Raw genomic sequence first — 46513 nt, 5'->3', positions numbered from 1 at the left:
TAGCGGGGGCAGGATTCGAACCTGCGACCTTCGGGTTATGAGCCCGACGAGCTGCCTGACTGCTCCACCCCGCACCGGATACCGACATTGTAACGAAACTGCCGCTTCGATAGAAGGCCCGAGGGCCTGTTTCACGCTGCCGCGGTCCCGCTAACTGGTGCCGACGGTGAGACTCGAACTCACACGGGTTTCCCCACTACCCCCTCAAGATAGCGTGTCTACCAATTCCACCACGTCGGCGAGGGCGCGCATTGTAGCCATGCGCGTCGTCTTGCGCCAGCCCTACTCCGGAATCGCCGGCGCCTCGGGCGCCTGCTGCTCCTCGGGGGCCGGAACGGCGGCCGGTGACTCCCCGGCGCCGGCTTCCCCGGCGGCGGGCTGCCCGTCCATCTGCTCCACGACACTGCCACCACCGGCGTCCACGGCGTCCTGGACCAGATACGCCAGCGCCAGGCTGATGCCCATGAAGAGCGCGGCGCAGACGGCCGTGGCGCGCGAGAAGAAGTTGGCCGAGCCGCGCGACCCGAACACGGTTCCGGAGGCACCTGCGCCGAACGCAGCGCCCGCATCGGCGCCCTTGCCCTGCTGCAGGAGCACGAAGGCAATGAGAGCGAGCGAGACCAGGACCTGCAGAACGACCAGTGCGGTGTACATGTATGACTCGAAATCGGGTTGCGGTGATCAGTCGTGCCCGCCGGCGGCGCGCACGATGGCGGTGAAGTCGGCCGCCTTCAGCGAGGCGCCGCCGATGAGGCCGCCGTCGACGTCGGGCTGCGCGAACAGCGATGCGGCGTTGTCCGGCTTGACGCTTCCGCCGTACAGGATCCGCACCGAATCCGCGATTGTAGCATCGGCGCCGCGCAGCGTCGCGCGCAGGAATGCGTGCGCCGCCTCCGCCTGTTCCGGGCTCGCGGTGCGGCCGGTGCCGATGGCCCACACCGGCTCGTACGCGATCAGCGCGTTCGTGAATGCCGCGATGCCCGCGGCATCGATCACGGCTTCGAGCTGGCGGCCGAGTACGGCCTCGGTCCGCTCCCCGTCGCGCTCCTCGAGGGTCTCGCCGACACAGAGGATCGGTATCAGGCCCGCCTCCTGGGCGGCGATGAACTTGGCGGCCACGCGCGCATCGTCCTCTCCGCGGGTGGCGCGACGCTCGGAGTGCCCGACGATGGCGTGACCGGCGCCGCAATCGGCCAGCATCGCGCCGCTGATGTCGCCGGTATGTGCCCCGCTCCCCACCACCTCGGAAATGTCCTGCCCGCCGGGCACGCAGGCGCTGCCCGCCAGCGCTTCCGCCACCAGGCGCAGATAGCAGGCCGGCGGGCACACGATGACCTCGACCCGCCCGTCGCCGCACTGCGCGGCGACTTCGCGTGCCAGTGCGCCACTCGCGGCCTGATCTCCGTGCATCTTCCAGTTGGCGGCAACGACGGGCTTGCGTGACATACGGGTTCTCCCTGAATGGACGGGTTTGCGGTCAGGCTGGTGCGGTCGCGTCGGCGCGCGCACGAACGACGGCGGCGACGGCGTCGGCGTGCCGGCGCGCCAGCTCGGCTTCCTGCGCTTCCACCATGACACGAACCAGCGGCTCGGTCCCGGACGGGCGCAGCAGCACCCGGCCGCGCACGTCGAGGGCCTGCTCGGCGGCACTGACGGCATCGCGCACCTGCGCATCCGCGCAGATGCCCGCGGCGTCGTGCCCGGCCCGGACGTTGACCATGACCTGCGGATACAGCGGGATGTCGCGTGCGGCCTCGGCCAGGCCGATGCCACGTTCGCCGAGGACCTCCAGCACCTGCAGCGCGGACAGGATGCCGTCGCCGGTGCTGTTGCGATCGAGGCAGAGCAGATGGCCGGAATTCTCGCCGCCCACCTCGCCGCCCTCCGCCTGCAGCACCTCCAGCACGTAGCGGTCACCGACCTTGGCGCGACGGAAGGGAATCGCGAGCGCGTCCATGGCCTGCTCCAGCGCCAGATTGCTCATCAGCGTTCCGACGACCGGCCCGCGCAGGATGCCCTTCTCGTGGCGATGGCGGGCCAGCAGATAGAGCATCTGGTCGCCGTCGATGGTATTGCCGTCGGCATCCACCATCAGGCACCGGTCGCCGTCTCCATCCAGCGCGATGCCCAGCTCGGCCTTCTCGGCGCGCACGCGCGTGCGCAGCGCGTCGAGCTGGGTCGATCCGCACCCGAGATTGATGTTGAACCCGTCGGGTGCCACGCCGATGGTCGACAGCCGTGCCCCGAGTCGGGACAGCACCTGCGGCGCGACCTGATAGGCGGCGCCGTTGGCGCAGTCCAGCACGACGCGCTTGCCGGCGAGCGAGGGGCCGCGATAGCTGTCGACGCAGAAGTCGGCGTAGCGGGACTGCGCGTCGCTGATCCGCTGCGCGGCCCCGACCTCGCTCGGCTCGACGCACTGCATCTCGCCGTCGACCGCCGCCTCGATGGCCTCCTCGACCGCGTCGGGGAGCTTGTCGCCGGCCGCCGAGAAGAACTTGACGCCGTTGTCCTCGTGCGGATTGTGCGAGGCCGATATGACCACGCCGGCGGCCGCGCCCAGCGCCCGCGTCAGATAGGCCACGCCCGGCGTCGGCATGGGGCCCAGCAGCGCCACGTCGGCGCCGGCCGCCGAGAAGCCGGCCTCGAGGGCCGACTCGAACAGGTACCCGGATCGACGCGTGTCCTTGCCGATGAGCACCGGCGCCTCGGCGCCGTCGCCCAGCACGCGGCCGGCGGCCCAACCCAGCCGCATGACGAACTGCGGTGTCATCGGTGCCTGCCCTACCCGGGCACGCACGCCGTCGGTACCGAAATAGCGTCTGCTCACGTCTCCCCCTGGGCGCCGGTCGCGCGCAGCGCGGCGGCCGTGGCGACGGCCTGCGCAGTGTCGCGCACATCGTGGGTGCGAATGATAGCGGCTCCCTGGAAGACCGCGATCGCGGCAACCGCCAGTCCGGGCGCGAGTCGCTGGTCCACGGGCAGGCCGAGGAGCTTTCCGAACATCGACTTGCGGGATGCACCGATCAGCACCCCGGCGCCGAGGCCGCGCAGCGCGCTGACATGGGCCAGCAGGGCGAGATTGTGCGCCAGCGATTTGCCGAAGCCTATGCCGGGGTCCACCAGGATCGATTCCGCCGGGATGCCGGCCGCGATGCAGACCTCGATCCGCTCCCGCAGCCAGTCGCGCACTTCCGCGACCACATCGTCGTAGCGCGGCGCCGCCTGCATGGTGCGCGGCTCGCCCTGCATGTGCATCAGGCATGCCGCCAGCCCGCTGTCGCGGACGGCAGCGAGGGCGCCCTCGCCGCGCAGACCGTAGACATCGTTGACGATATCCGCACCGGCCTCGGCCGCAGCCCGCATCACCGGCGCCTTCATGGTGTCGACAGACAGCCAGGTTTCCGGCAGCACCGCTCGCAGCGCCCGGATCGCCGGCACCACGCGCGCGCGCTCGGTGTCGGCATCCACCGGATCGGCGCCGGGACGGGTCGATTCGCCGCCGACGTCGATGATACGGGCGCCGTCGGCCACCATGGTGCGCGCCCGCGAGACGACCTTCTCGATGGAGTCGGCCTCGCCGCCATCGGAGAAGGAATCCGGCGTGACGTTGACGATACCCATCACTGCCGGGCCGTCGGCCAGCAGGCTCGCGAGCTTCCGGGGCATTCGCGCTACGGGGTATGACGACCATCGGCGGACGCCCGGAGGCGCCCGCCGACGCGGGTCATCAGCTTGCCGGGTTCACGACCCCGCCCGGCGCGCCATCCGGACGCGGCGTGGCGGGGGCGCTGGGCGGCCCGCTCGGCGGCGAGCTGTCCTGGTTGTTGTCCCAGTTGTCCGGCTCGCCGGCAGGCTCGCCGCGCATGATGCGGGCGATCTGGCCGGAGTCGATGGTCTCGTACTTGAGCAGCGCCTCGGCCATCGTGTGCAGCTTGTCGGCGTGGTCCTCAAGGATCCTGCGGGCACGCCCGTAGTTGGTGTCGATGATCTCGCGGATCTCGCGGTCGATGGCGTGCGCGGTCTCGTCGGAGACATGCTTCTGCTGCTGCACCGACTTGCCGAGGAAGACCTCGCCCTCGTTCTCCGAGTAGGTCAGCGGCCCGAGCTTCTCGGACAGCCCCCACTTGGTGACCATGTTGCGGGCGATCTCGGTGGCACGCTCGATGTCGTTCGAGGCTCCGGTGGTGACGTGCTCGTCGCCGAAGATCTGCTGCTCGGCGATACGACCGCCGAAGAGCGAGCAGATCTGGCTGTTGAGCCGCTGCTTGGTGAAGCTGTAGCGGTCTTCCTCGGGCAGGAACTGGGTCACGCCCAGGGCTCGACCACGCGGGATGATGGTGACCTTGTAGACCGGGTCGTGATCCGGCACCGAGAGCCCGACGATGGCGTGACCGGCCTCGTGATAGGCCGTCAGGCGCTTCTCGGCCTCGGACATGACCATGGAACGGCGCTCCGCGCCCATCATGATCTTGTCCTTGGCGGACTCGAAGTCCTCCTGATCCACCAGCCGCTTGTTGGCGCGGGCCGCGAACAGGGATGCCTCGTTGACCAGATTGTGCAGATCCGCACCGGAGAAGCCGGGCGTGGCGCGCGCCAGCACCTCGGGCTTGACGTTCTCGGCCAGCGGCACCTTGCGCATGTGCACCTTGAGAATCTGCTCGCGCCCGCGCACATCGGGCAGCGGCACGACCACCTGGCGGTCGAAGCGGCCCGGGCGCAGCAGCGCCGGATCGAGCACGTCCGGCCGGTTGGTCGCGGCGATGACGATGACGCCCTCGTTGCCCTCGAAACCGTCCATCTCGACCAGCAGCTGGTTCAGGGTCTGCTCGCGCTCGTCGTGCCCGCCGCCGAGACCGGCGCCGCGCTGGCGACCGACCGCATCGATCTCGTCGATGAAGATGATGCACGGCGCGTGCTTCTTGGCCTGCTCGAACATGTCGCGCACGCGCGAGGCGCCCACGCCGACGAACATCTCCACGAAGTCCGAACCGGAAATGGTGAAGAAGGGCACGCCGGCCTCGCCCGCGATGGCGCGCGCGAGCAGCGTCTTGCCGGTGCCGGGCGAGCCCACCATCAGCACGCCGCGCGGGATCTGCCCGCCGAGCCGCTGGAACTTGCTGGGATCGCGCAGGAAATCGACCAGCTCGGAGACTTCCTGCTTGGCTTCCTCGACGCCGGCAACGTCGCCGAAGGTGATCTTGACCTGGTCGGCCTGCAGCATGCGCGCCTTCGACTTGCCGAAGCTCATCGCGCCGCGACCGCCGCCGCCGCCCTGCATCTGCCGCATGAAGTAGATCCAGACCGCGATCAGCAGCAGGATCGGGAACGAGTTGATGAGCAGGGTCATCAGCAGCGGCGTGCCCTCGGGCTCCTTGCCGATGACGCGCACGTTGTTCTCGAGCAGCGTCCCGATCATCGCCGAGTTATCGGTCTCGGGCGACGTCGTCGAGAAGCTCTGTCCGTTGCGCATGTCGCCACGGATGGTCTGCCCCTCGATGGTCACGGACTCGACGTTGTTCTGCTTGACCTGGTTGAGGAACTCCGAGTAGTTCAACTGCGGAGCGGCCTGCGACCGGTCGGAAAAGCTGTTGAAGACACTCATCATCACGACGAGTATCACGACCCACAGCAGCAGATTTCTCGCGAGGTCGTTCAAGTCTTCTTCCTCAAATCAAAATGACGTGCTTCTGACACCGTCAAGCCTACTCGTCTCGCCAATCGCGCGCCACAACGTATATCTCTCGTGACCGCGACCGCGAGGCCTTCGGCTTGCGCAGCGCCACCGATCCGAAACGCCCGCGCAGACGGCCCACGAAGGCATCGAAACCTTCTCCCTGGAACGCTTTCGCGACGAAGCTCCCGCCGGCACGCAGATGCGTCGCGGCAAAGTCCTCGGCCAGCTCCAGCAGCCCCATGGCGGCGGCCTGATCGGCATTCCGCACCCCCGAGATATTGGGGGCCATATCCGACAAAACAAGGTCTACCGGCTGTTCCTGCAAGACCCGTTCCAGTGCTTCGACCGCGGCCTGCTCGCGAAAATCCTCGGTGATGACATGCGCACCGTCTATCGGGTCGATAGGGAGAATGTCGATCCCGACGATGCGCGCGCGGCTGCCGGCCAGCTTCCGCGCGCAGTACTGCAGCCAGCCACCGGGGGCCGCGCCGAGGTCGACGACGCACTGCCCGGGCGCCAGCAGCCGGTCCTTGTCGTCGAGCTCGGCGAGCTTGAACGCCGCGCGCGAGCGATAGCCCTCGGCGCGGGCACGGGCGACGAAGGCGTCGGATTCATGCTCGTCGAGCCAGCGACCGGAGCTGGAGGAGCGTTTCGCCATTAGCGGTCAGGAGGAACCACAGATTGCACAGATTGACAGGATTTCTCTGAAGAGGTCGCAAGGCACTGATTTCTCTTCAATGACTAGCGAATCGCGCCCAACGGCTCGCAGACAATCTGTGCCCATCTGTGAAATCCGTGGTTAACCCCCGCTTCAGATGTACTCGACGGTCACGATCTCGAGCTCGCGGGCACCGCCGGGCGCCTGCACCTCGACGACATCGCCCTCGTGCTTGCCGATGATGGCGCGCGCCATGGGCGAGCCCACCGACAGCAGCCCCGCCTTGATGTCCGCCTCGTCCTCGCCGACGATCTGATAGCGCATGCTGTCACCGCTGTCGGGGTCCTCCAGCGTGACGGTGGCGCCGAACACCACCTTGTCGCTCTGCGGCAGCGTGGTCACGTCGATGATCTGCGCGGAGCCGAGCTTCGCCTCGAGCTCCTGGATGCGGCCCTCGATGAAGCCCTGCTGCTCGCGCGCGGCGTGGTACTCGGCGTTCTCCTTGAGATCGCCGTGCTCGCGCGCCTCGGCGATGGCGGCGATCACTTCGGGCCGCTTCTCGCTCTTCAGGACGCGGAGCTCCTCGCGCAGACGATCGGCGCCGCGCTGCGTAATCGGTGGTCTCATGCCTTGACCTGACTCTGCGCCAGCTGGTCGTGCAGATCCTGCAGCCGGCGTACCTGTGGTTCGTTGAGATATTCCATCGCCACCGCGGCGGCGCGTGCGCCCGCGATGGTCGTGAAGTAGCACACCTTGTGGTGGATGGCCGCCGCCCGGATGGACCGCGACTCCTCGATGGACTTCTTGCCCTCGGTGGTGTTCGCGATGAAATGTATCTCGCCGTTCTTGATCATGTCCACACAGTGCGGGCGGCCTTCCTTGACCTTGTTCACCGTGTCGACCGCGATGCCGGCGGCCGCCAGTGCCTCGGCGGTTCCGCGCGTGGCGACGACCCGGAAGCCGCGTGCCACCAGCGTCCGGCCCAGCTCGACGGCCTCGCTCTTGTCGGCATCGCGCACGGAGACGAAGGCCGTGCCGCTGGACGGCAGGTTGGCGCCCTGCCCGGCCAGCGCCTTGGCGAAGGCCTCTCCGAAGCTCCCGCCGACCCCCATGACCTCGCCGGTCGAGCGCATCTCCGGGCCGAGCAGCGGATCGACCGCCGGGAACTTGTTGAACGGGAAGACCGATTCCTTGACCGAGTAGAAGTTCGGCCGGACCTCGCCCCGGATGCCCTGCGCCTTCAGCGGCTGCCCGGCCATGCAGCGCGCCGCGGCCTTGGCCAGCGCGCGCCCGGTGGCCTTCGACACGAAGGGACTGGTGCGCGAGGCGCGCGGATTCACCTCGAGGATGTAGAGGCGATCCTCCTGCAGCGCGAACTGCACGTTCATGAGCCCGACCACGCGCAGCGCGCGCGCCAGCTCGCCGATCTGCGCGCGGATGCGGTCGAACACTGTTTCATCGAGGGAATACGGCGGCAGCGAGCACGCCGAATCGCCGGAATGCACGCCGGCCTGCTCGATGTGCTCCATGACGCCGCCGATGACGACCTCCTCGCCGTCGGAGAGCGCATCGACGTCGATCTCGATGGCGTTGACCAGGAAGTGGTCGAGCAGCACCGGCGACTTGTTCGACACCAGCACGGCGGTGTTCATGTAGTGCTTGAGATCGGCGTCGTCGTAGACGATCTCCATGGCGCGGCCACCGAGGACGTACGACGGCCGCACCACCAGCGGATAGCCCACGACCTGGGCGAGCTCCAGTGCCTGCGCCTCGCTGGTCGCGGTGGCGTTGGCCGGCTGCATCAGGCCGAGCTTGTTGACCAGCTGCTGGAAGCGGTCGCGATCCTCGGCGAGGTCGATGGAATCCGGCGTCGTGCCGATGATGGGCGCACCCGCCGCCTGCAGCTCGCGCGACAGCTTGAGCGGCGTCTGGCCGCCGAACTGCACGATCACGCCCTCGGGCTGCTCGACGTCGACGATCTCGAGGACATCCTCGGCGGTCAGCGGCTCGAAGTAGAGGCGGTCGGAGGTGTCGTAGTCGGTGGAGACGGTCTCCGGGTTGCAGTTGACCATGATGGTCTCGAACCCGTCCTCGGAGAGCGCCTGCGCGGCGTGCACGCAGCAGTAGTCGAACTCGATGCCCTGCCCGATCCGGTTGGGGCCGCCGCCCAGCACCATGATCTTGCGGCGATCGGAGGGCCTCGCCTCGCATTCCTCGTCGTAGCTCGAGTAGAGGTAGGCCGTCGCGGACGGGAACTCGGCGGCGCAGGTATCCACGCGCTTGTAGACCGGGCGCACGCCCAGAGCGCGCCGATGCGCGCGCAGCGCCACCTCCTCGGTGCCGACGAGCTTCGCCAGCCGGGCATCCGAGAAGCCGAGGCGCTTGAGCCGGCGCATGCGGTCGGCGTCGATGTCGGCGAGCGCGGTCCCGCGGACGGCCTGCTCCTCGTCGACCAGCTCGGCGATCTGCTCCACGAACCAGATGTCGATGCCGGTGGCGCGGCAGACCTCGTCGATGCCGAGCCCCGCGCGCAGCGCCTCACCCACGTACCAGATGCGCTTCTCGCGCGCTGTGACCAGTTCCTCGCGGATGCGCGTCAGGGTCTCCTCGTCGTGCTGCTCGAACAGGTCGTCGAGGCCCTCGGAGCCCACTTCGAGGCTGCGCAGCGCCTTCTGGAAGGATTCCTGGAAGTTGCGGCCGATGGCCATGGCCTCGCCCACCGACTTCATCTGCGTGGTGAGGCGGGAGTCGGCCTGCGGGAACTTTTCGAAGGCGAAGCGCGGGATCTTGGTGACGACGTAGTCGATGCTCGGCTCGAACGAGGCCGGCGTGACGCCGCCGGTGATCTCGTTGCGCAGTTCGTCGAGCGTGTAGCCCACCGCCAGCTTGGCGGCGACCTTCGCGATCGGGAAGCCGGTGGCCTTCGAGGCCAGTGCCGAGGAGCGCGACACGCGCGGATTCATCTCGATGACCACCAGCCGGCCGGTCTCGGGATTGACCGCGAACTGCACGTTGGAGCCGCCGGTCTCGACACCGACCCGGCGCAGCACCGCCAGCGAGGCGTCGCGCATGATCTGGTATTCCTTGTCGGTCAGCGTCTGCGCCGGCGCCACGGTGATGGAATCGCCGGTGTGCACACCCATCGGGTCGAGATTCTCGATCGAGCAGATGATGATGCAGTTGTCCGCCTTGTCGCGGACGACCTCCATCTCGTACTCCTTCCAGCCGAGCAGCGACTCCTCGATGAGGACCTCGTTGGTGGGCGAGAGATCCAGACCGCGGGTGACGATTTCCTCGAACTCCTCGGGGTTGTAGGCCACGCCGCCACCCGATCCGCCCATCGTGAAGCTGGGCCGGATGATCACCGGGAAGCCGATCGCGCGCTGCAGCTCGCGCGCCTCCTCCCAGCTGTGTGCCAGCCCGGAGGACGGTGACGCGAGGCCGATCTCGGTCATGGCGTTGCGGAACTTCTCGCGGTCCTCGGCCAGGTCGATGGCATCGCGCGAAGCGCCGATCAGCTCGACCCCGTGCTCGGCGAGCACGCCGTGCTTGTACAGGTCCAGCGCACAGTTCAGCGCCACCTGCCCGCCCATCGTGGGCAGCAGCGCGTCGGGCTTCTCGGCCTCGATGATCTTGGCCACCGTCTGCCAGGTCACCGGCTCGATGTAGGTGGCGTCGGCCATCTCCGGATCGGTCATGATCGTGGCCGGGTTCGAGTTCACCAGGATCACCCGGAAACCCTCGGCCTTGAGCGCCTTGCACGCCTGGGCGCCGGAATAGTCGAACTCGCAGGCCTGGCCGATGATGATCGGCCCGGCGCCGATGATGAGGATGCTGTGGATGTCGTTGCGCTTGGGCATGTCAGGTCCTGGCGGCGGCGTGCTGGTCCATCATCGCGACGAAGTCGTCGAACAGCGGTGCCACGTCGTGCGGGCCCGGCGAAGCTTCCGGGTGCCCCTGGAAACTGAAGGCCGGCGCGTCGTCGAGCGCCAGACCCTGGTTGGTGCCGTCGAACAGCGAGCGGTGCGTGACCGTCACGCCGCCCGGCAGGCTGTCCTCGTCGATGGCGAAGCCGTGGTTCTGGCTGGTGATCATCACCTTGCCGGAGCGCAGGTCCTGCACCGGATGGTTGGCGCCGTGATGGCCGAACTTCATCTTCAGGGTACGCGCGCCGGCTGCCAGGCCGAGGATCTGATGACCGAGGCAGATGCCGAACAGCGGCATCCGTGCAGCGATCAGCGCACGAGCAGTCGCGATCGCGTAGTCGCAGGGCTCGGGATCACCGGGGCCGTTGGAGAGCAGCACGCCATCCGGCCGCATGGCCAGGATGTCCGCTGCGGTGGTGGTCGCGGGCACCACCGTCACGCGGCAGTCGCGGTCGACCAGCAGACGCAGGATGTTGCGCTTGACGCCGTAGTCGCAGACCACGACGTGGCGTTTTCCACCCTCGCGACGCTGACTGGCGTTGTGCGTGAAGGACCAGGTGCCGAACTGCCACTCATACGGCGCGTCGGTGGTCGCTTCGCGCGCCAGGTCGGCGCCCTGCAGGCCACCGAAGGCGCGCGCCGCCTCGAGCGCGCGCTCGGCGCCGCCCGCAGCCCCGGCGGCGATGCTCCCGGCCTGGGCACCGTGCGTGCGCAGGTGATTGGTCAGGCGGCGGGTATCGATGCCGGCGATGGCGATGACACCCTCGTCGCGAAGATAGGCGTCGAAGGCCTTCTCTGCGCGATAACTGCTGGCCGGGCGCGGGATCTCGCGCAGGACCAGTCCGGCGAGCTGCACGCGTCCGGACTCGGTGTCCTCGTCGTTGGCGCCGACATTGCCGATGTGCGGGCAGGTCAGCGTCACGATCTGCCTGCGGTAGGACGGATCGGTGAGGATTTCCTGGTATCCGCTCATGGCGGTGTTGAACACCACCTCGCCATCCGTGACCCCTTCCGCTCCGATGGCGAATCCGTGGAAGAGGGTGCCATCGGCCAGAGCAAGGGTGGCAGGCGGTAACGGGCGCATGCGGATATTCCGGTTCGGGTGGTGGACGTCTCGACCGCGGGCTGGCGTGCGCACCGGAGGTCGAACCGGGCGCGGATTCTAGCGCCTAGCCGCCCGGCGCGTCCATTTGCGCAGCGACCTGTTCCAAAGATGCGCCCTCCAGACGGAAACGCTGCCATTCCGGATGATGGACTGCTCCCAGGCGCCGATAGAACGCGATCGCCGGGGCATTCCAGTCGAGTACCGACCACTCCACGCGGCCGTAACCGCGCGCGGCAGCCTGCGCACAGACCGCGCGCAACAGCGCGAGGCCGATGCCCCGCCCCCGGTAGTCGGGCAGCACGAAGAGGTCCTCCAGGTACAGGCCGGGCCGCGTCAGGAACGTGGAGAACGACTTGAAACACAGCGCGCAACCCACTGTCTTTCCGGCGTTCGGGGCATCATCGTCATCGACGACCGCCACCAGCCCCTCGACGAAGGGGCGGCGCCCGAACATGGCGTCCACCATGCGCGTCGGCTCCAGGTCGAGCTCGTGTTCGAGCCGCTCGTAGACCGCGAGCGCCCGTATCAGCCCCAGCAGATCGTCGATGTCGGCCGGCGCGGCAGACCGGATGCGCGCGACTGCTCCGGGCATCAGAGTCCGAGGACGTCGAACATGTCGTAGCGCCCGGGGCTCCGCTCGCGCAGCCAGCCGGCCGCGCGCAGGGCGCCGTTGGCGAAGGTCGCGCGGCTCGAGGCTCGGTGACCGAGCTCGATGCGCTCGCCGTCGCCGAGGAAGAGCACCTGGTGGTCGCCGACCACGTCACCGCCGCGCACCGTGGCAAAGCCGATGGCGCCGTCCGGGCGTTCACCGGTATGACCGTCGCGCGACCGCACGGCGACGTCGCCGAGCGTCACGCCCCGTCCCTCGGCTGCGGCTTCGCCGAGCGCCAGCGCGGTACCGCTGGGGGCATCCACCTTGTGGCGATGGTGGGCCTCGACGATCTCGATGTCGAACCCCTCGCCCAGCGCCGCGGTGGCGCGCGTCACGAGCGCGCGCAGCAGATTCACGCCGAGGCTGAAGTTGGCGGCCATGACGATGGGCACGTCCGCACTGGCGTGGTCGATATCGGCAAGCTGGCCGGCATTGAAACCGGTGGTGCCGATGACCATGCCACGTCCCAGCCGCCGGCAGACGGCGAGCAGCGCCATGGTTCCGGCCGGTCGCGTGAAGTCGATGGCGACATCGGCACCGGCCATGGCCGCCTCGGGGTCATCGCCGACCCGCACGCGGCTGCCGGGCAGAACGGGCTTGCCGACGCCGGCGGCACCGGGCTGGTCGAGCGCAGCAGCCAGCACCAGTTCGGGATGGCCATCGATGGCTGCAGCCAGGGCCTGCCCCATGCGGCCACCGGCACCGGCGACGCAGACTCGGAATGGTTCGCTCATACGGGCACCCCCGGCCCGGTTGTCACGTCGGATGGATGGCGGAACGCCGTCCATGCAGTGTATAGCCCCGCGCCCTTCCGCTCGTGCGGCATCGCGCGCGGCCCGGTCCGGACCCGATCAGCTGCCGATGGCGTCCTCGATGAAGCGGCGCGCCTTGTCGAGCCAGGAGCTGGACTCGGGGTTGTGGCGCTCGTTGGAGTTCTCCAGCGACTCGCCGAACTGACGGAGCAGATCCTTCTGCTTGCGCGTCAGCTTGACCGGCGTCTCGACCACCACGGTGACCAGCAGGTCGCCGCTGCCGCCGCCGCGCAGGCTGGGCATGCCCTTGCCGCGCAGGCGGAAGGTCTTGTTGGTCTGGGTGGCCTCGGGGATCTTGAGCGAGGCCTTGCCGTCCAGCGTCGGGACGTCGAGCTCGCCGCCGAGCGCCGCGCTGACCACGCTGATGGGCACCGTGCAGAACAGATCGCTGCCCTCGCGCTCGAAGAACGGGTGCGGCTTGACGTTGATCTGGATGTACAGGTCCCCGGGCGGCGCGCCGGCATCGCCGGGCTCGCCGTCGCCGCTGCGCCGGATGCGGTCGCCCATGTCGACGCCCGCCGGCACCTTGACCTGCAGCGTCTGCTCGTTCCGGATCTGGCCCTGCCCGCTGCAGTCGCCGCACGGGTCGGTGACCACGGTGCCGCGTCCGCGGCAGTGCGGACAGGTCTGCGCGAGCGTGAAGAAGCCCTGCTGGATGCGCACCTGCCCGCGACCGTGGCAGGTCGGACAGCTCGGCGGCTTGCTGCCCTTGGCGTTGCCGGTGCCCTTGCAGCTGGTGCAGCTGTCGAACCTGGGGATGGTGATGGTGCGCTGGGTGCCGGTGAAGGCTTCCTCCAGCGAGATCTCCATGTCGTAGCGCAGGTCCGCACCGCGACGCGGACCGCCACGACCGCCGCCGCCGAAGATGTCGGAGAACATGTCGCCGAAGATGTCGGAGAAGCCGCCGCCGAAATCGCCCGAGCCCCCGCCGGCGCCGCCGCGCAGCCCGTCCTTGCCGTAGCGGTCGTAGACCTCACGCTTCTGCGGATCGGACAGCACCTCGTAGGCCTCGCCGGCCTCCTTGAACTGGTCCGCGGCACTCTCGTCGCCCGGATTGCGGTCCGGGTGGTACTTCATGGCGAGACGCCGGTAGGCCTTCTTGATGTCGTCGTCCGAGGCGTCCCTGGCGACGCCGAGCACCTCGTAGTAGTCGCGCTGGCTCATGCTGCTCCCTGCTTGCTGAGCCCGCCGCTCAAACGCGAAACGCCCGGCGAGCGGGCGTGGCGTTTCTGCGGCGGGCGTTCCCGGCCGCGCGGTGCGCGGCCGGGACCCATCGCCTTACTTCTTGGACTCGTCGTCCTTGACCTCGGTGAACTCGGCATCGACCACGTCGTCGTCGGACTTGCCGCTCTCAGCCTGGCCGCTCTCGGCACCACCCTCGGCATCGCCCGCGCTCTTGGCGTAGGCGCGCTCGGCGAGCTTGGCGGAAGCCTCGGCGAGTGCCTGGGTGGCGCTCTCGATGGCGTCCTTGTCATCACCCTTGAGCGCCTCGCGCAGCGCCGAGATCTTGGACTCGATGTCCTCCTTCTCGCCCGCCTCGACCTCGTCGCCGAGATCGCTGAGCGACTTCTCGACGCCGTGGATCATGGCGTCGCCCTGATTGCGGGCGTTGACCAGGTCGGCGAACTTCTTGTCCTCCTCGGCGTGCGCCTCGGCGTCCTTGACCATCTGCTCGACCTCGTCCTCGGAGAGACCCGAGCTGGCCTTGATCTCGATGGACTGTTCCTTGCCGGTGGCCTTGTCCTTGGCCGAGACATTGAGGATGCCGTTGGCGTCGATGTCGAAGGTGACCTCGATCTGCGGCATGCCGCGCGGCGCCGGCGGAATGTCGGCGAGATCGAAGCGGCCGAGCAGCTTGTTCGCGGATGCCTGCTCGCGCTCGCCCTGGTAGACCTGGATGGTCACCGCGGTCTGGTTGTCGTCGGCGGTCGAGAAGGTTTCCTGCTTCCGGGTCGGAATGGTGGTGTTCTTCTCGATGAGCTTGGTCATGCGACCGCCCAGGGTCTCGATGCCCAGCGACAGCGGCGTGACGTCGAGCAGCAGCACGTCGCTGCGATCACCCGACAGCACGGAGCCCTGCAGCGCAGCGCCCACGGCGACGGCCTCGTCCGGGTTGACGTCGCGACGCGGCTCGCGGCCGAAGAACTCCTTGACCGCCTCCTGCACCTTCGGCATGCGCGTCTGGCCGCCGACCAGGATCACCTCGTCGATGTCCGACGCCTTCATGCCGGCATCCTTGAGCGCGGTCTTGCACGGCTCGATGGCGCGCGCCACCAGATCCTCGACCAGCGCCTCGAGCTTGGCCCGGGTGAGCTTGAGGTTGAGATGCTTCGGCCCCGACTGGTCGGCGGTGACGTAGGGCAGGTTGATCTCGGTCTGCGTGGTGGACGACAGCTCGATCTTGGCCTTCTCGGCGGCCTCCTTGAGGCGCTGCTTGGCGAGCGGGTCCTTGCGCAGGTCGATGCCCTGCTCCTTGTTGAACTCGTCGGCGATCCAGTCGATGACGCGGTTGTCGAAGTCCTCGCCGCCGAGGAAGGTATCGCCGTTGGTGGCGTGCACCTCGAACTGCTTGTCACCGTCGACATCCGCGATCTCGATGATGGAGATGTCGAAGGTGCCACCGCCGAGGTCATAGACCGCGACCTTCTTGTCGCCACCCTGCTTGTCGAGCCCGTAGGCCAGCGCTGCCGCGGTCGGCTCGTTGATGATGCGCTTGACCTCGAGGCCGGCGATCTTGCCCGCATCCTTGGTGGCCTGGCGCTGCGAGTCGTTGAAGTAGGCCGGAACCGTGATGACGGCCTCGGTGACCTTCTCGCCGAGATAGTCCTCGGCGGTCTTCTTCATCTTCTTGAGCACCTCCGCGGAGACCTGCGGCGGCGCCAGCTTCTGGTCCTTGACCTGCACCCAGGCGTCGCCGTTGTCGGCCTTGACGATCTGGTAGGGCACCATGTCGATGTCCTTCTTGGTGACCGGATCGTCATAGCCGCGCCCGATCAGGCGCTTGATGGCGTACAGCGTGTTGGCCGGGTTGGTGATGGCCTGACGCTTGGCGGGGCGGCCGACCAGGATCTGGCCGTCATCCGTGTAGGCGACCACGGACGGCGTCGTGCGCTCGCCTTCCGCGTTCTCGATGACCTTGGCGTTGTTGCCCTCGAAGACGGCGACGCACGAGTTGGTCGTCCCGAGGTCGATCCCGATGGTCCGTGACATGGTTGCTGCTCCTGAAGATGAATGGTGTTCCGGTGCCGGTGAAACCGGCCGATGTCAGACGAGATTGGGGCGTGCGTGCGGCATTCAACCCCGATGGGCCCGGATCAGCCCGCTTCGTCGCCCGCCTGCCCCGGTGGCGCCGACGCCACCACCACGCGCGCCGGCCGCAGCACCCGCTCGTGCAGGCAGTAGCCGCGCTGCACGACCTCGAGCACGTGGTTCGGTGCGACATCGGGGCTGGGCACCATGGAGACCGCCTCGTGATACTCGGGGTCGAAGGTGCTGCCCGCGGGATCGAGGACGCTGACGCCGTGGCGGGCCAGCGTGTCCTGGAGCTGCTTCTGGGTGAGCTCGATGCCCTCAACCACGGCCGATGCGGCATCGGCATCGCGCGCGGCCTTGAGCCCCAGATCGAGACTGTCGGCCACCGCCAGCAGATCGCGGAAGACCTTCTCGGCCGCGTACTTCACCGCATTGGTGTTCTCGCGTTCCATGCGCTTGCGCTGGTTCTCGGCCTCGGCGCGCGTGCGCAGCAGCTGGTCGCGGTATTCCTGCGCGAGTGCCTCGGCACGGGCGAGCGCGTCGTCACCGTCGGCAGCCTCCGGGGCGCCGGCGGCGCCCTCGGCGCTTTCCGCCGCGCCCGAATCCCGGGCCTCGCGGGCCTCGGCATCGGTTTCGGGCGCCGTCTCGGGCCCCTGATCCTTCCGGGCGTTGTCGTTGTCCGCCATATCCCCTGCTCGTGCGATGGATGAATTGCCGGCGCGGTGAACCACCGCGCTCCCCGCTCGCAGATGAGGGCGATCAGGAGGCTTTCAAGCCTTCACTGAGAATTTTTGCGGTGTCGCGGACCAGCGGGATGATCCGGCCATAGGCCATGCGCGTCGGCCCGATGACGCCGATGATGCCGGCGACGTGCCCCTCCAGCGTGTACGGCGCCGTGACCACGCTGCATTCGTCGAGCACGCGGTAGCCCGACTCCTCCCCGATGAAGAGCTGCACGCCGCGGCCGCTCAGGCACTGGTCGAAGACCGCCAGCAGGTCGCGCTTGCGATCGAGCGCATCGAACAGTCCGCGCAGCCGGTCGATCTGCGCCAGCTCCTCGAAGGCGAACAGATTGGCACCGCCGGCCACCATCATGTCGCCGTCGGTCTCGCTGTCCGGCGTTGCGGAATCGAGCAGCTGCAGCGCCGCCTGCAGCGAGCGGTCGACGTCGCGCTTGGTCTCGCCCAGGTCCTGGCGCAGCGCCTCGCGCAGCGAGAGCAGATCGCGCCCGGCGTAGTGCGCATTGATGGCGTTGGCGAAGGTCTCGAGCTCGTCCGCGCTGTACGGGCGATCGGTCTGCAGCACGCGGTTCTGCACCTCGTGCTGGTTGACGACCAGGATCGCCAGCGCCCGGCACCCGGACAGCGGCAGGAACTCGATGCGCCGCAGCACGGCGCGGTTGCGCCGCGGCACGGTGACGACACCGGCCATGGTCGAGACCGACGACAGCACGCTGGACGTGGCCTGGAGCATCTCGCCCGAGCCGGCCTGCGGGCTGCCCAGGATTTCCTGCATGAGCCGACGCTGCACGCCCGCCGGCATGCGCTCGGGCTCGAGCAGCGAATCGACGAAGACGCGGTAGCCACGGTGCGTCGGAATGCGCCCCGCCGACGTGTGCGGGGAGCAGACGAAGCCCATGTCGTCGAGGTCCGCCATCACGTTGCGGATGGTGGCCGGCGACAGCCGGTTGTCGACTTCGCGCGACAGCTGCCGCGACGCCACCGGTTGTCCGTCCCGGATATAGCGCTCGATGAGCAGTTTCAGAAGCCAGGCAGCGCGATCGTCGAGTTGCGGCATACATGCAACGCTAGGTCCGGCCGCCGGAAGCGTCAAGCGCGCGGCATGAGCGTCAAACCGCTACCCTTGCGCAAGCCGTGCCACCGGAATGCCCATGCAGCGCTTCCCCACCATCGGCGTCGTGGCCAAGCGCGACGACGCCATCAGCGACACGTTGGCCGCACTGCTCGCGTACCTGCGCGCGCAGGACGTCACCGTCCATACCGATGCCGGCTGCGCCGCCCTCATGCCCGAGCGCCTGCAGGCCTGCACGGCCGAGCAGCTGCGCGCCTGCTCGCTGGTCATCGTCATCGGCGGCGACGGCACGCTGCTGCACGCCGGTCGCGCGCTGGCTCCCGCCGGGGTGCCGATCCTGGGCATCAACCAGGGGCGGCTCGGGTTCATGGTGGATGTCGCCCCGGACGAGATGATCGCCTCGGTGGCGGAGGTGCTGGCAGGAAGCTTCCACGAGGAGCAGCGCATCATGCTGTCGGCCCGCGTCGAGCGCGAGGACGCCACCGTCAAGCGCATGGTGGCGGTCAACGACCTGGTCATCCGCAACCAGGCCGCGATCCGCATGATCGAGTTCGAGACCGCGCTCGACGACGGCTTCATCAGCACGCATCGGGCCGACGGCATCATCATCGCCACACCCACCGGGTCGACCGCCTATGCGCTGTCCGGCGGCGGCCCCATCATCCATCCCGGCGTCAATGCCGTGGCGCTGGTGCCGATCTGCCCGCATGCCCTGTCCGACCGCCCGGTGGTGGTCTCGGCGGACCGCGAGATCCGCGTGCGGCTCAAGGACGGTCCGCGCGTGCGCGCGGTGTGCACCGCCGACGGCCAGCAGAACGACGCGCTCGAGGCCGAGGACACCCTCTGCATCACGCGCGCCGAGAAGCCGCTCCGGCTCGTCCACCCGCCGTCCTATAATTATTTCGAGGTGCTGCGCACCAAGCTCCACTGGGGGCGCGACCGCGTCTGAGGCTGCCCGCATGCTCGTCCACCTGGACATCCGCGATTTCGCCATCGTCGATGCCGTCACGCTCGAGCTCGACGCCGGCCTGACCGTGCTCACCGGCGAGACCGGTGCCGGCAAATCCATCCTCATCGACGCCATCGGCATGCTGCTGGGCGACCGCGCCGATTCGGCCTCGGTACGCGAGGGCGCCGCGCAGGCCGAGATCACCGGCCAGTGGCAGGTGGACCCGGAGTCCGCCCCGGCGCAGTGGCTGCACGAACAGGCCCTGGCCGACGCCGACGACGACACCGCCATCACGCTGCGCCGCGTGGTGGGTGCCGACGGTCGCTCGCGGGCCTTCGTCAACGGCCGCGCCACGCCGATCGCGACGCTCCGCGAACTCGGCGAGCTGCTGGTCGAGATCCACGGCCAGCACGCTCATCAACTGCTGCGGCGCCCGGAACACCAGCGCCGCCTGCTGGACGATTTCGGCGGCCATGGCGACGCGCTCCGCACCGTCGCAGACGCCGCCCGCGGGCTGGCCGAGGCCCGACGGCAGCTCGAGACGGCCCAGTCCAGCCAGGGTGGCGATCCGCAGCAGATCGAGTACCTGCGCCACCAGCTGTCCGAGCTGGACGCGCTGCAGCTCACCGAGGAGGGACTCGCGGAGCTGGAGGCGGAGCATCAGCGTCTGGCCCACGCCGACGCCCTGCTCGGCAACGGCGGCCGCGCCCTCGGCGGTCTTTCCGAGGACGACGACTCGGTCCGCGGCCGGCTGTCGACGATCCATGCCCTGCTCGACGAGCTGCGCGAGCGCACCGACGACTTCGAGGAAGCGGCCGGCCTGGTCGATCAGGCCTTCATCGCGGTCGACGAAGCGGCCAACAGCCTGCGCCACGCGCTCGACCGCATCGAGGTCGACCCGGAACGCCTCCGGCAGGTCGAGGAACAGCTCTCCACGATCCACGACCTCGCGCGCAAGCATCGCGTGCGCGCCGAGGAACTGCCGGCACTGGCCGAGCGCCTGCGGGCCCAGTTGGCGGCCGCAGAAGCCGCGAGCGGGGACATTGCCCAGCTCGAACGCCAGGTCGACGCGGCCGAGGAGCGTTACCGGGCGGCGGCGGTGCCGCTGAGCCAGCAGCGGGCCCGCGCGGCGTCGCAGCTCGGCGAGGCGGTGCGCGAGAAGCTCGCCGAGCTGTCCATGCCGGATGCGCGCCTCGAGGTCGCGGTCCGCACCGATGTCGGCCGCAAGCCCTCACCGCACGGTGATGACGAGGTGGAACTGCTGTTCAGCGCGAACCCCGGCCAGACGCCGCGGGCGCTGACACGGGTGGCCTCGGGCGGCGAGCTCTCGCGCATCAGCCTGGCCCTCCAGACCGCGCTCTCCGCGCGCGCGAACGTGGGCGTGATGATCTTCGACGAGGTCGATGTGGGCGTCGGCGGCGCCACCGCCGAAGTGGTCGGGCGCATGCTGCGCGCCCTCGCCGCGCGCTGCCAGGTGCTCTGCGTGACGCACCTGCCGCAGGTCGCGGCACAGGGGCATCATCAGGTCACCATCCGCAAGCGCGCGGCCGACGGCGCCACGCGCGTCGAAGCCGCGGCGCTGAGCCGGGATCAGCGACGCGAGGAGCTCGCCCGCATGCTCGGCGGCGTGGACATCACCGACAAGACCCTCGAGCTGGCCGGCCAGATGCTGGACGCCAACCCGGCCTGAAGGCGGTACGCCGCGTCCGCCCCCTACTCGCCGCCCTTGGCCGGCCGCACGTACAGCACCAGGCTGTGATCCTCGATCTCGTAGCCATGCTCGGCCGCGATCTTGGCCTGGAGGCGCTCGATCTCGGCGTTGTAGAACTCGATGACCTTGCCGGTCTTCACGCACACCATGTGGTCGTGGTGCTTGTCCGGAGCCAGCTCGAACACGGCGCGGCCGTCGGAGAAATGGTGCCGCTCGACCAGTCCCGCCGACTCGAACTGCGTGAGCACGCGATAGACGGTGGCCAGCCCGATATCCTCCCCGGAATCGAGCAGCAGCTTGTACACATCCTCGGCGGACAGATGCCGCGTCTCGCTGCCCTCCAGGATCTGGAGGATCTTCAGGCGCGGGAGCGTGACCTTGAGGCCGGCGTTGCGAAGGTCTTGCGATTCCATCCGCGCAAGGTAGCAGGCTTTTGCCTTAAGATGAAGCTATGAAGCGACCCGGTTTTCCCATGCGCGCCGCCCTCTGTTTGATCGTTGCCGTCGGCCTCGGTGGCTGCAACATCGTCTACAAGCTGCCCACCCGTCAGGGCAACGTCCTCGAGCAGAGCAAACTCGATCAGGTTGAGATCGGCATGACCCGCGAGCAGGTGCAGTTCCTGCTCGGCACGCCGCTGGCCGCGAGTCCGTTCACGGACGATCGCTGGGACTACCTGGGCTACTACCGCAGCCCGCGCGGCAGCACCGCCCGGCGTCTGGTGACCCTCCGTTTCGACGGCAACGAGCTGGTGAGCGCGGAGGGCATCGTCCCGCCCAGCAAGCAGGCCGCGGAAGCCGCCGAGCCGGAGTCGGTGCGCAAGGACATCGAGGCGCTCGGCCAGAGTCCGGTCCCGGATTCCGACAGCGACATCCCCGAGGAGATCGTCACCCCCGGCCCCCAGGATCGCGGTCCCTAGACCCGCTCCCGGGGACGCGACCCCGCGTCATCCGGCCGCCGCGTCGCGCTTCGCACTCCTGGCGGCCCGCTCGCGCCGGGCCTGCTTGGGATCGGCCTTGAGCGGTCGGTAGATCTCCACACGGTCCCCCTCCTGCACCGGTGCGTCCAGCTCGCGCAGCTTCCCGAAGACGCCGATGCGCATGGTGTCGAGATCGATCTCCGGGTGCTTCTCGATAATGCCCGAGTGCTCGATCGCGTCCCGCATCGTGCTGCCACCGGGCACGTCCACGGACAGCACGAGTTGTTCGTCGGCATAGGCGAAGGCCACCTGCACCCGCAGAAGATTGCCGCTCACGTGTCGCTCCAGAAGGCGATGAACCAGTCCGCGATCCCGAGGCCGTAGACCAGCGCCAGGATCGCGGCGATGCGTGTCGGGTACACCAGCATAAAGCGCATCAGAAGCGCCCGCCGCGTCGGACGGGCGTCGGGCCCCTCGCGCGGCTCGCTGTGCCCGTGCAGCGCGGCATCGAGCTCGACACGCGACCACACGCGCCCCACGTAGATCACCATGAGAAGCAGTGCCAGCGGCGCGCCGAGGCGGATGCTGAACGACTGCAACCAGCCGAACAGGCTGCGCCCGCCGAGCTCGCCCAGCACGGTACTGCCGAAGGTGAGCACGGTGACCAGCCCGAGCAGCCAGACGGCAACGCCGATCACCGTCGTGGCATAGACCCGCGTGCATCGCTTGCGCGCCATCACGAACTGCACCAGGGGCTCGAGCAGCGCGACGGTCGACGCCACCGACAGGGCGGTCATCAGCAGATAGATCGCGCCCGGCGTCAGTCGGCCGTCGAGCCGCACGGCGAGCTCCACGGGCGCGACGAACAGCAGCGCCATCTGTCCGTTGCCGGCCGACGACATGTCGCCCAGCAGGCCCATCAGCAGACTGCCCGCGATGAGCGCGAAGACGGTACTGCCCACCAGCACCATCGCGGTGAGCCGCGCCGGGCGGGCGCGCTCGGGCAGATAGCCCGCGTAGGCCGCCATCATGCCCAGCCCCAGCCCGGCCGAGAACAGCGCCTGCTGCAACGCCTCCAGCACGCCCCGCCAGCCCAGCGCTCCCCAGTCCCAGCGCGTCCAGAGCGCGGTGACCCGTGCCGGATCGCCGTCGCGGATCACCAGGATCCCCAGCAGGAAGAGCAGGACGACACCGCCCAGCAGGAGCAGCGCGGCGCCGCGTTCGATGCCCACCCGGATGCCGCGCGCCACCAGCACGCAACTCGCGACAACGAAGATCGTCTGCCACGCCATCGAGCGCTCGGCATCCTGGGCCAGCGTCAGGAACGGCGTGCTGAGACCGTCGGCGGAAGCACCGGCCAGGGCACCGCCCAGGGCGCGCACCGCGAACGCGGCATTCCACCCCGCGATCACCGAGTAGTAGCTCACCACCAGCAACGGCACCAGCAGGAACAGACCGGCAATGAGCAGCCAGCCGCGCGTCGAGCCGCGTGTCCGCACGTCGTCGTAGAGCGCCCCCGGAAGGTCCTGCCGCATCACCCGCCCGAACAGCGTCTCCGCCGTCAGCAGCGGCCATGCCACCGCCACCATCCAGAACAGGTAGACGCTGAGGAAGGCGGCACCGCCATGCGCCTGCGCCAGCATGGGCAGGCGCAGCACCACCCCCACCCCGACGAGCGCGGCGATGGCCGCGAACACGAACCCGGCCGGGCGGCGCCAGTAGCCGCCGGGACTTGCAGGCACCATCAGTGTGCTCCCCGATGCGGGAAGGGAGCGGATCGCGATCGATGACGAGACAGCGGCATGGGTCTCCTTATAATGCGCGCATGGCCCAATCCTCGTCCAAGCAGACCGCCCCGCGGCAGATCGCGGTCAACCGCCGTGCGCGTTTCGAATACTCTATCGAAGATCGCTTCGAGGCCGGGCTCGTGCTCGAGGGCTGGGAGGTGAAGGCGCTGCGCGAGGGCCGCGCCCAGATCACCGAGGCCTACGTCACCATCAGGAACGGCGAAGCCTATCTGCTCGGCGGCCACATCACGCCGCTGCAGTCGGCATCGACGCACATCCGCCCCGACGCCCGGCGCACCCGCAAGCTGCTCCTGCAGAGTCGCGAGCTCGCCCGCCTGATCGGCAAGGTGGAGCGCGCCGGGTACACGCTGGTGCCGCTCGACATCCACTGGACGCGGGGTCGCGCCAAGCTCGAGATCGGGCTGGCCAAGGGCAAGAAGCAGCACGACAAGCGTGCCGACGTGAAGGAACGCGACTGGCAGCGCCAGAAGGCCCGCATCCTCAAGCACGGCTGACCGCCACCTTCGCGAACTTCCGGGCCGTCTGATAATCTAACTCTCACCTGGGGGCGATCTGGGTTCGACGGTGATCGTGAAGCCCGAGGTGCATGCCGAGGTGTCACCTCCCTCGTAAAACCTGTGGCAACCAAGCTTAGTTGCGAACGACGACAACTACGCCCTCGCCGCCTAAAACCCGGTGAGCGCCCCATCCACTGGCGCCGGTTCTGGTGGAAACGGGGCGTCGACTACAACCGGCTCGTGATGACGGCCCGTCCCGGCCAATCCATCGCTAAACCCAAGCGGGACTAAGCGCCAGCGTCATCTCCCGTCCGGTAGATCTGCAGGCGTCGAAAACCCGAATCCGGACTAAGCATGTAGAGCCGAGGGTGGAGCATCATCGGACGCGGGTTCGATTCCCGCCGCCTCCACCAGTTTGCAGCGCAGCGTGCGCCACGCACGGGAAAGGGCGGCCTCGGCCGCCCTTTCTTCGTTCCACCTTCGCCACCGTGCGGTGCGCGATCAGGCTTCCGCGAACATCCCGGTGAGGTGCGCAGTGGACGGCTCGATGATCTCGGCGAATGCCTGCTCCAGCGGCGTGCCCTTGAAGTCGGGAAGGTGCATGGCGTTCCAGTTGGCCCACAGCGGCATGCCCTCCGGGCATTCGGCACCGGCGAGGCCGATGGCCAGCAGGACGTCGCGGATGAAGCCGGGCTCGGCATTGTCGTGCGCTTCGCGCCACTGGGCGGCGTTCATGTAGGTCCGCTCCACCGGTCGGCCGAGATGCTTCTCGCGCTCGGCGAGCAGTTCGTTCCAGGTCAGGTAGGCAGTGGCCGCGACCGGGCACACAGCGTTGCGCGACGCCGGGTGCGCCAGCACGTGCGGAATGATGCGCCCGACATCCCTGCCGCACGACCAGGAGACCTTGCGGTTGCCGTCGCCGTGAACCAGCACCGGCTCGACCATGTAGTACTCGGGCCAGAGACCGGCCGGAATGATGGTGTAGTCGAGGCCGGCGAGCTGGATCACCCGCCGGATGAACGCCTTCTGTCGCGCCATGGAACGATGCGCGTGCGGCGACGGCCAGAACTGCTCCCATTCGTAGATGTAGCCGAACTCGGATGGCACGAAGCGCTCCACCCCCGCCTCGGCGGCCGCGTGGATCAGCGGGTACTGCGATTCGGTCGCGAAGATCGGCACGCAGGAGACGAGATAGTCGGTCCCCGTGAGCGCCGGGATGAGATCGGCATGATCGGTGACGTCGGCCTCCAGCACCTTCACGCCCCGGCCGGCCCAGTCATCGAGGATCCGCTGCTTGGCATCCTTCTCGAGCAGGATCCCGGAAGAGGACTTCTCCTGCTGGCCGGGCTTGCGCTTGAGCACCTGGACTTCGAAGTCCGGATGGTCGATGAAGGCGTTGACACAGGCCTGGCCGGCGGTGCCGGATGCAGCGAACACGGTGACGGTCTTCGTCATGGCGGTCTCCCTGGAATCGCACGTGGAATCGTTGTGTCGTCCCGCGCCGACTCGCGCGACGCCGGGACATTCCGCGATGACCACTGGCCACCGCGCTGCGCTTGATGTAGCACAGCCGCCCCCGCCTTTCACTACCCGCGCGACCTACCCGCGGCGCGCTCAGCCCTTGTGCGTGGACATCCCGAAGTCGCCGAAGGGCTCGTCGCGTTCGCGCACCGCCTGCTTGAATCCGGCCTCGGCCGCGCGCTGCTGGAAGGCGTATCCCTCCGGCGTATGGCGGGTAACACCGTCGAAGAAGGTGCCCAGCATCTGGGTGGTGTGCAGCCCCTGCTGCATCACCGATTGATTGAGCAGCATCTTCATCATGACCAGCTGATTCACCGGCATGCGCGCGATGCGCCCCAGCAGGTTCTCGAAGCGCTCGTCGAGCGCGTCGGCCGGCGCCGACTCGATGGCCAGCCCCCACTCGACCGCCTCCCTGCCCGACAGGCAGTCACCGGTGAACAGCAGGCGCTTCGCCTTCTCCAGTCCGAGGCGGTGAAACCACATCGCGGTCGTGGGCGCGCCCCATACGCGCGCCGGCGGGTAGCCGATCTTGGCGTCATCCGCGATCACCAGGAGATCCGAGCACAGCGCCATGTCGGTGCCGCCCGCGACGCAGAAGCCGTGCACCTTGCACACCACCGGCTTCTCGCTGTGGAAGAGGCTCATGAAGCCCTTCACGTTGCGACTCATCATGGCGTGATCGACGGTCGGATCCCACGCCGCCCCGGGTTCGTGATTGCGCATCTGCACGTCGGGGTCGAGTACGGAGCCCGCGGGACGCGCGTCACCGGCCTCGCCGATGCGCACCTGCTCGGCCGAATCCACCAGGTCGTAGCCGCCGCAGAATCCGCTGCCGCTGCCGGACAGCGCGATGACGTGCACGCCGCGATCGAGGTTGGCGCGCTCGACGCAGGTGGCCAGCTCGCGCGGCATGTCCATGGTGATCCCGTTTCCGCGCTCGGGACGGTCGAGGGTGATGCGCGCGATGCGGCCATCGCGCCGGTAGGTCATCGTGCTGAGTGCATCCATATCCGCCGCTCCCGGTCAGTGCTCGCCGAAGTCGCCGTGCCGGCCCGCGCCCGCGGAGAATCGCCCGGCGCCCGACAGGGTCTCGCCGGAGGCGAAGGTCGCCTTGCCCTGCGCGAACTCGTAGGCCATGGCCTCGCCCTCCGACAGCCCCCACTGCGCGTAGGCGCTCCGCCGGTCGCCGCGCATGCACTGCTGCGGGAATGCCGCGATCTGCCCGGCGAGCGAGCGCGCGGCATCCAGCGCTCCGCCCGCGGGGACGACGCGGTTGGCCAGCCCCATCGCCGCGGCCTCGTCGGCCGCGACCGCCCGCCCGGTCAGGATCATGTCCATGGCATGGCTCATGCCCACGAGCCGCGGCAGGCGCACGGTCCCGCCGTCGATCAGCGGCACCCCGAACCGTCGGCAGAACACGCCGAACACGGCGGTCTCGTCGGCGACGCGCATGTCGCACCAGCAGGCCAGCTCGAGGCCACCGGCCACGCAATAGCCCGATACCGCCGCGATCACGGGCTTGGAAAGGGACATGCGACTCGGCCCCATCGGTCCGTCACCGTCGGCGGCGACGCGGCTGCCGCGCCCCCCGCCCTCCGCGAAGGCCTTGAGATCGGCGCCCGCGCAGAAGTTGCCGCCGGCCCCGGTGAGGATCGCCACATGCAGCGCATCGTCGGCCTCGAAGGCCCGGAAGGCCGAGGCAAGGGCGGCGGCAGTGGGACCATCGACGGCATTGCGGCGCTCCGGCGCATCGATGGTGACGATGAACACGGGCGCTTCGCGCGCCACGCGGACGGTCTCGGCTTCAGGCATGACGGCTCCAAGCGGGACTGAATACGCAGAATATTACATTGATTGACGTGTTGTGTATTACTATGTAATTTAAGTGCAGGTCCACGCACGAACCCGCAGCCATGAACAAGCCCCAGACCGCACTGCAGCCCGACGTCCTCGCCGCCACCCACGAGGTCAGCAACCAGACGCCGCCCCTGCAGGACTACAACGTGTTCCAGGGCGATACCGCACTGGTCGAGGCCGTCCGGCGCGAGGGCGGCGAATGGGGGCTCGATGCGCTGCGCGCGGACGGCGCCCGCACCGGCAGCGAGGAAGTCATCGCGTGGGGCTACCGCGCCAACGCATACAAGCCGGAGCTGCACGCCTTCGACCGCCAGGGCCACCGCATCGATCAGGTGCTCTATCACGAGGACTATCACCGCCTGATGGCCCATTCGCTGCGCGCCGGCATCCACAGCGCGCCGTGGGCGGACCCCAGGCCGGGCGCGCACGTCGTGCGCTCGGCGCTGCAGTACATGCACTACCAGATGGACGCCGGCCATCACTGCCCGGTGACCATGACCTTCGCCTGCGTCCCGGCCATCCGCACTACCCCTTCCGTTGCCGAGCACTGGCTGCCGGGCATCCTGAACGCCGACTACGACCCGCGCGACATCCCGCACACCGAGAAGCGCGCCCTGACCATCGGCATGGGCATGACCGAGAAGCAGGGCGGGTCGGATGTGCGCGCCAACACCACCCGTGCCTGGCCGGTGGGCGGCGACACCGGTGCCGGCGCGGGCTACGAGCTGGTTGGCCACAAGTGGTTCACCTCGGCCCCGATGTGCGATGGCTTCCTCATGCTCGCGCAGAGCGAGGGCGGGCTCTCCTGCTTTCTGGTGCCGCGCTGGCGGCCGGACGGCACGCGGAACGCCCTGCAGGTGCAGCGCCTCAAGAACAAGGCCGGCAATGTATCGAATGCATCGTCGGAGATCGAACTGCGCGGCGCCTTCGGCTGGATGCTGGGCGAGGAAGGCCGCGGCGTCCCCACCATCATCGAGATGGTGGCGATGACGCGCTACGACTGCATGGTGGGTTCCACCGCCAGCATGCGTCAGGCCACCGCCCAGGCCATCCACCATTGCGCCCATCGCACGGCCTTCGGCAAGCGGCTCATCGACCAGCCGGCGATGGCCAACGTGCTGGCCGACCTGCAGCTCGAGGTCGAAGGTGCGCTCGCGCTCACCATGCGCATGGGGCGCGCGCTGGATCACCAGGACGAGGAGCGCGAGAAGCTCCTGCTGCGCCTGGGTCTCCCCACCGGCAAGTACTGGGTCTGCAAGCGCAACCCCAATCACGCCTACGAAGCCATGGAGTGCATCGGCGGCAACGGGGTGATGGACGACTTCATCATGGCGCGGCTCTACCGCGACGCGCCCATCAACGCGATCTGGGAGGGCTCCGGCAACGTGCAGGCGCTCGACCTGCTGCGCGCGATGGTCAAGTCGCCGGACGCCGTCGCGGTCTGGATGGACGAGCTCGAACAGGCGCGTGGCGCGCACACCGTGCTCGACACCGCCGTGGACCGTCTCAAGAGCGAGCTCGCCGATCGCGACGCCATGGACTACCGGGCGCGGGCGCTCACCGAACGGATGAGCCTGTGCATGCAGGCAGCGCTCCTGGTGCGCGCGGGCAATCACAATGTCGCCGATGCCTTCATCGCGTCGCGCCTCGATCCGCGCGGCGAGCACAACTACGGATGCCTGCCGCGCGGCATCGACGTGGCCGGCATCATCGACCGCGGCAATCCGCTCACCGACTGAGGCGACAGTCGCGTTCCATGCAGGGCCCCACCGCCAAGAAGCTTCTGCTCGACCTCCTGCTCGCGGTCGACCCGCAACCGGTCGCCGCGCGCAACGCCGTGGGCGCCTGCGCGCTCTTCGGCATCGGCGAGAGCAACGCCCGCGTGACACTCACACGGCTGGCTGCCAACGGCATGATCGAATCGGCCGAACGCGGCAGCTACCGCCTGAGCCCGTCCGCGCACGAGGTCGCGACCGAGATCGCCGGCTGGCGACGACTGGACGCGAGACTGCGCCCGTGGAGCGGCGAGTACGTCTGCGTGCATACCGCCGCGCTCGGTCGCAGCGACCGGGCGGCGCTGCGCCGGCGCCGGCGGGCGCTCGACATGCTCGGCTTCCGCAAGCTCTCGCGCGGCCTGCATCTGCGGCCCGACAACATCGAGACCGATACCGAAGCCGTCCGTCGCCGCCTGCGCACGCTCGGCCTGGACGGCAGCGCCCAGATATTCCTGGCGCGCGACTTCGCCGCGGCGGATCTCGACCGCATTGAAGGCCTGTGGGACCGAGAAGCCCTCAACGCGGGCTATCGGGACACGCACGCGCGGCTGACCAACTGGCTCGAGCGCCGGCACCGTCTCGAACTGGAGACCGCCGCACGGGAGTCCTTCCTGCTCGGCGGTGACGCCATCAGACGACTGGTCTTCGACCCCCTGCTGCCCGAACCGATGGTCGACACCGAAGCGCGGCAACAGCTGCTCGTGACCGCACGGCATTTCGATCAGGTGGGCCAGGCGATCTGGCAGCAGCTGTTTGTTCGCGGGTTCGACACCGCCCAGACCGCCGCGGCCTGACCGGCCGGCACGCATCCCCGGAACGACGACACCCCGGGCGCGGCACGCGCCCGGGGTGTCGGATATCGCGTGATCCGCGTGCCGCCTAGAAGTCCCAGCGCAGACCCGCGTTGTAGCCGTACACGCGCAGCTCGCTGCTCTGGTGGTACACCTGACCACCGGCGCTCAGGCGGATATCCGGACCGTTCGGGAAGATGAGCCGCAGCGGCAGCATGACGTTGCCGCCGAAGGACACGCTGTTGTGCGTGGTGTCGACACCGCCCTTGGTGAGCTCGATGCGCGAGTACCCCACCGGGAACGACAGCTCGAAGAGATCGAAGACCACGGCATGCGGCACGATGAATCCGCCGTAGTACATGTCGGTCTCGATATCGCCGGGCTCCTCGTCGTCCCGAAGCCCCATGCCGACGTGGGCCTCGAAGGTCAGGAAGGAGGCGCGGCCGGTGAAGCTTTCCGGCCGAAGGCCGAGCTTCAGGTTGACCATGTCGCTCTTGTAGTCCTGATTGGTCAGCGCGGGATCGCTGTCCGAGAAGGACACGTTGTTGTTGGCGTAGTCGGCAGCCACCGTGAACTTGAGGCTGCTCTCCTCGGCCAGCGCCACCGACGGTGCGGCACAGGCGCAGGCAACGAGACATGCGACGACTTTCTTCATGGGCTCCCCCACTCCCTTGATTTCGAATCTCGCGCCGGATCGTCGAGGACCCGACGCGCGTGGCTGTGCGGATCATCCCCGATAGCGCCCGCGCCTGTCCAGCCTGTCCTTCGACCGCACGCGGTCGCGGACCGGAAGAGCGACAGCCGGAACACGCGGCGCTCACGTCCCCGGCGATTGCGGGAGAATGACCGGATGCGCTCACGCACCAGACCGATTCGCGTTCCGGAACCGACCATGCGTCACTGCCCCGCGCCGGCCCCGCCGGCATGAAGTACTGCTCCGAATGTGCCTCCGAGCTCGTCGTGGAGATCCCGGAGGGAGATCACCTGCCCCGCTCGGTGTGCAAGCAGTGCGGCGCCATCCACTACCGCAACCCGCGCGTCATCGTCGGCGCCATCTGCGAGTACGAGGGCCGGCTGCTGCTGTGCCGGCGGGACATCGAACCGCGTCACGGGTTCTGGACCTTCCCCGCCGGCTTCCTCGAGATGGGCGAGACCACCGCCGAGGGCGCAGCGCGCGAGACGCTGGAGGAATCCGGCGCCGATGTCGAGATCGAGGATCTGTGCGCCATCATCAACGTGCCGTACATCGCGCAGGTCTATCTCAGCTACCGCGCCCGCATGCGCGGGCCGCGCCATCACCCGACGCCGGAAAGCTCGGAGACGTGCCTCGTGGCCCCGGAAGACATCCCCTGGGACGAGCTCGCCTTCCCCACCATCTGGCACAGCCTGCGCTTCTGGATGGCGGACCGCGAGGCGGGCACCCGCGGCATCCACACCCTCGACATCACCCGGCGCCCGCGCGAGCTGCGCGAGCGGGAACGCAGCCACGACAGCGGTGACTAACCGGGGGGAAGTGATCCACACAGGTATACTTCCCACGTTCACACACGAGCTCGCGGTACTGGCACATGACCTTCGTCGTCACCGAAAACTGCATCAAGTGCAAATACACCGACTGCGTGGAAGTCTGCCCGGTGGACTGCTTTCACGAGGGGCCGAACTTCCTGGTCATCGACCCGGAGGAGTGCATCGACTGCACCCTCTGCGAGCCCGAATGCCCGGTGAACGCGATCTACGCCGAGGACGACCTGCCCGAGGATCAGGCGCACTTCCAGGAGCTCAATGCGGCCCTGGCCAAGGAGTGGCCGGTGATCACCGAGCAGAAGGATCCGCCGGCGGACGCCGACGACTGGGCCAACAAGCCCGACAAGCTGGAACACCTCGAGCGCTAGCGCACGCCCCGCGGCAGCAGCAGCCCGCCTCCGCTCCGACCATCGCACGCGCCGCGGCACCCTGACACGGTGCCGCGGACCTGGCAGTGGCCGTCAGTTCTCCAGCGGCTCCTGCTCGGGCGTACTCTCCAGCCGCGAGATGAGGCGCTCGGCGGGTACGTAGCCCTGGATCAGTTCGCCACTGGGCAGCACCATCATCGGGGTGCCGCGCAGGCCGAGCTTGCGCCCGGCCAGCAGGTGCTGATCCACCGGATTGTCGCAGCTCTTCGTGCCCGGATCCTGCCCCTGCTTGGCGCGCGTCAGGGCTTCCTTGCGGTCGTCGCTGCACCAGGTCGCCACCGCCTTGCGGTAGGCGTCGGAATCCTTGCCGCTGCGCGGATAGAGCAGATAGCGGATGCCGATACCGCGATCCGTGTAGTCGTCCAGCTCGCTGTGAAGCTTGCGGCAGTAGCCGCAATCGATATCGGTGAACACCGTCACGAGGTGGTCGGCCTCGTCGCCACCGAAGGTGATCGAACGCTCGGCAGCCTCCTCCAGCACCACCTTGCGCGCCTCGCGCCGACGCTCCTCGGTGATCTGGCGACCGGTGGCCAGATCGATGAGGTCGCCTTCCAGGAGGTAGCGACCATCGGCGGTCACGTAGCCCACCGCCATGCCGCGCGAGATCTCGTAGATGCCGTCGAGCGGCGTCGCGCGAATCTCGCTTCCGTCCAGATTGGGGACGCGCTTGGCGAGCTTGTCGCGCAGCGCCGACAGCTCGGCGTCGGTCGCCTCTCCGGTCCCGCCCGCGGTTGCGCCCGTCCCGGCGTCGTCCGACGCCTCGGGTTCTTCCACCTGCGCGGCTTCGGCATCCGCTGCGGGGGTCGACGCGCTCTCGGCCGCCTCATCGGATGCGGCCGCGTCGGAGACGGTTCGATCGGGTTCCGATGCACCGCACGCGGTAACGAAGAGGCCGATGACGAGCAGAAGGGGGCTGAGAACGGGATGCATGTTGGGTTCCGGAGCGATGCGCGGCGTGCACCCTTCGACGACCGGCGGTCGCAGAGGTTCAACCGCGCGGATGGTGCTGTTCGTGCAACGCCTTGAGGCGGGCACGCGCGACATGGGTGTAGATCTGAGTCGTGTTGAGGTTACTGTGCCCGAGCAGCATTTGCACTGCGCGCAGATCGGCGCCGTGGTCGAGCAGGTGGGTCGCGAAGGCGTGGCGCAGCGTGTGCGGCGACAGCTTCCCCGGGATGCCCGCCGCCACCGCGTAGCGCCGGATGCGATGCCACGCGTTCTGCCGGCTCATGGCGGCGCCGCGCTGCGACAGCAGCAGTGTCTCGCTGGGCCGCGCCCCGGCGAGCGCCGGCCGACCGTGCCGCAGATAGCGCGCCAGCCAATGGGCGGCCTCGTCGCCCACCGGAACCAGGCGCTCGCGCCGCCCCTTGCCGATCACCTGGATCAGCCCCTGCTGGGCGGAATAGGCGTGCACGGGCAGCGTCACGCATTCGCTGACGCGCAGCCCGGTCGCGTACATCAGCTCCAGCCAGGCGCGGTCGCGCAGACCGATGGCCGTATCGGGGTCCGGAGCGGCCAGCAGGGCGTCCACCTGCGATGCGCTGATGGTACCCGGCAGCGCATGCGGCAGGCGCGGGCCGCGCAGGCGTGCGGCCGGATCGTCGCTCCGCCGCCCGCTGCGCACCAGCCATCCGTAGAAGCGGCGCAGGGCGCTCTGCGCGCGTGCCTGCGAACGCGGGCCGAAGCCACCGGCGGCACCGCGCGCCGCAAGATACGCACGCAGTGCCGCCCCATCCGCGTCGCCGAGCGCACTGCCGGAGGAGGCGAGCCAGTGCGCCGCCGCGCGCAGATCGGTGGCATAGGCCTTCCGCGAGGGCTCCGCAAGGCCGTCCTCCAGCCAGAGCGCCTCGACGAAGTCGTCGATCAGGCGCCTGTCGGCGGCCGATTCGCACCCGGATCCGTTCATGCGCGGAAATGCTCGAACGTCATTGTGTAATGTTACGCGCCATGATCGACCCGACCCCAGCCGCAGAAACGTGATGAAGGCGCTCGGACAGCGAACCGCGGGCGGGCTGTTCACGGCGCACTGCGCGCTCGTGTTCGGCGTGCTGATCTTCGGCGTGCTCAGCGCGCTCGTGCTCACGCTCCCCGACCTCAACCGGCGGCGGCGGGTTGCCGGGACGCTCATCCGCACCGCCATGTGGTGCTGCGGCGCCCCCATCCGCGTGCGCGGCACCCTGCCCGCAGAGCGGCCGGTCATGGTGGTCGCCAATCACGCCAGTTATCTCGACGGGCTGCTGCTCACCGCCGCGCTGGGGGATCACATCAGCTATGTCGTCAAGGACGACGCGGCCGAGTGGCCGCTGATCGGGCGCGTGCTCGACCGCCTCGGCGTGGTGTTCATCGCCCGCACGGAAGTCCAGATGAGCGCACGCCAGACGCGCGCGCTGCTCAAGCGCATGCGTGCCGGTGACAGCCTGGGCATCTTCCCCGAAGGCACCTTCCGGCGCGATCCGGGCCTGCTGCCCTTCAAGCAGGGAGCTTTCCTGCTGGCGGCGCGCACCGGCACCACGGTCGTGCCGGTCGTCATCCACGGTTCGCGCACCTTTCTCGGTGAGGGTCAGCGCTGGCCGCGCTGGTCGCGCATCCGCATCGACATCCTCGCGCCCCACTACGTCTCCGGGAACGCCCCCGAGGCGCTCGCGGAGCAGGTCCGCGCCAGCATGCAGGCCAACCTGGGCGAGACCGACCCCGCTCCCGCGAGCCTGGAGCCCGCCGCATGAGCGCCCTGACCCTGGTCCGCCGGCGCATGTCCCGGCGCGGCAGCGACGAGCACACGCCGCGCTTCATCGCCACGCCCGCGGTACTCGAGCAGATCCAGCGCGAGGTGGCCTACGCCGCCGAGACCGGCAGCCATATCCGGGTGGCCGGCCGCGGCCATACACGCGCACCGATGTGCCGCTGCGATGACGGCCTCCTGCAGCTCTCGCGCTTCACCGGCATTGAAGAAGTCGACGCGGTGCACGGCATTGCCTGGGTACGGTCGGGCACGCGCCTGGCGCACATGGCGCGCGGGCTCGCCAGCTACGGCATGTCACTGCCCACGCTGGGGTGGCCCGGCAACGAGAGCGTCGGTGGCGCGGTATCGATCGGCAGCTACGGCATCGGTACCGGCGACAGCCGCCACCCGTCGCCGGTGGTGGGACTCCGCATGGTGGGCGCGGACGGGTCGCTGTTCAGCATCGGCAGCAGCGATCCACGCCTGGCGCTCGCCCGCATCAGCCTCGGCACGCTCGGCGTGCTCACCCATGTCGGCCTGCGCTGCGTACCGGCCACGCACCTGCGCTCGCGCATGACGCGCGGCTCGCTCGCCGCGGCGCTGCGTCGCGTCGATGCCATGCGCGCACACGACTACGTCGAGTGGTACTGGAGCGCACACGGCGACGACATCCGCGTGCGCACCATCGACCGGCGCCCGCGTCGCATCATGGCGCAGCGCCCGAAAGCGCTGCGGCACGGCACGGCGCGCGTGCGCAGCGCCGCCTACCGCATCGGCGACGCACTGCCCAGCGCGCGTCAGCGGGTGCCCTGGCGCCTGATCCCGGAGCGTGCGCGCGTGCCGGACAGCGTCGACTCGGCGTTCGCCTGGCAGCTGTTCGCCGATTCCGATCTGGGCAGCCTCGGCTACGCGCTGCCCATCGCGCAGCTCGGCGACACGCTGCATGCGCTCGGTGGCGTGCTGCGCGCCCTGGACCGGCGCTATCGCGTGGTGGTCCGGGTGCGCTATGCCTGCGCCGACGACGCAGCGCTGTCACCCGCCTTCGGTGCCGAAACCGCCTTCGTGCACCTGACCGCCACGCACGACGCGCGCGACTACGCCGAAGCGGCCGGCGAGGTCTTCGAGCGCGCCGGTGCGCGGCCGCTGTGGAGCATGCCGCACGAGCACCACGCCGACGACCTTGCCGAGCTCTACCCGCGCTGGACGGAGTTCGCGGAGCTGCGCGAAGGCCTCGATCCGCGCGGGCTCTTCCTCAATGACTACCTGGCCGGTGTCTTCGGGCTGGGCGAGGCGTGGTGAGCGGCGACAGCCCGCAAACGCGCTATCGCGAAGCGCTGGGAGCCGGCCGCCTGCAGGCGGACGACGCACAGGCACGCGCGGTGGAGGCCCTCGAGGCGGTCCACGCCGAGCTGGTCGCGCGCCCGGGCAGCGGCAGCCGCGGCGGTCTGCTTCGTCGTCGCCGCAGCGGATGGCCGGCGGTCACCGGCCTGTATCTGTGGGGCGGCGTCGGGCGCGGCAAGACCCTGCTGATGGACGACTTCTATGCGAGTCTCCCCTTCGAGGAGAAGCGGCGCACTCACTTCCATCGCTTCATGCTCGGCGTGCACGCCGAGCGCCGCCGCTATCTGGACGAGCAGGATCCGGTGGCGCTGATCGCGGAGGAGCTGGCCCGCACCACGCGCGTGCTGTGCTTCGACGAGTTCTTCGTGTCCGACATCGCCGACGCCATGATCCTCGGCCGCCTCACCGAAGTGCTCTTCCGCGAGGGCGTCACCCTGGTTGCCACCAGTAACGTGGCGCCGGACGATCTCTACCGCGACGGCTTGCAGCGCGCCCGCTTCCTGCCGGCAATCGACCGCATCAAGACGCACTGCCGGGTCATGGAACTGGCAAGCCCCACCGATTTCCGGCTGCGGACCCTGGAGCGCCTGCCGCTCTACGTGCACCCCTGCGACGAGGCGGCCCTGCAGTCGCTGTCCGAGGAATTCGATGAGCTCGCACCGGCGCGGACCCAGGGGCGGGTCACGCTGCAGATCAATGGACGCCCGATCGAGGCGCTGGGCGCAGTCGACGACGTCGCCTGGTTCAGCTTTGCCGAGCTGTGCCGCACCGCACGCGCGGCATCGGACTACATCGCACTGGCGCGCGAATACCAGACCATCCTGCTCAGCGAGGTCCCGCGCATGGACGCCGAGCTCGACGAGAGCGCGCGCCGTTTCGTGCATCTGGTGGACGAGTTCTACGACCGGAACGTGAAGCTGGTGATCGCCGCCGACGTGCCGCTCGACGAGCTCTACGCCGGCAAGCGTCTGACCTTCGAATTCCAGCGCACGCGCTCGCGTCTCACCGAGATGCAGTCGCGCGACTACCTCGGCCGGCCGCACCAGCCGTTGTAGGAAATCTCCGCATCCCGGAGCCGGCAGGGTGACAGGCGGTTCGGGTCGGCCGATACTCTCCCTCGCGCGGAAGGGATGCGATTGCGGCGCCGGAGCCACTGGCCTCCGGGAGCCGACCGCGACGACGTCCGGCTAACGATTGGGAGGGGGGGACCATGCGTCCTGTGCAGCGATCGATTCGAGCATTTCCACTGCACGCCATCTGGCTCGCACCCGCCATGCTGATGATCGGCACGGCGCAGGCGCAGGAGTGGGAGGACTACTATCTGGGCGGCATGGCGGGCTACGTGCTGGCCGATGACGGGCGTGCCCCCGACGCCGACGCGGGCTCGGCAGCCGGCGTTTACTTCGGCCGCGTGTTCGACAACCAGTTCGGCTTCGAGGTGCAGATCTCGGGTGACGGTTTCGAGACCGGCAACGACCTGGCATCGGACCTCTACCGCTATCTGGTGGGCGTCGATGCGGTCTACAACCTCGGCGACCGCCGCGGCTGGAGCCCGTTCGCGCTGATCGGCGGCGGCGGCGCCTACAACGACGTCGTGCCATCGTCCGAGGACAGTGTCGATTTCTTCGCCAACGCCGCGGTCGGCCTGGTATCGCCGCCGTTCACCGAGATCGGTCAGCTGCGGGTGCGCGCCGAAGCGCGCTACGTGCACGACTTCTTCGGCGACGGCTTCGACGACATCCGCTTCATGGCCGGCATCGAGATTCCGCTGCTGCGCCCGGCCGAGGTTAGCTTCGAGGCACCCGAGACCAAGATCGAGGTCGTCAAGGTGCCGAGCGGCCTGCAGGATTCCGACGGCGACGGCGTCATCAACGAACGCGACCTCTGTCCGGGCACCCCGCCCGACACCCGCGTCGATGGCGACGGCTGTCCCTTCGACGACATCATGGAGCTCCGCGGCGTGACCTTCGAACTCGACTCGGAGCGCCTGCGGCCCGACGCCGAGACCGTGCTGTCCTACGTCGTCGACATCCTCAAGCGCTACCCGGAGATGGAGGTCGAGATCGCCGGTCACACCTGTGATCTGGGTTCCGCCGAGTACAACGAGTCGCTCTCGCAGCGCCGTGCGCAGTCGGTGGTCGACTACCTGGAATCGCAGGGCGTCGATGGTGCACGTCTGGACGCCACCGGCTACGGCGAGTCCGAACCGCAGCTGCCGAACACCAGCGAGGCGAACCGCGAACGCAACCGGCGCGTCGAGATGCGCGTTCTCAACTGAAGCGGATCAGTCTGGAGACCCGACCCATGCGGCGTGTGAATCGAATCCTCATCCCGGCCCTAGCGGCGACCGGCCTGCTGGGCTGCAACGCGAACACCGGCGGTGGCGGCGGCGACGTCCCACCGGAAGGCATCCTCCGTTGCGTCGACCCCCTGACCGCCGAGAACGGCGCCACCGTCGCCGTCGACTCGAGCATCAACTGCATCGGCTGCGACGTCCAGAATGCCGACGCGATCATCGACGACGATGCGGCCACCTCCGGCACGGTCAGCGTTCCGCTGGCACTGCTGGGCGGCTCGCTCTCGGTGACGGTGGGAACGGCGCCCGGCGCGACCCAGCCGGCGCCGGCATCACCGGGCTTCGTGCTCAACAGCCCGCAGACCTCCCTGCTCGGCGCCAACCTCGCGCAGGTGCTGTCGGTCTCGACCCTGCTCGGCGGCGAGGTCCAGGAGGAGAATGTCGCGGTGTCGCTGCTCGATCTCGACCTGCTCAGCCTGGTCGATCTGGGACTGGGTGGCTCGACGGACGGCGCCTATGCGCTCCTCGTCGAGGACACGCAGACCCCCTTCGATGCGCTGCAGCTCACCCTGTTCTCGCTGGTCGGCGCCAACCTGCAGCTGGATGTCGGCGGCGCCTGCGCGAACTTCGTTCTCGAGGAAGGCTGATCCGGCGACCCGATTGACGCGCGCCGGCGCCGAACGGCTGCGCCGCGCCGCGTTCCGCCGCGCTCAGCGCGCCCCGTCGTCGCGATCGTAGATCTGCGCCATTGCCAGCCGGACCTCGGCCAGCCGCGCCCGGACCTGCTCGCGCCTGCGGCCGATCTCGTCCAGCAGCAGGCCCTCGACGTGTCCGGCCTGCTCCGCCGCCAGCGCTTCGGCGCGCGCACCCAGCGCCCGGGCGCGCGAACGCAGTGATGCCGCCGTGCCGCCCGGCACCGACTCCAGCGCATCGGCATGTGCGGCCATGCGCCCGACGATCAGGCGCAGCTCGCGCAGACGGCGGAAGGCCTCCTGATAGGCGTGCGTCGACAGGTAGCCCACCACCCAGTTGGCCTCGGGCACGTCCACCAGGTGCCGCAGTTCCCAGTCGGCGCCTCCGGAAAGATCGGCGTCGGCGCGCAGCATGGTCTCGACCATCTGGCCGCTGCGCACCGCCTTGTCGCTGCCGCGGAGACCCGCGTCCACCTGCTCGAGAACCTGCGCCGCGCGGCGGTAGCCCTTGAGCGCATCGTCCAGTCGGCCGGCACGCTGGTAGGCGAAGGGAATCGCGACGTAGGCTTCCTGGACGCTGCCGTCGGCGATGGAGCGCTCGCGCAGCGGTCGCCAGTCCCTCAGCGCGCGTTCGACGCCGCCCAGTACCGTGCGCGCCGCGGCGCCGGATGCGTCGGCCGGGGCGAAGGCGGCCCAGCCGCGCGCCAGGCGGATGCGCGTGTCATAGAGCGCGCTCTCGGCGTCGGCCGCCAGCAGCTCGACCGCCGCTGCCGCCTCGCCGCGCTCGAGCTGGCGGGTGGTGAGGTACAGGCGGGCGCGATCGCGCAGCGCAGCCTGCGTGGCCCCGGTGCCATCACCGGCGATCAGCTGCCGCAGTGCGCCTTCGGCCGCCGCCGCGTTCCCGGTGCGCTGCAGGGCGATGGCGCGATTGAGCCGGGTCGCCGGCGCGAGCCCCTCGGGCTCGGCCAGCAGACGCGCCGCAGCGGCGTTGTCGCCGCGCTCCAGCAGAATGAGGGTGCGCAGCGCCAGCGCCCGGGCGCGCTGCTCGGCAGTGCCCGCACCGCCGATGCGGTCGAGCAGTGCCAGGGCATCGCCGGCCGCGCCGCGCCGGTGATCGACGGTGGCGAGCTTCAGCAGCAGGCGAGCGCGGCGCTCGGGCTGGTCCTGCCCGTCGAGCGCATCGAGCGCTTCCAGCGCTCGCGCGCGCATGCCGAAGCCGATCAGGGCCTCCGCCAGCAGCCAGCCGCGCTCGTCGTCCGGCGTCTCGGCGCCGGGCGCCGCGCCCAGCTCGGCGAGCAGCGCCAGCGCCTCGTAGTAGCGCGATACGCCGATCAGGTAGCGCGCCGCGTCGACCCGCACATCGGCGGCGCGCGCGCCGTCGCGATCGCCGCCGGATGACCGGCGCAGCGGCAGACTGATCTGCAGATCGTGCTCCGCGACCGTCACCTCGGTCCTGAGCGAGCCGGTCGGCGACGAGCGCCCCGATCCACCCGGAAAGCCGCCGGCAAAGCGCGCCTCGAGCTGATAGCGCCCGGGCGGCAGCGTCGCGCGGAGCACGCGATGCGCCCCGCCCGCCGCCAGCGCGCGCGACTGCACCGCCCCGTAGTCGTGCGACGCCTCGGTCTGCCCGACGACCTCCGCGGTCAGCGAGCGGAGCTGGAAGCGCGGGTCATCGACGACGACGTAGACATCGAGCCGCCGCCGCCCCGCCTCGCGCCGGGTCGACTCGGTGGCGCGCATGCCCAGTTCGAGCGCGACGGCATCCTCCTTGAGCGCCGCGATCGCACCATCCTCGGGTGCCGCGCCCACCGGCCCCGCGCTCGCGAGCAACGCCACCGCCACCAGCGGCCCTGTCGCCGCCCACCGCCAACGCCGGATCGTCATTGCCGCCTCTCCACTTCGCACCGGCCGCACTATACGGTGCCGGGCCGCCCCTTTGTGCCGCCGCCGGCAGCTTCGCGCCCGGCCCCGACAGCGCGTGTCGGCGCCCGCCTACAGCGCTCGCACCTGACGGAGCGCGCGCACGCCCACGGTGAGCGACATGAAGTCGTGTGGCGTGTGCGTCTGCAGCGCCTCGATGCGCGCGATGACGCCCTCGGCGGCCGCCCCCTGACGCTCCAGCCACTGCGCCACGCGGGCCCCGCCGTCGTCCCCCTCGGTCTCGTCGAGCACGCGCTCGGCGACCCGTCGATGCAGCCGATAGGTGTCCTCGCGCAGATTGGCGCGCGCCAGGGCCTGATAGCGGCCCGACACCTGCAATCCCACGATCGACGACAGCAGCCAGAGCACGTGCAGGCGCTCGCCGACCGCGAAGTAGACCGCGGCGGCGACCTCCGGACTGGTACCGGTCGCGGCGGCCGTCTCGACGATGTCCGGCGCGCTGCCCAGCACCAGCGTGTCCGCGAAGCGCCGCGCGGTGGCCTCGGGCACGCCCTTCTCCGTCCAGCGCGCCACCGCGTGCTCCCAGTCCTCGCGATAGCTGGGCGGAAGCCCGTCGGGAATGAGCGCGGCGACGCGCGCCAGAGGTTCGCCGAGGCGCGCCATGCTGTCTGTGATCGACTGCTCGGGCAGGTGTTCGGCCAGCGCCCAGATGGTGACGTGCTTCACCAGCCCTGCCAGCCGCTCGTAGAGCCCCAGCTGGACGTCGGCGGCCAGGCTGCCGTCGAGCGCATCGGCCGCCGCCACCAGGTGCTCGGCGCCCATCAGCTGCCAGGCCAGCGCGAATGCCTTCAGCACGGCCGGTCGCTGCGCGCCCTGATCCTCGGCGAGCCGGTGCACGAAGCTGAAGCCCATGCGGTTGACCGCCTGATTGGCCAGATCGGTGGCGATGATCTCGCGCCGCAGCCGGTGCGCCGCGATGGCATCGGCGTAGTCGCCGCGCATGGCCGCCGGGAAGTACGCGTCCAGACGCGGCGCCAGACCGGGATCGTCGGGAACCGCAGAGCCCACCAGGTCGTCGAACAGCGCGTTCTTCGCGTAGGCCAGCACCACCGCGATCTCGGGGCGCGCCAGCCCCTGCCGCCGCGTGCGCCGCTCGTTGAGCGCCTCGTCATCGGGCAGGAACTCGACCCCGCGCACCAGACCGGACTCGCGCTCCAGCGCACGCATGGTGTGGGCGTGTTCGTCGAGGCGCGCAGCGGCGCGCGCGCTGATCAGGCTCACCGCCAGGCTCTGCTCGTGATTGTCGGCCAGCACCGCCGTGGCGACATCCTCGGTCATCGATTCGAGCAGCGCATTGCGCGCATCCCGCTCCAGCGTGCCGGCCGCCATGCAGGCATTGAGCGGGATCTTGATGTTGACCTCACGGTCCGAGGAGTGCACGCCGCCGGAATTGTCGATGGCGTCGGTGTTGATGCGCCCGCCCCGGCCATCGCAGCCGGCCAGCGCGTACTCGATGCGCCCCAGCTGCGTGCAGCCGAGGTTGCCGCCCTCGCCCACCACCCGGCAGCGCAGCTCGCGGCCGTCGACGCGGATGGCGTCATTCGCACGGTCTCCCACTGCCTGATGCGACTCGGTATGCGCCTTGACATAGGTCCCGATGCCGCCGTTCCAGAGCAGCTCCACGGGTGCCAGCAGGATGGCGCGCAGCAGCTCGTTGGGCCGCACCGATTCGGCCTCGATGCCGAGGGCGGCGCGCGCCTCCGGCGGAAGCTCGATGCGCTTGGCATCGCGCCGCCAGATGCCGCCGCCGGCGCTGATCGCGTCGCGGTCGTAATCCTCCCAGGTCGACCGCCCCATCCCGAAGAGACGCTTGCGCTCGGCGAAGCTCCGCGCCGGGTCGGGTTCCGGGTCGATGAAGATGTGCATGTGGTTGAAGGCGGCGACCAGCCGGATCCGCTCGGACAGCAGCATGCCGTTGCCGAAGACGTCGCCGGCCATGTCGCCGATGCCCACCACCGTGAACGGCTCCGACTGGATGTCCTTGCCGAGCTCGCGGAAGTGGCGCTTGACCGATTCCCACGCACCGCGTGCGGTGATGCCCATGACCTTGTGGTCGTAGCCGGCGCTGCCGCCGGACGCGAAGGCATCGCCGAGCCAGAAGTCGTACTCCGCCGCCAGCGCGTTGGCGGTGTCCGAGAAGGTGGCCGTGCCCTTGTCCGCGGCCACCACGAGGTAGGGATCGTCGCCGTCGGCGCGCACCACGCGCGGCGGCGGCACGATGGTGTCGCCGTCGCGGTTGTCGGTGATGTCGAGGAGCCCGCGGATGAAGGTCTGGTAGCAGGCCTTGCCGGCGGCGGCGAAGGCCTCGCGGTCCGGAAAGTCGCGACGCTTCACCACGAAGCCGCCCTTGGCGCCGACCGGCACGATGATGGCGTTCTTCACCATCTGCGCCTTCATCAGGCCCAGCACCTCGGTGCGGAAGTCTGCCGGCCGGTCGGACCAGCGCAGACCGCCGCGCGCCACCGGACCACCGCGCAGATGGACGCCCTCGACCTCGGGGGCGTAGACGAAGGCCTCGTAGACCGGACGCGGCTCGGGCAGCTCCGGCATGCGACGCGGGTCGAGCTTGATCGAGACCCAGGGCTTGGGCCGGCCGTCCCCGCCCTGCTGGTAGTAGTTGGTGCGCAGGGTCGCCTCGACCACGCCGACATAGGCGCGCAGCGCGCGGTCGGCGTCGAGCGAGGTCACCGCCTCCAGAGCGGGTTCGATGCGCTCGCGCGCCGCCTGCGCGGCGGCCTCGCGATCATCGTCGGCGTCGGGATCGAAGCGCGCCTCGAACAGCGCCACCAGATCGCGCGCGATGGCAGCGTGCTCGGCGAGCAGCCGCTCGAGCATGTCGCGCCCGTAGGGCAGCCCGGTCTGCAGCAGGTAGCGCGTCAATGTGCGCAGCAGCACGATGCGCCGCGCATCCAGACCGGCACCGAGCACGAGGCTGTGCAGGCCATCGTCCTCGGTCTCGCCGCGCAGGCAGCGCAGCAGCGCATCCTCGAAGTAGCGCTTCTGCGTGACCGGCTCCAGCGCGCAGTCACCGGCGAAGCGCACCTCGAACACCTGCACCCACAGAGTCCTGTCCTGCCCGGCCGGCCGCACCGCGTGCGGGGACTGGCGCATGACGCGCAGGCCGAAGTTCTCCAGCGTCGGCAGCACATCGGACAGCGCCATCGATTCGCCGCGCGCGTACAGGCGCATCTCGGTGGGGCAGGCCGGCCCCACGGCCTCGTCGTCGGTCACCAGCCGCGGCAGGATGGGCACGTCGGCGTCGAGCTGCTGCAGGTAGTGGATGTCGACGGCGGCGTCGAGCGGGGCGTTCTCCTGCTGATAGCCGGCATCGAAGCCGTCCGCGAACGCCAGCGCCACCCCGCTGCCGGTGCCCAGCGCCTCGCGAAGCTGCTCGGGCCAGGTGCGGGTGGCGGCGACCAGCTGCCGCTCCAGCGCCGCGACGTCGACCTCGCGCTCGCGGCGGCCGTGCACCTGCACGTTGGCGTGGATGCGCGCCAGCATCTCGCCGCGCGGGAACTCGACCGCGCGCTCGACACTGTGCCCGTCGAGCGCAGCGCGCAGCTCCTCGCAGATGCGGTCGCGCATCTCGGGCGAATAGCGCTCGCGCGGCACGTAGACCAGCGCCGAATAGAAGCGGCCGTAGCGATCGCGCCGCAGAAAGAGACGCAGGCGATGTCGCTCGCGCAGCGCGCGCACGCCGGAGCACAGCGTGTGCAGCTCCTGCTCCGACGACTGGAAGAGCTCGTCACGCGGCAGCTGATGCAGGATGTCGCGCAGCTTCTTGCCCGAATGCGAATCCGGCGCCAGTCGCGAGCGCCGCAGTACTTCGTCGACCTTCTGCCGGATCACCGGGATGTTCTGCGGCCGGTCGACGTAGACATCGCTGGAGAACAGCCCGAGGAAGCGATGCGTGCCGATCAGCCTGCCGTCGGCATCCATCTGCTTGATGGAGATGGCGTCCAGCGTCAGCGGATGATGGATGTGCGAACGCGCCTGCGCCTTGGTGACGACCACCAGCCGCGGCGAGCCGGCATAGCGGTTGAGCTCCTCCGCGGGCGCCAGGATCTGCCCGGTATCGCCGAAGCGGGCGTCCGGCCGCAGCAGGCCGAGACTGCGCTCCGGATCGTTGCCGACCGAGACCTGATCGCCGTCGTAGCGGGCGGGCGCGAAGGCGTAGCCGAGGAAGGTGAAGTGATGCTCGCGCAGCCACAGCGCGAAGTCGCGCGCCTCGTGCACCCATTCGTCGGGCAGGTCGCGAATCGGCGGCGTCAGCGCGCTGCCGAGCTCGGCGGCACGTTCGCGCATGGCGTCGAAATCCGCCACCGCCAGCGCGATGTCGCGCAGTGTCTGCTCGGCCTGCACGCGCAGTGCCTCGTAGGCCGCGTCGTCGGCCAGCGGTGCGATCTCCATGCAGACGAAGGACTCGCAGATTCCGCCCGAGCCGGCGTCGGGTGCGGCGTCCTGCAGGCGCCCTTCGGCATCCCGGCGCACGTACAGCACCGGGTGCACCGACCAGTCCACCGAGCTGCCGGCATCGCGTACCGCGATGCCCAGGCTGTCGACGATGAAGGGCATGTCCTCGCAGACCGTCTCCAGCCGGGCGAGTGCGCCCGGATCACCGGAGGCTGCAGGCACCACCTGCACCCGGATCTCGCCGGGTGCGCGCGTGGCCGCCAGCGCATGCTGCGATCGCGCGACCTCGGCGAGCGCCGCGGGCTCGCGTCGCGACAGGATCTGGTACGACGGCGTCGCGAAGTAGGCACCCGCGAATCCGGCCAGCGTGCCGCTGTCGGACTGCCGGCCGATGGCCTGCTCGATACTGGCTATGAGCAGATCGTGATGCTGCTGATCACCGGGCATGCGCGTCTCCCTTCCTGTCCCGCTCGTTGTGCCACGAGACTAGCGCATCGTGATCGGAGCCGGTTACAGGCTCGGGTCATGCGCGTCCGATCAGAGTGACTGGCGCAGCGCGTCGGACTGGGCGGTGGGCGCGGCGGCCTGGAACGCGGCCAGCGCGCTGCAGCTGCGATACACCGTGCGCACGCGCTTGTATGCGGACAGGTCGATGCCGTTGCTGAGCGCGTTGTAGACCTGCGGGATCAGGCAGACATCCGCCAGCGTCGGGCTTTCGCCGTAGCAATACGGGGTATCGCTCTGGTCGCGCTCCAGGACCGATTCCACCGCCGCGAAACCGGTGTGCGACCAGTGCTCGTACCAGCCCCTGCGCTGTTCCAGGCTCAGCTCCATGGCATCGCGCATGTACCGGAAGACGCGCATGATGATGAGCGGCGTGAAGTCGGCAACGATGGTCTGCGCGAGACTGCGCACCTGCGCCCGCTTCTGCGGATCCGCCGGCAGCAGCGGGCGGTCCGGATAGCGTTCCTCGAGATACTCGAGGATCGCGAAGGACTGCGTGACCACGGTCTCGTCCTCGAGCACCAGCGCCGGCACCAGTCCCTGCGGGTTCAGCCGCAGATACTTCTCGTCCTGGTGCTGACCGGCATCCTGGTCGATGTAGCGCGAGGTGTAGTTGACGCCCTTGTGGTTGAGCGCGATGCGCACGCGGTGCGTCGAGATGCTGCGGTAGTAGGTGTAGAGCTGGAGCATGGGACCGTGACGCGGGTTCGGGATGCGGGGCGCGGCATCGCGCCGGGTGCGTCATGGTAGCGCCGACGCGCCGGCGACCCCGCACCGGCATGGTCGGCCGCACCTAGCTGTGATTTCTCAATAGGTTGTTCATCCGGGGTGATCTCCCCGAAGCTTCAGGTGCGACCCAATCCACTTGAGGGAGGCCCCGGATGAACAGCCACCAACATGCCCGATTGACACCCTATGGTCGAGCCCTTTTGGTTC

Annotated in this window: 41 protein-coding genes, 2 tRNA genes and 1 other RNA gene; 15 read left to right on the top strand and 29 right to left on the bottom strand. The window is 69.4% G+C overall.

The window, feature by feature from the left end; genetic code table 11:
- The 17 genes from KAH28_RS03735 to hrcA form a co-directional block, all read right to left on the bottom strand.
- Window positions 1–74 (bottom strand) — tRNA-Met (locus tag KAH28_RS03735).
- Between the two features lie 81 nt (window positions 75–155).
- Window positions 156–240: transfer RNA gene (locus KAH28_RS03730), tRNA-Leu, on the bottom strand.
- A gap of 42 nt (window positions 241–282) precedes the next feature.
- Window positions 283–654, bottom strand: coding sequence for a preprotein translocase subunit SecG (secG, locus tag KAH28_RS03725; protein WP_290574470.1), 372 nt, complete (start codon window positions 652–654; stop codon window positions 283–285).
- Window positions 655–681: 27 nt separating this feature from the next.
- Window positions 682–1446, bottom strand: a complete 765-nt coding sequence (gene tpiA, locus KAH28_RS03720) for a triose-phosphate isomerase (protein WP_290574469.1) — start codon at window positions 1444–1446, stop codon at window positions 682–684.
- A 31-nt stretch (window positions 1447–1477) separates the two neighbouring features.
- Window positions 1478–2830 (bottom strand): phosphoglucosamine mutase, encoded by a 1353-nt coding sequence (gene glmM, locus KAH28_RS03715; protein ID WP_290574468.1) that lies wholly within the window; start codon window positions 2828–2830, stop codon window positions 1478–1480.
- The gene (folP, locus tag KAH28_RS03710) at window positions 2827–3669 is read right to left on the bottom strand and encodes a dihydropteroate synthase (RefSeq protein WP_290574467.1); all 843 of its coding nucleotides are present in this window, start codon (window positions 3667–3669) and stop codon (window positions 2827–2829) included. The genes glmM and folP overlap by 4 nt, the downstream gene beginning before the upstream one ends.
- Window positions 3670–3730: 61 nt before the next feature.
- Window positions 3731–5659: an ATP-dependent zinc metalloprotease FtsH gene (gene ftsH, locus KAH28_RS03705; protein ID WP_290574466.1), complete on the bottom strand. Its 1929-nt coding sequence runs from the start codon at window positions 5657–5659 to the stop codon at window positions 3731–3733.
- Between the two features lie 46 nt (window positions 5660–5705).
- Window positions 5706–6335: an RlmE family RNA methyltransferase gene (locus tag KAH28_RS03700; protein WP_290574465.1), complete on the bottom strand. Its 630-nt coding sequence runs from the start codon at window positions 6333–6335 to the stop codon at window positions 5706–5708.
- Between the two features lie 153 nt (window positions 6336–6488).
- Window positions 6489–6962: a transcription elongation factor GreA gene (greA, locus tag KAH28_RS03695; protein WP_290574464.1), complete on the bottom strand. Its 474-nt coding sequence runs from the start codon at window positions 6960–6962 to the stop codon at window positions 6489–6491.
- The gene (carB, locus tag KAH28_RS03690; protein ID WP_290574463.1) at window positions 6959–10195 is read right to left on the bottom strand and encodes a carbamoyl-phosphate synthase large subunit; all 3237 of its coding nucleotides are present in this window, start codon (window positions 10193–10195) and stop codon (window positions 6959–6961) included. Before carB ends, greA begins: the two co-directional genes overlap by 4 nt.
- Window position 10196: 1 nt before the next feature.
- Window positions 10197–11345, bottom strand: a complete 1149-nt coding sequence (gene carA / locus KAH28_RS03685) for a glutamine-hydrolyzing carbamoyl-phosphate synthase small subunit (protein WP_290574462.1) — start codon at window positions 11343–11345, stop codon at window positions 10197–10199.
- Between the two features lie 85 nt (window positions 11346–11430).
- A complete protein-coding gene (locus KAH28_RS03680; RefSeq protein ID WP_290574461.1) occupies window positions 11431–11958 on the bottom strand; it encodes a GNAT family N-acetyltransferase in 528 nt (175 codons plus the stop codon).
- Window positions 11958–12752 (bottom strand): 4-hydroxy-tetrahydrodipicolinate reductase, encoded by a 795-nt coding sequence (dapB, locus tag KAH28_RS03675; protein ID WP_290574460.1) that lies wholly within the window; start codon window positions 12750–12752, stop codon window positions 11958–11960. The genes KAH28_RS03680 and dapB overlap by 1 nt, the downstream gene beginning before the upstream one ends.
- A gap of 117 nt (window positions 12753–12869) precedes the next feature.
- A complete protein-coding gene (dnaJ, locus tag KAH28_RS03670) occupies window positions 12870–13994 on the bottom strand; it encodes a molecular chaperone DnaJ (protein WP_290574459.1) in 1125 nt (374 codons plus the stop codon).
- A gap of 114 nt (window positions 13995–14108) precedes the next feature.
- Entirely contained in the window at window positions 14109–16040 is a 1932-nt protein-coding gene (dnaK, locus tag KAH28_RS03665) for a molecular chaperone DnaK (protein WP_290574458.1), read from the bottom strand.
- A 104-nt stretch (window positions 16041–16144) separates the two neighbouring features.
- Window positions 16145–16768, bottom strand: a complete 624-nt coding sequence (gene grpE, locus KAH28_RS03660) for a nucleotide exchange factor GrpE (RefSeq protein ID WP_290574457.1) — start codon at window positions 16766–16768, stop codon at window positions 16145–16147.
- A gap of 73 nt (window positions 16769–16841) precedes the next feature.
- On the bottom strand, window positions 16842–17879 hold the full coding sequence (gene hrcA, locus KAH28_RS03655) for a heat-inducible transcriptional repressor HrcA (protein WP_290574456.1): 1038 nt from the start codon (window positions 17877–17879) through the stop codon (window positions 16842–16844).
- A 94-nt stretch (window positions 17880–17973) separates the two neighbouring features.
- Between hrcA and KAH28_RS03650 the strand changes: the two genes are divergently transcribed.
- Together KAH28_RS03650 and recN are read left to right on the top strand one after the other, a co-directional pair.
- On the top strand, window positions 17974–18843 hold the full coding sequence (locus tag KAH28_RS03650) for an NAD(+) kinase (protein ID WP_290574455.1): 870 nt from the start codon (window positions 17974–17976) through the stop codon (window positions 18841–18843).
- A 10-nt stretch (window positions 18844–18853) separates the two neighbouring features.
- Window positions 18854–20533: a DNA repair protein RecN gene (recN, locus tag KAH28_RS03645; RefSeq protein ID WP_290574454.1), complete on the top strand. Its 1680-nt coding sequence runs from the start codon at window positions 18854–18856 to the stop codon at window positions 20531–20533.
- Window positions 20534–20556: 23 nt separating this feature from the next.
- Here the strand turns inward: recN and fur are convergent, their stop codons facing one another.
- On the bottom strand, window positions 20557–20967 hold the full coding sequence (gene fur, locus KAH28_RS03640) for a ferric iron uptake transcriptional regulator (protein WP_290574453.1): 411 nt from the start codon (window positions 20965–20967) through the stop codon (window positions 20557–20559).
- A gap of 59 nt (window positions 20968–21026) precedes the next feature.
- Between fur and KAH28_RS03635 the strand changes: the two genes are divergently transcribed.
- Entirely contained in the window at window positions 21027–21470 is a 444-nt protein-coding gene (locus KAH28_RS03635; RefSeq protein WP_290574452.1) for an outer membrane protein assembly factor BamE, read from the top strand.
- Window positions 21471–21497: 27 nt separating this feature from the next.
- Here the strand turns inward: KAH28_RS03635 and KAH28_RS03630 are convergent, their stop codons facing one another.
- Window positions 21498–21806 (bottom strand): RnfH family protein, encoded by a 309-nt coding sequence (locus tag KAH28_RS03630; protein WP_290574451.1) that lies wholly within the window; start codon window positions 21804–21806, stop codon window positions 21498–21500.
- Window positions 21803–23215 (bottom strand): sodium-dependent transporter, encoded by a 1413-nt coding sequence (locus KAH28_RS03625; RefSeq protein ID WP_290574450.1) that lies wholly within the window; start codon window positions 23213–23215, stop codon window positions 21803–21805. The genes KAH28_RS03630 and KAH28_RS03625 overlap by 4 nt, the downstream gene beginning before the upstream one ends.
- Before the next feature lie 80 nt (window positions 23216–23295).
- On the opposite strand from KAH28_RS03625, the gene smpB reads away from it, so the two are divergent.
- Together smpB and ssrA are read left to right on the top strand one after the other, a co-directional pair.
- Window positions 23296–23772 carry an SsrA-binding protein SmpB gene (smpB, locus tag KAH28_RS03620; RefSeq protein WP_290574449.1) on the top strand — a complete coding sequence of 159 codons (477 nt, stop codon included), beginning with the start codon at window positions 23296–23298 and terminating at the stop codon, window positions 23770–23772.
- 49 nt (window positions 23773–23821) lie between these two features.
- Window positions 23822–24188: a transfer-messenger RNA gene (ssrA, locus tag KAH28_RS03615) on the top strand.
- A gap of 88 nt (window positions 24189–24276) precedes the next feature.
- Here ssrA and KAH28_RS03610 read toward each other — a convergent pair.
- The 3 genes from KAH28_RS03610 to KAH28_RS03600 form a co-directional block, all read right to left on the bottom strand.
- Complete coding sequence (locus KAH28_RS03610; RefSeq protein WP_290574448.1) at window positions 24277–25230, bottom strand: NmrA family NAD(P)-binding protein; 954 nt, start codon at window positions 25228–25230, stop codon at window positions 24277–24279.
- A 159-nt stretch (window positions 25231–25389) separates the two neighbouring features.
- Window positions 25390–26304 carry a crotonase/enoyl-CoA hydratase family protein gene (locus tag KAH28_RS03605; RefSeq protein ID WP_290574447.1) on the bottom strand — a complete coding sequence of 305 codons (915 nt, stop codon included), beginning with the start codon at window positions 26302–26304 and terminating at the stop codon, window positions 25390–25392.
- A gap of 15 nt (window positions 26305–26319) precedes the next feature.
- Window positions 26320–27108, bottom strand: a complete 789-nt coding sequence (locus KAH28_RS03600; protein WP_290574446.1) for a crotonase/enoyl-CoA hydratase family protein — start codon at window positions 27106–27108, stop codon at window positions 26320–26322.
- A gap of 101 nt (window positions 27109–27209) precedes the next feature.
- Here KAH28_RS03600 and KAH28_RS03595 point away from each other — a divergent pair, with 101 nt between their 5' ends.
- Together KAH28_RS03595 and KAH28_RS03590 are read left to right on the top strand one after the other, a co-directional pair.
- Window positions 27210–28892 carry an acyl-CoA dehydrogenase family protein gene (locus tag KAH28_RS03595; RefSeq protein WP_290574445.1) on the top strand — a complete coding sequence of 561 codons (1683 nt, stop codon included), beginning with the start codon at window positions 27210–27212 and terminating at the stop codon, window positions 28890–28892.
- Between the two features lie 17 nt (window positions 28893–28909).
- Window positions 28910–29722: a PaaX family transcriptional regulator C-terminal domain-containing protein gene (locus tag KAH28_RS03590; protein WP_290574444.1), complete on the top strand. Its 813-nt coding sequence runs from the start codon at window positions 28910–28912 to the stop codon at window positions 29720–29722.
- Window positions 29723–29807: 85 nt separating this feature from the next.
- On the opposite strand, the gene KAH28_RS03585 is transcribed toward KAH28_RS03590, so the two are convergent.
- Entirely contained in the window at window positions 29808–30374 is a 567-nt protein-coding gene (locus tag KAH28_RS03585; RefSeq protein WP_290574443.1) for a hypothetical protein, read from the bottom strand.
- A 269-nt stretch (window positions 30375–30643) separates the two neighbouring features.
- On the opposite strand from KAH28_RS03585, the gene KAH28_RS03580 reads away from it, so the two are divergent.
- Window positions 30644–31222: an NUDIX hydrolase gene (locus KAH28_RS03580; protein WP_290574442.1), complete on the top strand. Its 579-nt coding sequence runs from the start codon at window positions 30644–30646 to the stop codon at window positions 31220–31222.
- A gap of 65 nt (window positions 31223–31287) precedes the next feature.
- Window positions 31288–31611, top strand: a complete 324-nt coding sequence (gene fdxA, locus KAH28_RS03575; protein ID WP_290574441.1) for a ferredoxin FdxA — start codon at window positions 31288–31290, stop codon at window positions 31609–31611.
- A 93-nt stretch (window positions 31612–31704) separates the two neighbouring features.
- Here fdxA and KAH28_RS03570 read toward each other — a convergent pair whose 3' ends face one another.
- Both KAH28_RS03570 and xerD read right to left on the bottom strand, forming a co-directional pair.
- The gene (locus KAH28_RS03570) at window positions 31705–32601 is read right to left on the bottom strand and encodes a DsbC family protein (protein WP_290574440.1); all 897 of its coding nucleotides are present in this window, start codon (window positions 32599–32601) and stop codon (window positions 31705–31707) included.
- A gap of 58 nt (window positions 32602–32659) precedes the next feature.
- Entirely contained in the window at window positions 32660–33577 is a 918-nt protein-coding gene (xerD, locus tag KAH28_RS03565; RefSeq protein ID WP_290574439.1) for a site-specific tyrosine recombinase XerD, read from the bottom strand.
- A 73-nt stretch (window positions 33578–33650) separates the two neighbouring features.
- Between xerD and KAH28_RS03560 the strand changes: the two genes are divergently transcribed.
- The 5 genes from KAH28_RS03560 (at window position 33651) to KAH28_RS03540 (ending at window position 38674) form a co-directional block, all read left to right on the top strand.
- The gene (locus KAH28_RS03560; protein ID WP_290574438.1) at window positions 33651–34394 is read left to right on the top strand and encodes a lysophospholipid acyltransferase family protein; all 744 of its coding nucleotides are present in this window, start codon (window positions 33651–33653) and stop codon (window positions 34392–34394) included.
- Entirely contained in the window at window positions 34391–35689 is a 1299-nt protein-coding gene (locus tag KAH28_RS03555; RefSeq protein WP_290574437.1) for a D-arabinono-1,4-lactone oxidase, read from the top strand. Before KAH28_RS03560 ends, KAH28_RS03555 begins: the two co-directional genes overlap by 4 nt.
- On the top strand, window positions 35686–36786 hold the full coding sequence (zapE, locus tag KAH28_RS03550; RefSeq protein ID WP_290574436.1) for a cell division protein ZapE: 1101 nt from the start codon (window positions 35686–35688) through the stop codon (window positions 36784–36786). Before KAH28_RS03555 ends, zapE begins: the two co-directional genes overlap by 4 nt.
- 155 nt (window positions 36787–36941) lie before the next feature.
- Window positions 36942–38009, top strand: a complete 1068-nt coding sequence (locus tag KAH28_RS03545; RefSeq protein ID WP_290574435.1) for an OmpA family protein — start codon at window positions 36942–36944, stop codon at window positions 38007–38009.
- Window positions 38010–38044: 35 nt separating this feature from the next.
- Window positions 38045–38674 (top strand): hypothetical protein, encoded by a 630-nt coding sequence (locus KAH28_RS03540; RefSeq protein ID WP_290574434.1) that lies wholly within the window; start codon window positions 38045–38047, stop codon window positions 38672–38674.
- Window positions 38675–38737: 63 nt separating this feature from the next.
- Here KAH28_RS03540 and KAH28_RS03535 read toward each other — a convergent pair whose 3' ends face one another.
- From KAH28_RS03535 to maiA, 3 genes are all read right to left on the bottom strand, one after another.
- A complete protein-coding gene (locus KAH28_RS03535; RefSeq protein WP_290574433.1) occupies window positions 38738–40603 on the bottom strand; it encodes a hypothetical protein in 1866 nt (621 codons plus the stop codon).
- A 108-nt stretch (window positions 40604–40711) separates the two neighbouring features.
- The gene (locus tag KAH28_RS03530) at window positions 40712–45520 is read right to left on the bottom strand and encodes an NAD-glutamate dehydrogenase (protein WP_290574432.1); all 4809 of its coding nucleotides are present in this window, start codon (window positions 45518–45520) and stop codon (window positions 40712–40714) included.
- Between the two features lie 90 nt (window positions 45521–45610).
- Window positions 45611–46267: a maleylacetoacetate isomerase gene (gene maiA, locus KAH28_RS03525; RefSeq protein WP_290574431.1), complete on the bottom strand. Its 657-nt coding sequence runs from the start codon at window positions 46265–46267 to the stop codon at window positions 45611–45613.
- A gap of 191 nt (window positions 46268–46458) precedes the next feature.
- On the opposite strand from maiA, the gene KAH28_RS17430 reads away from it, so the two are divergent.
- Window positions 46459–46513: leucine zipper domain-containing protein (locus KAH28_RS17430; protein ID WP_366918118.1), on the top strand; the 55-nt coding region annotated here is incomplete at its 3' end.

The organism is Algiphilus sp., assembly GCF_023145115.1.
In the GTDB taxonomy this organism is placed as follows: Bacteria; Pseudomonadota; Gammaproteobacteria; order Nevskiales; family Nevskiaceae; genus Algiphilus.
Note: the sequence above shows the minus strand (reverse complement) of the source record. Positions and strands in the feature narration are given on the sequence as shown.

What these genes read in the sequence shown, in the direction of transcription:
- dnaJ (WP_290574459.1), bottom strand. Translation starts at nt 13,994, where the DNA reads ATGAGCCAGCGCGACTACTACGAGGTGCTCGGCGTCGCCAGGGACGCC.
- KAH28_RS03600 (WP_290574446.1), bottom strand. Translation starts at nt 27,108, where the DNA reads ATGCCTGAAGCCGAGACCGTCCGCGTGGCGCGCGAAGCGCCCGTGTTC.
- carB (WP_290574463.1), bottom strand. Translation starts at nt 10,195, where the DNA reads ATGCCCAAGCGCAACGACATCCACAGCATCCTCATCATCGGCGCCGGG.
- xerD (WP_290574439.1), bottom strand. Translation starts at nt 33,577, where the DNA reads ATGAACGGATCCGGGTGCGAATCGGCCGCCGACAGGCGCCTGATCGAC.
- KAH28_RS03610 (WP_290574448.1), bottom strand. Translation starts at nt 25,230, where the DNA reads ATGACGAAGACCGTCACCGTGTTCGCTGCATCCGGCACCGCCGGCCAG.
- KAH28_RS03545 (WP_290574435.1), top strand. Translation starts at nt 36,942, where the DNA reads ATGCGTCCTGTGCAGCGATCGATTCGAGCATTTCCACTGCACGCCATC.
- KAH28_RS03585 (WP_290574443.1), bottom strand. Translation starts at nt 30,374, where the DNA reads ATGAAGAAAGTCGTCGCATGTCTCGTTGCCTGCGCCTGTGCCGCACCG.
- KAH28_RS03635 (WP_290574452.1), top strand. Translation starts at nt 21,027, where the DNA reads ATGCGCGCCGCCCTCTGTTTGATCGTTGCCGTCGGCCTCGGTGGCTGC.
- folP (WP_290574467.1), bottom strand. Translation starts at nt 3,669, where the DNA reads ATGCCCCGGAAGCTCGCGAGCCTGCTGGCCGACGGCCCGGCAGTGATG.
- KAH28_RS03605 (WP_290574447.1), bottom strand. Translation starts at nt 26,304, where the DNA reads ATGGATGCACTCAGCACGATGACCTACCGGCGCGATGGCCGCATCGCG.
- fur (WP_290574453.1), bottom strand. Translation starts at nt 20,967, where the DNA reads ATGGAATCGCAAGACCTTCGCAACGCCGGCCTCAAGGTCACGCTCCCG.
- dapB (WP_290574460.1), bottom strand. Translation starts at nt 12,752, where the DNA reads ATGAGCGAACCATTCCGAGTCTGCGTCGCCGGTGCCGGTGGCCGCATG.
- grpE (WP_290574457.1), bottom strand. Translation starts at nt 16,768, where the DNA reads ATGGCGGACAACGACAACGCCCGGAAGGATCAGGGGCCCGAGACGGCG.
- KAH28_RS03535 (WP_290574433.1), bottom strand. Translation starts at nt 40,603, where the DNA reads ATGACGATCCGGCGTTGGCGGTGGGCGGCGACAGGGCCGCTGGTGGCG.
- secG (WP_290574470.1), bottom strand. Translation starts at nt 654, where the DNA reads ATGTACACCGCACTGGTCGTTCTGCAGGTCCTGGTCTCGCTCGCTCTC.
- KAH28_RS03560 (WP_290574438.1), top strand. Translation starts at nt 33,651, where the DNA reads ATGAAGGCGCTCGGACAGCGAACCGCGGGCGGGCTGTTCACGGCGCAC.
- tpiA (WP_290574469.1), bottom strand. Translation starts at nt 1,446, where the DNA reads ATGTCACGCAAGCCCGTCGTTGCCGCCAACTGGAAGATGCACGGAGAT.
- hrcA (WP_290574456.1), bottom strand. Translation starts at nt 17,879, where the DNA reads ATGCCGCAACTCGACGATCGCGCTGCCTGGCTTCTGAAACTGCTCATC.
- KAH28_RS03590 (WP_290574444.1), top strand. Translation starts at nt 28,910, where the DNA reads ATGCAGGGCCCCACCGCCAAGAAGCTTCTGCTCGACCTCCTGCTCGCG.
- dnaK (WP_290574458.1), bottom strand. Translation starts at nt 16,040, where the DNA reads ATGTCACGGACCATCGGGATCGACCTCGGGACGACCAACTCGTGCGTC.
- KAH28_RS03580 (WP_290574442.1), top strand. Translation starts at nt 30,644, where the DNA reads ATGAAGTACTGCTCCGAATGTGCCTCCGAGCTCGTCGTGGAGATCCCG.
- KAH28_RS03700 (WP_290574465.1), bottom strand. Translation starts at nt 6,335, where the DNA reads ATGGCGAAACGCTCCTCCAGCTCCGGTCGCTGGCTCGACGAGCATGAA.
- KAH28_RS03595 (WP_290574445.1), top strand. Translation starts at nt 27,210, where the DNA reads ATGAACAAGCCCCAGACCGCACTGCAGCCCGACGTCCTCGCCGCCACC.
- KAH28_RS03555 (WP_290574437.1), top strand. Translation starts at nt 34,391, where the DNA reads ATGAGCGCCCTGACCCTGGTCCGCCGGCGCATGTCCCGGCGCGGCAGC.
- KAH28_RS03680 (WP_290574461.1), bottom strand. Translation starts at nt 11,958, where the DNA reads ATGCCCGGAGCAGTCGCGCGCATCCGGTCTGCCGCGCCGGCCGACATC.
- recN (WP_290574454.1), top strand. Translation starts at nt 18,854, where the DNA reads ATGCTCGTCCACCTGGACATCCGCGATTTCGCCATCGTCGATGCCGTC.
- smpB (WP_290574449.1), top strand. Translation starts at nt 23,296, where the DNA reads ATGGCCCAATCCTCGTCCAAGCAGACCGCCCCGCGGCAGATCGCGGTC.
- fdxA (WP_290574441.1), top strand. Translation starts at nt 31,288, where the DNA reads ATGACCTTCGTCGTCACCGAAAACTGCATCAAGTGCAAATACACCGAC.
- carA (WP_290574462.1), bottom strand. Translation starts at nt 11,345, where the DNA reads ATGCGCCCGTTACCGCCTGCCACCCTTGCTCTGGCCGATGGCACCCTC.
- KAH28_RS03530 (WP_290574432.1), bottom strand. Translation starts at nt 45,520, where the DNA reads ATGCCCGGTGATCAGCAGCATCACGATCTGCTCATAGCCAGTATCGAG.
- KAH28_RS03650 (WP_290574455.1), top strand. Translation starts at nt 17,974, where the DNA reads ATGCAGCGCTTCCCCACCATCGGCGTCGTGGCCAAGCGCGACGACGCC.
- KAH28_RS03570 (WP_290574440.1), bottom strand. Translation starts at nt 32,601, where the DNA reads ATGCATCCCGTTCTCAGCCCCCTTCTGCTCGTCATCGGCCTCTTCGTT.
- KAH28_RS03625 (WP_290574450.1), bottom strand. Translation starts at nt 23,215, where the DNA reads ATGGTGCCTGCAAGTCCCGGCGGCTACTGGCGCCGCCCGGCCGGGTTC.
- maiA (WP_290574431.1), bottom strand. Translation starts at nt 46,267, where the DNA reads ATGCTCCAGCTCTACACCTACTACCGCAGCATCTCGACGCACCGCGTG.
- greA (WP_290574464.1), bottom strand. Translation starts at nt 6,962, where the DNA reads ATGAGACCACCGATTACGCAGCGCGGCGCCGATCGTCTGCGCGAGGAG.